Annotated in this window: 26 protein-coding genes and 1 tRNA gene (1 of these 27 running past the window's edge); 3 read left to right on the top strand and 24 right to left on the bottom strand. The window is 32.5% G+C overall.

The window, feature by feature from the left end; translation table 11 throughout:
- From N456_RS00125 to N456_RS00055, 16 genes are all read right to left on the bottom strand, one after another.
- Positions 1 to 543, bottom strand: the start of a protein-coding gene (locus N456_RS00125; RefSeq protein ID WP_062052640.1) for an IucA/IucC family protein. It extends 1299 nt beyond the left edge of the window; only the first 543 of its 1842 coding nucleotides appear in the window; the start codon lies at positions 541 to 543; its stop codon lies off the left edge, out of view.
- 5 nt (positions 544 to 548) lie between these two features.
- Positions 549 to 1160, bottom strand: a complete 612-nt coding sequence (locus N456_RS24785; RefSeq protein ID WP_062052639.1) for a GNAT family N-acetyltransferase — start codon at positions 1158 to 1160, stop codon at positions 549 to 551.
- Between the two features lie 18 nt (positions 1161 to 1178).
- A complete protein-coding gene (locus N456_RS00115) occupies positions 1179 to 3638 on the bottom strand; it encodes a GNAT family N-acetyltransferase (protein WP_240315455.1) in 2460 nt (819 codons plus the stop codon).
- Positions 3639 to 3649: 11 nt separating this feature from the next.
- Positions 3650 to 4861, bottom strand: coding sequence for an MFS transporter (locus N456_RS00110; RefSeq protein ID WP_240315454.1), 1212 nt, complete (start codon positions 4859 to 4861; stop codon positions 3650 to 3652).
- A gap of 29 nt (positions 4862 to 4890) precedes the next feature.
- Positions 4891 to 6225, bottom strand: a complete 1335-nt coding sequence (locus N456_RS00105; RefSeq protein ID WP_062052638.1) for a lysine N(6)-hydroxylase/L-ornithine N(5)-oxygenase family protein — start codon at positions 6223 to 6225, stop codon at positions 4891 to 4893.
- Positions 6226 to 6236: 11 nt separating this feature from the next.
- On the bottom strand, positions 6237 to 7742 hold the full coding sequence (locus N456_RS00100; RefSeq protein WP_062052637.1) for a pyridoxal phosphate-dependent decarboxylase family protein: 1506 nt from the start codon (positions 7740 to 7742) through the stop codon (positions 6237 to 6239).
- Between the two features lie 347 nt (positions 7743 to 8089).
- A complete protein-coding gene (locus N456_RS00095; RefSeq protein ID WP_062052636.1) occupies positions 8090 to 9499 on the bottom strand; it encodes an MBL fold metallo-hydrolase in 1410 nt (469 codons plus the stop codon).
- 82 nt (positions 9500 to 9581) lie between these two features.
- On the bottom strand, positions 9582 to 11321 hold the full coding sequence (locus tag N456_RS00090) for a SulP family inorganic anion transporter (protein WP_062052635.1): 1740 nt from the start codon (positions 11319 to 11321) through the stop codon (positions 9582 to 9584).
- A 73-nt stretch (positions 11322 to 11394) separates the two neighbouring features.
- A complete protein-coding gene (locus tag N456_RS00085; protein ID WP_062052634.1) occupies positions 11395 to 12027 on the bottom strand; it encodes a Crp/Fnr family transcriptional regulator in 633 nt (210 codons plus the stop codon).
- Positions 12020 to 12424 (bottom strand): DUF983 domain-containing protein, encoded by a 405-nt coding sequence (locus N456_RS00080; RefSeq protein WP_062052633.1) that lies wholly within the window; start codon positions 12422 to 12424, stop codon positions 12020 to 12022. Before N456_RS00080 ends, N456_RS00085 begins: the two co-directional genes overlap by 8 nt.
- A gap of 165 nt (positions 12425 to 12589) precedes the next feature.
- Entirely contained in the window at positions 12590 to 13690 is a 1101-nt protein-coding gene (locus tag N456_RS00075) for a slipin family protein (RefSeq protein ID WP_062053016.1), read from the bottom strand.
- Between the two features lie 524 nt (positions 13691 to 14214).
- Positions 14215 to 14355, bottom strand: coding sequence for a hypothetical protein (locus N456_RS24150; RefSeq protein ID WP_158447795.1), 141 nt, complete (start codon positions 14353 to 14355; stop codon positions 14215 to 14217).
- 212 nt (positions 14356 to 14567) lie between these two features.
- Entirely contained in the window at positions 14568 to 14762 is a 195-nt protein-coding gene (locus N456_RS00070) for a hypothetical protein (RefSeq protein ID WP_205410236.1), read from the bottom strand.
- A gap of 153 nt (positions 14763 to 14915) precedes the next feature.
- A complete protein-coding gene (locus tag N456_RS23555) occupies positions 14916 to 15185 on the bottom strand; it encodes a hypothetical protein (protein WP_148639120.1) in 270 nt (89 codons plus the stop codon).
- Positions 15161 to 15234 (bottom strand) — tRNA-Cys (locus N456_RS00065). The genes N456_RS23555 and N456_RS00065 overlap by 25 nt, the downstream gene beginning before the upstream one ends.
- Before the next feature lie 1089 nt (positions 15235 to 16323).
- The gene (locus tag N456_RS00055) at positions 16324 to 17709 is read right to left on the bottom strand and encodes an RtcB family protein (protein ID WP_205410235.1); all 1386 of its coding nucleotides are present in this window, start codon (positions 17707 to 17709) and stop codon (positions 16324 to 16326) included.
- 96 nt (positions 17710 to 17805) lie between these two features.
- Between N456_RS00055 and N456_RS00050 the strand changes: the two genes are divergently transcribed.
- Positions 17806 to 18816: a helix-turn-helix transcriptional regulator gene (locus N456_RS00050; protein WP_062052630.1), complete on the top strand. Its 1011-nt coding sequence runs from the start codon at positions 17806 to 17808 to the stop codon at positions 18814 to 18816.
- Positions 18817 to 18993: 177 nt separating this feature from the next.
- Here the strand turns inward: N456_RS00050 and N456_RS00045 are convergent, their stop codons facing one another.
- Positions 18994 to 19560 carry an RNA polymerase sigma factor gene (locus N456_RS00045; protein ID WP_062052629.1) on the bottom strand — a complete coding sequence of 189 codons (567 nt, stop codon included), beginning with the start codon at positions 19558 to 19560 and terminating at the stop codon, positions 18994 to 18996.
- Positions 19561 to 20126: 566 nt separating this feature from the next.
- Here N456_RS00045 and N456_RS00040 point away from each other — a divergent pair.
- Positions 20127 to 20876: a S24 family peptidase gene (locus tag N456_RS00040; RefSeq protein WP_062052628.1), complete on the top strand. Its 750-nt coding sequence runs from the start codon at positions 20127 to 20129 to the stop codon at positions 20874 to 20876.
- A gap of 26 nt (positions 20877 to 20902) precedes the next feature.
- Here the strand turns inward: N456_RS00040 and N456_RS00035 are convergent, their stop codons facing one another.
- From N456_RS00035 to N456_RS00025, 4 genes are all read right to left on the bottom strand, one after another.
- Positions 20903 to 21571 carry a response regulator transcription factor gene (locus tag N456_RS00035; RefSeq protein ID WP_158447794.1) on the bottom strand — a complete coding sequence of 223 codons (669 nt, stop codon included), beginning with the start codon at positions 21569 to 21571 and terminating at the stop codon, positions 20903 to 20905.
- 13 nt (positions 21572 to 21584) lie between these two features.
- Entirely contained in the window at positions 21585 to 23561 is a 1977-nt protein-coding gene (locus N456_RS00030; RefSeq protein ID WP_148639119.1) for a tetratricopeptide repeat-containing sensor histidine kinase, read from the bottom strand.
- A 33-nt stretch (positions 23562 to 23594) separates the two neighbouring features.
- The gene (locus N456_RS24145; RefSeq protein ID WP_158447793.1) at positions 23595 to 23753 is read right to left on the bottom strand and encodes a hypothetical protein; all 159 of its coding nucleotides are present in this window, start codon (positions 23751 to 23753) and stop codon (positions 23595 to 23597) included.
- A gap of 577 nt (positions 23754 to 24330) precedes the next feature.
- On the bottom strand, positions 24331 to 24567 hold the full coding sequence (locus N456_RS00025; protein ID WP_062052625.1) for a hypothetical protein: 237 nt from the start codon (positions 24565 to 24567) through the stop codon (positions 24331 to 24333).
- 1150 nt (positions 24568 to 25717) lie between these two features.
- Here N456_RS00025 and N456_RS00020 point away from each other — a divergent pair.
- Complete coding sequence (locus N456_RS00020; protein WP_062052624.1) at positions 25718 to 26269, top strand: DUF3575 domain-containing protein; 552 nt, start codon at positions 25718 to 25720, stop codon at positions 26267 to 26269.
- Between the two features lie 337 nt (positions 26270 to 26606).
- On the opposite strand, the gene N456_RS00015 is transcribed toward N456_RS00020, so the two are convergent.
- The 3 genes from N456_RS00015 to N456_RS00005 form a co-directional block, all read right to left on the bottom strand.
- Positions 26607 to 27647 carry a MupA/Atu3671 family FMN-dependent luciferase-like monooxygenase gene (locus tag N456_RS00015; protein WP_062052623.1) on the bottom strand — a complete coding sequence of 347 codons (1041 nt, stop codon included), beginning with the start codon at positions 27645 to 27647 and terminating at the stop codon, positions 26607 to 26609.
- A 312-nt stretch (positions 27648 to 27959) separates the two neighbouring features.
- A complete protein-coding gene (locus N456_RS00010; RefSeq protein WP_062052622.1) occupies positions 27960 to 44636 on the bottom strand; it encodes a non-ribosomal peptide synthetase in 16677 nt (5558 codons plus the stop codon).
- An 8-nt stretch (positions 44637 to 44644) separates the two neighbouring features.
- On the bottom strand, positions 44645 to 57658 hold the full coding sequence (locus N456_RS00005) for a non-ribosomal peptide synthetase (protein ID WP_205410234.1): 13014 nt from the start codon (positions 57656 to 57658) through the stop codon (positions 44645 to 44647).
- Between the last annotated feature and the right edge of the window lie 13 nt (positions 57659 to 57671).

Genomic DNA, 57671 nt, shown 5'->3' with positions numbered 1-57671 from the left:
TTTAGTATAATCTTCTGCATCAAAACCTATTCTTCCGTTATTCGCTACAAAACATGGATGCCCTTCTGTCATAGCATGTTCTATATCCTGAAAACTGCTTTGTACCAAATCCTCGGCAAACTGTTTTTTATAATAATCTTTGTATGCTGCTCCAGATAATGTGCTCGTAATTTCTTCGAGATAAGTAGGTAACAAATCTTCTGGAATACCTAATGTCTGTCTAAATTCTAAAATAAAATGTACTGCATCTATCGTTGTAAGCTCTCCATTTTGTTTTTTTAGGATAGAATCCGCATCAATATTCCAGTGATCTAAGCTTCGTTTTTTAGCCTTAAATTCGTAAATAACTTCTGGTACATCAGAGACTAAAATATATTTCCCCCAATCTTTTCTTTGATGTTGGAGCTCTGGTTTTAAAAGTAATTCATGAGTGAATTCGCTAATTGCTTTTTTTACTAAAGCTTTATTTACTTTTTCCCAAATTTCAGGTTTTAAATGAGTATGGTTAATCTCTGTGTTTGTTATATGATCTATGATATTCATCAATTTTAATTTTTGGGAATATTATTTTTATGTTCTTCCGCTTTTACAGCATTATGATATGATACTCTCTCACAGAATGCTAATGCTGCTTTTTTATGTGGTAATTCTACTTCTTTATGATATACAAACCCTGCTTTCTTATTAAGTATGTGAATTTTATCATTTCTCACATCTGGTTCTACTACAATACGGTCTACAGTAGGATTACTAAATAAGTAATCTAATATCGTTGTAAATACATGCCATGTAAAATTTGGAATTCTTTTTTCTACAGGACTTACCAAAATATGCATTCCATAATCTCCTAATTTAGCATCATAGTATTCTGATATGGGATCTTTTAATACCTGATAACGCTCCATTAAAAAGATAGGTTCATTATTTAACAGCCCTATAAAAGTATCGTGATGCTCTGTTTCTATAATTTGTTGATAAGCCTGTTTTACTTCTTCTAAAGTATGATCTTGCATTCCCCAATACGTAGCATACGGCTTCGTTACCCAATTATGGATTATTTCTATGTCATTTTCTATATCCAATAATCGTAAGCTTATATCTCCAAGACCTTTAATTGTTTTATAAAAAATAATAGACGGTCGTATCACAGCGTTATTCATAAACAGGTTTTATTATTGTTATACTAAAGAAGTTGATTTTTGTCTTTTATATGTTGCAATAGGATTTTGTAATTTTCCTGCAAACTGTAATAATGCTACTGGATCATCTAAATCTATCATTTGCTTATTATTATGTAATTGCAACCTATTGAGGCATGATAGATGAAAATCAGAGGCAAAAAGATCATATTGCTTATATTTTGCTTCTTTTTCTGGATACTGCTCTTGATAGTCATGGATATTTTCTGCTACTAATTGCCAGAAATTTTCTTCTGCATATCCTGCGTGTTCAACCAAAATATGCGACATAAACCTAAAGAACCCATCAAAGATATCTGTAAAAACTGATAGTAATTTTACATCTTCTGGTACAGCTGCATACATACGTTTTAAGTGCTCCGGAAGAGCTACTTCTGGGCTTAGAATACAAGCTTCTTCTGTAATATCTTTTAACAATACGTTTACTGGAATATGTTCTTCCAACACCATAATTATATTTTCTCCATGAGGCATAAATACCAAATCAAAATGATAGAAACAATGTATTAACGGGCTCAGGTATGCCTTAAAATAATTACGTAACCAATCAGATATGGATACTCCCGAGGCTTCAATTAGTTTAGGCAATAATGCTTCTCCCTGATGATCAATATGTAAAAAAGCTGCCATTGTCATCGGTGTTTGCCCTTTCTCTATTGCCGAGACTGGACTTTCTCTCCATAAAGAAGCTAGCATTTTATTATAATCGTTATGTGGCCCAAACTCTTCGAAATATGGATTTACGTAACTAATAGAAGCTATCTCTCCTAGCATTTTAAATCCTGTTTCTTTTATATAAGAATCATTATATAATAACTCTTCTAACCAAACAGCCATTTTAGGTGCTGTTCCTAAATAATATAGAGGTAATCCCCTCATAAACCCCATATTTAGAATAGAAAGTGCTGTTTTAGTATAGAACTTATGAGGATTAGAGTTATTAAACAACGTACGTATAGATTGCTGGGCTAGATACTGATCTGGTCCATACCCTAAACAAATCAGGTTTCCATTAGCAATTTCTGAAGAAAATATATTAGCTAGTTTATTAAACCATTGCCAAGGATGCATTGGTATAAAGAAATAATCATCTGGATTTAAACCTTTGTCTCTTATAATAGTATTAAAGCCTACTATAGTCTCTTCTTCTAATTCTTGTTGAAGTAATGTTTTATATGGTAACTCTTCAGTAGCAGCATATACTGTATTATTTTTATGACCTGCCAACCATATTAAAGAAAAAGAATTTCCTGCTTCTGGCGCATATGCTCTATAATCACTACTATCAAATCCTATTCTTCCGTTATTCGCTACAAAACCAGGGTGCCCTTCCATCATTGATTGTTCTATCGTCTGAAAACCTGCCGTTACTAAGTCTGAGGCTACTGGATTTCCTTTTGCATGTTTAAAAGCACTACCATATAGTGTACTAATAATTTCTTCTAGATACACTGGCATGTCTTTATCACTAATCCCTAGCTGTTTTCTAAATTCTTTAATAAAAAGAACTGCATCGAGTGGCACTGGCTGTTCTTCTTTGTATTTTTCTATAGAAGCAGTCTCAATCCATAAGTGATTTAATGCTAACGGTTTCGCATCAAATTTATATTGAATTAAAGGAGTATCTGTAGTTACTACATATGTATTCCAACCATCGTTTTGTGATACTAATATCTCAGGTTTTATGAGTAATTCATGGCTAAATTCACAAATGGATTTTTTGATCAATAGTGTATTTGCTTTAGCCCATAATTCTGGTTGGATATGAGATATGGATTGCTGTGGCGAAACGGCATTATCTAGGGTATTCATTGCACTTCGTTTGTTAATTTGTGGAATTATTTTAAGTTGTTGGTGTATTTCTTTGGTTAAAAAGGCTAACTGTGCCGTTTTATGAGGGAGTTCTACTATCGTACTGAGCTTAAATCCTACTCGTTGGCATATCGCAAACATTTTTTTATTTCTTATATCAGGCTCTACGAGGATGCGTTCTATTTTTTGATCTGTGAATACAAAATTCATAATTGCATCAAAAATGTACCAGGTAAAGTTTTGAATTTTCTCCACAGGTGGTGGAGCTACTATAATATGAATCCCGCAATCAGTATCTTTGGCATCATAATGAGTTCCTATAAGATCTTTTTGGGGATGATATCGCTCTAGTATAAAAGCGGGTTGGTGATTATACTCTCCTACAAAAACATCATAATGATCTGGCTCTACTAGTTTAGCATATTCCTTTTTCACTTCTTCTAAAGAATGTTGTTGCATCCCCCAAAAAATAGCATAATCACGATGTACCCAGTCATACAATACATTACTATCCTTTTCTACATCAAAGTGTCGTATATGTATATCGCCAAAACTATCATATGATGACGAAAACTCATACTCCTTGCCTGAATGCATTACATAAGCTGTCTGTTTTTTATCTACCATTGATACCTTATTTATGTTTTTGCTAGTTGTTTTATGTGTCTTCTAAATTGTTTTCTACGGATTATAAGGTAGTACATCGCTAATGATATAATAAAACCTAAAAGTGCTACTGTAAAAGGAATTGTTAATCCATACTGATCTACAATGATACCTACTAAAAAAGAAGATATTAATATCCCTAGATTCTGAAAAAAATGTACTTTGCTATAATCAATAGCATAACGATCTGGCGTACTGTATTCAAACAGTAATACATCAAAACGTACTACTCCTTGGAAAATAGCCCAACCATAGATAATTCTTCCTATGATTACAATTCCACTAATAGGTACTCCCTGAAGTAGAATTCCTATCATTCCTAAAAATAATGCTGATGTAATACTTTGATATTTTGATTCTGACCCATACTTTCTATTAACCCATAATGCTAATAATGCTACAAATCCTGGTATAGCATAGATACTCCCAGAAATTAGTTTACCATCATATTCTGATAAACTCTCCCAGTACAACGAAAAAAATGGACGAATCAAGAAATCACTAAAATATAAGACCATTGTAATAAGCCCTATCTTAAGAATAAACCCGTTAGGTATTAAGCTATCTTTCTTATCAGAAGTTACTGTAGTTGTTATAACGGTATTAGTATCATATTTTTTACTTCTTATTAAATATGCACTCATACCCATTTGTACAAAATCTCCAATAGCCATAATTAGAAAAATATAACTAGCATCTATAAAATCTACTGTAAACCCTCCTATCACAGCTCCTAAGATTCCTCCCATATGTACTACTACAGATAATATTCCTATAGTGGTGGTATGTTCTTCTTTACTAATAATTTTTAATATGTAAGGATACACCAGTAGATAACTTCCTTTAAATAATATCATCAATAAGGAAAATACCCAAAAATTGACATAAGAGGTAGTCCAATAACAGTATAGTGCTAATACTCCTGCAATACACTGGGTATATACTAAAATATTAAGTTCTGCTATTTTTTTGGAAATATATGCCCAAAATGGAAATGCTATCATAACCATAAAACATATTGCAGCAAAATAGTACCCTACATATTTAGGATCTGTAACTCCGAATCGAGTTTCAAAAAACTGAGGATAAAAAGGATGTAACATATAGTCACTTACTACTGCTACCAAAGTCATCAGTATAAGATTTTTTTTTAAGCCCATTAGTTTAGTATAAGTAGATCTCATAGGTTTTGTAAACCTATGAGATCTATAAATTATTCTAGAACAGAAGTTTCAATACTAATCTCCTCTTCTTCGGTTACCTCGAATTGTTGAAAAGCAATACGTTTCTCTATTGGATAATATTCTTTTCCTGTAAGTTCTTTTATAATAAAAGAATTACGGTAGCATGCCATTCCTAAATCGGGTGTAACAAATCCATGAGTATGCAATTCTGCATTTTGCACAAAAATATCTTTACCTTCTTTATCTATACTATAGTTACGGTGTACTGCATATCTATTTTGATCATCCCATTGTATTTGGTCTGTAATTCCCTCTATAAATTCTGGTATATGATATGCATAACCTGTTGCTAATACTAAGGCTTCTGCTTGGTGTCGATATCGTTTATTTTGTTCTACTTGATGTAACTCCATTGTAAATACTTCCTCTGTATCATGGTACTTAGCATCTGTCAATTCAGAATTAGTACGTAAAGTGATCTTTACACCTTCATTTGTTAGTTGCTTAGTATAAATCATGTCGTATATATCTGCAATAAGGTCTTGATTAATTCCTTTAAAGAGATGTTTTTGGTTTTTTACTAAATGGTCTCTTTTAGCTTGAGGTAATTCATAGAAATAATCAACATACTCTGGAGAGGTCATTTCTAAAGTTAACTTAGCATATTCTAATGGAAAAAATCTTGGTGATCTGGTAATCCAGTTTAACTGATATCCTTCTGTATCAATATCCTGTAGAAGATCATAAAAAATCTCTGCTGCACTCTGCCCACTTCCTAGTATTGTTATTGATTTCTTAGACTGCAACACTGATTTATGCTGCAAATATGATGAGGAGTGAATTGCTTTTCCTTTTAACGTCTGGCAACATTCTGGGACTATTGGTTGAGTCCCTGTACCTAGTATCAGTTTTTTAGCTTTATATATTTTTAGTTCATCTGTCTCAATACACTTAGAAGTTACAACATAGCATTCATCTTTTTCATCATATTGTATATGAGTTACTTCTGTATTAAAAAACAAGTTAGGTAATTGTCGTATTACCCATTGACAGTATTGGTTATATTCATTACGAAGTAACAAGAAATTTTCTTTAATATAAAAAGAATATATACGCCCTTGTTTCTTAATATAATTTAAAAAGCTAAATGGACTAGTAGGATCTGCAAGTGTCACTAAATCTGCCATAAAGGGGATCTGAAGCGTTGTATCCTGAAGCAACATTCCTGGGTGCCAATCAAATTTTGGTTTTTTGTCTAAAAAAACTCCTTCTAAAGTATCAATCGGTTGCGTAAGACATGCCAAACCTAAATTAAAGGGGCCAATACCTACTGCTACAAAATCTATTATTTTAGTGTCATTCATTGCTTTGATTTTTAATTATTAGTAGTATAAAGTACCCCTTGTTTTTTAATCATTGTGATAACCTGCAAAAGATCGTCCATTGTTGTTCTAGGATTTAGCAATGTAAATTTTAGATACGTTTTATCATTAATTTTAGTGCTTGCTACCGATGCTTTTCCCGAATTAAAAAGTGTGTTTTTAATGTGTAAATTTACTTGATCTAGCAGATTATCATTAATGACTCCAGGGGTTTTAAACCGAAATACCAGTGTACTGAGTTCTGGTTTATGAGCTACTTCAAAGTAAATATCATCCTTTATCGTATAGTATGCCTCTAAGGCTAGGTAGTGTACTTTTTCTAAAAAACTCCCTAAGGTTTTAACTCCTACAACTTTTAGAGTAAACCATAATTTTAGAGCATCAAATCTACGAGTAGTTTGTATAGATTTCTCTATTAAATTTGGTTGCTGTTCGTTTCGGTTTTCTAGAGGATTCAGGTAGTCTGCATAATAGGATACATATTTAAAATATGCTGCATCTCTAATCAAAAAGGCACTAGAACATACTGGCTGAAATAATGTTTTATGAAAATCAATAGTAATAGAATCAGCATATGCTGTACCCTTAAGCAAATGTTTATGAGTATCTGTTAATGCATAACAACCTCCATATGCACCATCGATATGAAACCAGATATTATATTCTTTTGCTATTTTAGAAATTATTTCTAAAGGATCAAAGCTTCCAAAATCCGTTGTTCCAGCAGTAGCTACAATAGCGATCGGGATATTACCTTGTTGTTTTTCTTTTTCTATTGCTTGTACTAGAGTATCCACTTTCATTTTCATCTTATCATCAGTCTCTACAGGAATTACGGCACCATAGCCCATACCTAACAGTGCAGCATTTTTCTTAACACTAAAATGTGCTTTATCAGAACAAAAGATACGGAACTTACTAACCTCATCAGACCAACCATTCTCTTTGAGGTTTATTCCATAATGTGTAAATGCATAATGATCTCTGGCAATCAGAAGAGCCTCAAAATTAGACTGTGTCCCCCCACTAGTAAAAACTCCATCAGACTCTGGCGGGAGATTCATTACATCACATATCCAGCGAATTATTTCTTGTTCTATCAAAGTTCCCGAAGTGCTTTGATCCCATGTTTCTATAGCTGTATTGACAGAAGAAGCTATTAAATCTCCTACCAAAGCTGGTAATAAAACAGGGCAATTAAGATGTGCTACATAATGAGGATGATGAAAAGAAATAGCATGATCTAGAAATACGTCTTTGATTTCTCGTAGTGCCTGATCAAGACTTATATTTGTTTCTGACTGTATGGCAATACGGTCGTTATAAGCTCTTAAAGATTCTGTGGATGCTCCACTATAAAAACTATCATTGTCTAAAAAAGATTTGATATATTCTACTGCCTTTTGTATATATTCTTCATACTCATATTTAGAATGGGCATCAAGAAGATGATCTACCGCCAGACTAGGTTTTAAGGTAAGTTGGGAATCAGATAACATATATTATTTTTATTTGGTCTAAATAAGATTAAATGCAAATCTAACGACCTTTAGAAATAATAAAATGACGTGAATCGGATAAAAAATGACGTGAGTTTTTTAATATTTAAAATCTATACATAGTTTTATTACTTTAACTAACTGTATCATAGAAGTATAAAAACATCATTCATTATTAAATTTTATCCTCATAAAATATCATGAATTTCTTTTTCTCCACTACAACATAAGTACTAATATAAAAAAAAGCCTAGGGAGTTAAATAAACAGAAGTTTAAGAATTGTTTATCATTTTATGTATAAAAAAAGAACTAAATAAAGAACTTATTTAGTTCTTTTATATACTATTATAGTGTAGTAGGGCAAATATAGTCTGAAACAGGAATACCCACTTCTTGTACTGCTTTAAATCCACCTTGGACATCAATTAGATTATGAATCCCTCGGCTTTTTAATATTGAAGAAGCTATCATACTTCTGTAACCTCCGGCACAATGTACATAGAATGTCTGATTGTCTGGAAACGTTGTTAAATAATCGTTTAGAAAATCTAATGGTGTATTGGTTGCTTCTAAAACGTGTTCTGACAGATACTCACTTTCCTTACGTACATCAAACACTGGTTGTTTTTGTTTTTCTAATTCTTTTTTAAAATCTGCTGCAGTAATAGTACTAACTACATCGTATTCTAAAGAAGCTTTCTTCCAAGCGTCAAAACCTCCTTCTAAGTACCCCAAAGTGTTATCAAATCCTACTCTAGATAATCGTATTACTGCTTCTTCTTCAAACCCTGCATCTGTAACTAATAAGATCGGTTGTTTTACATCTGCAATAAGTGCTCCTACCCAAGGAGCAAAACTACCATCTAATCCTATAAAAATAGATCTGGGAATATGTCCTTTAGCAAATTTATCCTGGTGACGTATATCTAAAACCACAGCTCCTGTTTCATTGGCAATTGTTTCAAATTCTTTTGGTGATAAAGCTCGGGTACCTCTCTCTAATACCTCATCAATATCAGCATATCCTTCTTTATTCATTTTCACATTGAGAGGAAAATATTTAGGCGGTGGTAATAGTCCATCAATCACTTCTGTAATAAATTCATCTTTGGACATATCTTCTCTCAAAGCATAGTTCACTTGTTTTTGATTCCCTAAAGTATCAACAGTCTCTTTCATCATATTCTTACCACAAGCTGAACCAGCACCATGAGCTGGATATACTATCACATCATCAGCTAGGGGCATTATTTTTATCCGCAAACTATCATATAAATAACCTGCCAAATCTTTTTCTGTTAATTCTCCTGCTTTCTGAGCTAAATCTGGTCTTCCTACGTCTCCTAGAAAGAGTGTGTCACCACTAAAAATAGCGTGGTCTTTACCGTTCTTATCTCTTAATAAGTATGTGGTACTTTCCATTGTATGTCCAGGGGTATGCAGGGCAATAATAGTGCTATCTCCTAATTTAAATTCCTGACCATCTTCAGCAATGATAGCATCGAATGCTGGGCTAGCATTAGGACCAAATACAATGGGAGCTTTTGTTGATTTCGATAAAGTAACATGACCACTTACAAAGTCTGCATGAAAATGTGTTTCAAAAATATACTTGATTTTAGCATTGTCGAGTTTAGCTCTATCTAAATAAGGCTTTACCTCTCTCAATGGGTCAATAATAGCTGCTTCTCCATTACTCTCGATATAATATGCTCCTTGTGCAAGACAACCTGTATAAATTTGTTCAACGTTCATTAGTGTATGTTTTAAGTTTAGAGTGTAAAACTACCAAGATTTTAGAGCATATACAGTAACTTTAGTTACATATCAGCAAAATTTACAATAAATGCTTTTTAGCCTGTAATGTTATAATTTCTTGTTCTACTGTTTTCTTTTCGGGAGTATCACAATATTTATACGCTTCGCTTGTATGTACAAAAAGGTGATCCTCTCCAATAACATCAATAAGCTTACTAGTAAATAAGATATCCCGTGTAGGTCCAATAGCACCTGCTATTAGGAATTGTATCCCTTTATTTTTTAAATCAATAATTAGCTGGGTAAGCATGTAGACTGCACTACTATCAATATAATTAATTGATTCTGCATTAAGAATAATTACTTTTAAGACTTCTATCCCTCCTTTAATTTGTATATTTTTATAAAGTTCTTTTTTAAAATAGTCTTTATTGCCAAAAAACAATTGTGCATCAAAACGAATTATTAGTATCGTATCATCAACTTTTGTATTTGAGTCAAATCTTTCAATATTTCTAAAGTAATTAGTATTTTCAATCCTTCCTAATACTGCAATATGTGGTAGCGAGGTTCTATAAATCAACAACAATAATGAAATAAAAACTCCTAATAAAATCCCTTCTTTAATCCCTATAGTTAGTGTTATTAAAAAGGTTATTATAAGTAATGCAAATTCATCTTTTCTGTTTTTAAAAAGCTGGATAGGATATTTTATATCTATCAAACCAAAAACTGCAACCATAATAATCGCTGCTAACACTGCATTGGGTAAGTAATAGAATAAGGGCGTTAAAAATAATAGTGTCAATCCTACGATACAAGCACTCACTATAGCTGCTATACCAGTTTTTGCCCCTGCTTGATCATTCACTGCCGTTCTGGAAAAACCTCCGGTAGTTGGATACGATCGAAATAAAGATCCAATTATGTTCGATATCCCAAGAGCAATTAATTCTTGGTTGGCATCAACTTCATATTCTGAATGTTTTTCTTCAATTGCTTTAGCTACAGATATTGCTTCCATAAAAGCAATAAGAGCTAATGTTAGTGCTATTGGCATAAGTTCGGAGATCCTTGAGTAACCTATTAACGGAATTTCAAAACTGGGTAATCCTTTTGGTACAGCTCCAATTATTTTAACTCCTAAATCATGTAGTCCTAAGAAATAAACACTAATAATCCCTAGAGTCACAACTACAAGTGCTACGGGAAGTTTATTATTTACTTTTTGTCCCCCTTTAATCAATACAATAGTAGCAATACCTATGAGAAGAGTATATAGGTGAGTATATTCGATTGTTTTGATCGTATTTTGTAATAGGATATGCACTTGATTACTTCGCTTAATTTCTGTCCCTAACAAATGTTTTAACTGGCTTAAACCTATAATGATTGCTGCTGCAGATGTAAACCCATTGATTACAGGCTTAGAAAGAAAATTTACTAAAAAACCCATCCTGAATATTCCTAAAATCAATTGAATAGTTCCCATAAAAAAGGCTAAGAAAATTGCCATAATAATATAATCTTCTATCTCAGATATGGCAAGTGCTCCTAATCCTGAAGCTACTAATAGTGAATCCATAGCGACAGGTCCTACAGCTAATTGACGCGAAGTACCCATGATAGCATATATAACCTGAGGAACTAGTGATGCATATAATCCAAAAACAGGAGGTAACCCTGCAATCATTGCATACGCCATTCCTTGAGGAATAAGCATAATCCCCACAGTCAATCCTGCCAAAACATCACCAGAAAAATATGATTTTTTATAGTCTTTTAACCAATCGAATATAGGGAAATATTGTTTTAACATACCTTAAGAATCTGGTATCAAAAGTAGTATCTTATAGGTTTTTTCTAAGTAACATTAGTTACAAAGGGCTTATTTATATATTGATAATTCTGATATAATTTCTATGTAACTCAATTATTCCTAAATTCTCTAATTTTTTAAGTAATCTAGAAATTACTACTCTAGAGCTATGAAGTTCATATGCAATTTCTTTATGTGTATTATGTATAACATCATTATTATTGACACGAGCTTTTTCCTTAAGGTATTGTAACAGTCTTTCATCCATTTTATCAAAGGCAATACTATCTATAGTAAGTAGCATTTCATTTAGACGATTATGATAACTTTCGAATACAAAATTCCTCCATGATTTATACTTAGCAGTCCACTCCTCCATTTTTCTTATAGGAATCATGATAAGTTTAGCATCCGTTTCTGCTATAGCTCTTACTTCGCTTTTTGTTTGCCCCATACAACAGGTCATTGACATAGAACAGGTTTCTCCTTTTTCTAAATAATATAATAGGAGTTCATCTCCTTCTTTATCTTCTCTTAATACCTTTATAACCCCTAAAACTAATAAAGGCATTCCTCTTATATAGTCTCCTATATCCATTAGTTTAAATCCTGCAGGTACTTCTTTAAATGTTCCAACTTGCACTATTTCTTTAATCAATTCAGCTTCAAAAAGATCTCCATAGCTTGCTTTAAGTTCTTTAATCATTTTTATGATGCTTTATTTTTGTGGCTATGTCTTTATCATATTTAAAAAACATACTTGCCCATATTGACTTTGAGACTGCTCCAATATATGGCATTGATACTATAAGGGCAGTAACAATTGCAATAAAAATCCTTATTGGTGTTAATGTAAGTCCTAAAATTAATGATATTACATAAACTGCAACGGCTACAGCAATTCCTACTCCATAAGATACATACATCGATCCATAATAAAAACTTGGCTCTAAACTATATTTTAAATCACACTCAGGACACCTCTCTTTAACCTTATTGAATTGGGATAGGTTATAAGGGCTAGATTCTAAAAATGCCCCCTCTTGACACCTTGGACATTTCAGAAATAAAATAGCGTATAATTTTGTTCCTTTTAAAAACATATCATTTTTTTAGAATCATAAAAATACTTCTTCTTTATATCTAATTCAGTAACAAAAGTTACAGAAGAATTCTAATCTTTTCTATAAAACAAAAAGTAAATAGTATTTATAAGTCTATCATAAAAAGTGCGTTAGCTGTAACAGCTAACGCACTTCATTACACACCTACTTATTCACCGAGAATATATCTTTCAATTGTTTTACCATACCTCCATCGCCCGAAACGCTAATTTCTCCAATTTTATCAGCTATTTTTTCTACATATTCCATTTCTTTAAGCTTGTAAAGCATCTCGTTCTCTTCCATAAGCTTAGCCGTATTCAGTAAACTACGAGTTGAGGCTGTTTCTTCTCTACGAGTAATGATATTAGCCTGTGCTCGTTTTTGAGCCACAAGTACTTGGTTCATAATCTCCTTCATTTCTCCTGTAAGAATCACATCTCGGATACCACAATTATAGATCTCTACTCCCAGTTTGGTCACTTCTGCTTTCGTATCTTCTAATACTGCTAATGCTATATTCTCCTTACGCTCTAAAAGTTCATCCAGAGTATAATTTCCTATATAGGTTCGCAATGCTAATTGCATGGTGATATACAATTGTTTTTCATAATCTTTACTCTCCAATAAAGCTTTTTCGATATCTATAACCTTGTACTGTGTATAAAAATTAATCCGAACAGCGGCTTTATCTTTAGTCAATAATTCTTGACCAGAGATTTCTAATTGTAATTGACGTAAATCCACTTTAGCGATCTTAATAGAGATATCATTTCTCCAAAAACGATATGTACCGCTTTCTAAAATTTTGTTATATACGTCATCTACGATTAATACTGCTTTTTCATAAGCAGCAACTTCAAAAGTTCTGATATACTTATTCAATGCAAAATGGTTAAACAATGACTTATCTATCTTTTCTGTAATATAGATTTTACTAAGATCTACAGTTATAAATTTATATGTTATCAAGTCTCGCCAGTATATATAACGACCAGCAACCAATACATTTTTAAAATTATCATTCTCATACATTAATACAATTTCATTATCTTTTACTTCTATTATATGCCACATCGCCTCTAACTCCTTATCTTGTAGTAAGAGTTCCAGTGCTACTGGTGCTACAAAAGGTTTGGTAAGGTCATACTGTATCACTCGTTCATTAAATCCTAACCAATGAGTTCCTTGGGCAATTACATGATTATAATCTCCTTTTTGGAAAACTAAACCTATTTTGCCCGCATTAATTCTTACTCGTTTCATTCTTTTTATTTTTTTATTAAACATTAATTAAATGACAATTCTCATAACTGAGGTTTTGTCTACTTCAATTAGAAATATCGGGTAGTATTTCTTACTCCTGAAGTATATTTATTAGTAGAGCATGTCCTCTTTTTACTATTACTAAAAGAGATTGGGCTATTCGCTGTATCTTTTTATCTTTCCTTAGACAAGTGCAGGACAGTAAAAAAGGGTATTGTTTCTATCCCTTATGCTATTTTTATTAAAAAAAAACAGTGAAAGCAAATCATCTTTCTAATACGGAAACAGTGGTGTGTTTATACATTCCACACATAGTTTTAAGCAAAGAGATCAAAGAACATAGTATCTAAAAAAAATCTTAAGTTTCCTAAATCTGAATCCAAAAAAGTATGCATCTCTTATAATAACATCACTACTATTTCAAAGTACTTTCTAGACTGCTACTATAGCAAGAATACTATAGTAACCGACTTGCAATCACAGTTTCTATCATATTTTACAGCGTGACAGGCTGGAGATCAGTTTTATAAGTTGATCAGCTTTAAAAAAGATGGATTATGAGTCCATATCTGCCAGAACCGTAATCTGGTGCGTCTACCAATTTCGCCATATCCAATAGGATAGCGGGATTCGAACCCACATAGATGATCTGTTGTTCTATCCATTAAACTATCTGTTTTCACAGAGTGGGAATCGAACCCACAGCTACAGAAATGTTTATTTTTGGTAATAAACAAACCTTCAAGTCAAGTTGTATATAAGGTAATTATACATCTTATGCAATCCCTTATACAATGGTGCTATACAGAAGCACGCAACAAGACTTACTTGATATTTTTACTTCGGCATAGGCCGAATTCTTATTCTATTTTTCTTTTCATATTAATATTTCCATCGGAAAAGTTTCTACTATTTCTTCTTCTCCTTCTATTTCGAAAATACTAACGCAGCAACCACATCCTTTCTCATTAGAAACATAAACCAACTGATTTCTGTTTTTACTAATCCAATCATAAAGAATGTCTTGATTATCTTTTTCTGCTTCAACAATAAATTCTCTTCTTTTTATCATTTCATTTTCTTTTATCATAACCCTGCTACCTTTTCTATAATGTAGCAGGGCACTACTCCAAACCTCTATTATACCCCATCAATAGAAGGTTTGCTTTAATTACAATACAAAGATGAAAACATACTACGCATTCTATTTGCGTAACACTAAAAATCATTTGTAAAAAATGCGATGTATGTCATTTTTACTTTTCCCTTCTTTAGTTTCGGTAGGATATAAAGCTTTGCTCATCGCATTGATATAATTAGAGCCCCACTTAGATAGTACTTTAGTGATCCATAAGCTCTTTTTCTGGATTTTTCCTTTTGTTGTAGTTACATCTGTTTTCATAATACTAAAATGAATTGGTTGAATGTTATTTTTAAATAATCGAGTGGAACAGATAGCATTAAGCATAGAGACAAGGATGAGATTCGAACTCATAAAAAAACAGATTTGCAATCTGTAGCCTTAACCACTCAGCCACCTTGTCCTCTTTATACTATCTTTTTTTAAAAAAAGGCATAAAAAAAGACGCCTTGTTCGGGCGTCTTTTTTTATTTTGATGTATGTATAAGTTATGTGCTTATCATCATCCTTTCTATAAAGTAGACACCTATTTTGTTTCGATCAGAACAATATTCTCTTTGCTCGTTAAAGAGTCGTTTGGTAATATGTTGTGAATTATTCGGTATCATTTTTATATATTTTATCATTAACTATTATGAAGGCAATCTTAATTTTTATTGTTTTGATTGCGATACAAAGATCAAAACATATTTTTAATTTCCAAGCTTTTTTTGAATTTATTTATCTGATAATCAATTAGTTATTTTCAAAAAAAGCATGGAAATTCCTGTCCGTTTAATAACGGATTTTTGGATAATCTGGCAATCGTCTGTTTCTCTGATGCTTAGCCTCCAAATACTATTTTTTATGTACTACTTAACTTTTATCCATATTTTTTAAAAAAAATCATAAAAAAAGCGTCCAATTTCTTGGACGCTTACGGTTATATCTAGTTTTGTTTTAAATCACTTTATAAAAAAGATATAAAATAGTTACACAGCGCCCTATTTCGATTAGATTTTTCAGTAATCCATCGGTAATCACACTGATTTAACAGTGATTTTGATGCGGTATGTATCCTACTTTGTGTCATTTTATTATACAAATATGAGATTATTTCTTGAATTCTAAAAGATTTTATAAAATTTCAATTCTATTAGATTTTTATGAAAACTAGATAAACTTCTAAATCCCTTTTTCAATTATCATTAATTTATGCTTCCCACCATAACGTTTTTTTGTATAATGGAAATTCTATTTCTTCGTATACTAATTTCTTTCGCAATATAGTTTTACACTTGTTACGATACTTTTTACTTAAATATCTCCGATATTCCCAAGAATTACTTTTCCACCAAATTTTCGCACTTCGTGTTCTCTTTTTTCTTTTGTGACTTAATGTGTAATTGTAAAATTTCTTGTTTTCATATGTTTTCATTTTGTATTAAGCTTATAAATTAAAAACTTAATACAGAGTTCCTTTTTTAACTTGTATTTTTATTATTTTAAGTTCTTATCTTCTTTTCTTTCTTCTCTTCCACGGTGCATTTTTTTGCCAATCCCCTGCCATAATACATCCATACGGTACTACCTCATCAATAACAGTTCCTAATCTAAATTCATCCATCTGATTTCTTACAGTTTCGGCATTTTTATAAGCACTTGGCAGTTCTGTAATATCAATCTCATTAGAAAAAAACCGAACATCTAATCCTTTTGTTTCTTCTTCAAAAATTTCTTGAAAAGTCCCTGTTTTACTTTTTCTATGTTGGGTTCTACTCATATTACGTCCTGCTCCATGTGGTGCAAATCCTAAATTGGTTTCTGTAGTTGCTCCATCTACAATCAAAACTGGCTCAGACATGTTTAACGGAATCAGCCTTGGTCCTGTTATATCTGGCATAAACTTGGGATCTAAAGGAGTAGCTCCTTTAGCATGATAGAATAAATCCTTATCCTTAAATACAAAGTTATGCTCATTCCAGTATCGATCTATCGCTTCAATTTTTAATGCTTCTAATGTCGCATTATGGATTACCTCATGATTTGTTTTTGTCCACTTTCTTATAATTTGTAATGCTTCCCAATAGGTTTTCCCTTCTTCTGTATCAAAAGGTATCCAAGCATTCTGTTTTAATGTTTCCGGTGATAATTCTTTTCTAAAACGTTCTGCAATCTTCATTCCCTGAGTATACAAATTAGCTCCAGGACCTCTTGATCCATGATGTGTAATCATCATTGTGTTTCCTGTTTTTTTGGATCTACCAATAAATAAAAAATGATTTCCATCTCCTTGTGTTCCTAAATGTGATCTTGCCGCTTGGATCATTTTTTCAGTATTCAACATACCATTACTTTCAAAATCTTTTAATAGTTCATCCGGAAATCTATATTGCTTGTTTCGATCTCTCCCTCCTGGTCCAAAGTGTGTATTCTTATGTGCTGTATCTAAAACTGTTTTAGGATCTGATTTTCCAAAATCAGTAAGCATTACCGAGCAACAGATATCCGCACTATGCATTCCTGGGTGAATTGCATTTTTTGCTACTGCAACTCCTCCTACAGGAATTGTTCCATTAGCTCCTGTAGGACATGCATCTGGCATCACTGCTCCATTAACTATAGTTGGTGTTCTCATCAATGTATGCATTGATGTTACTACAGAGTTTACATTAGTTTTTTCTAATTCGTTTTCTGCTCTAATATTAATCTGCAATGGAATAGCTACTTGATGTAATTCTAATACTGGTGGAGACTTAAATTGCTCTAAATAACGATCTCTTGCTTCTCCTTCTAATTGATTTACATTAATATGATCGATTGCTTCTGGGAACCATTTCCCTGACCTGAATCCTAACTCTATTAATGTTTTTCCTGTAATATTTATTTTGTTTTCCATAGTATTTATAATTGATGGTACAAAGATGCATTTATACTACGCAATATTTATGCGTAGTTATATTCTTTTTATATCTTTGAGATAAATACTAAAAAAATGGCATTAAACAAAAACGCTTTAATTCGATATAAAACTATTGATAAGTGTTTACAAAACACTAACCAACAATGGACATTAGAACGGTTAATTGAAGCTTGTTCTGATGCATTATATGAGTATGAAGGTAAGGATACTACCGTAAGTAAAAGAACAGTACAATTAGATATCCAAATGATGCGTAGTGATAAATTGGGGTATAATGCTCCAATAGTAGTGTATGATCGTAAGTATTATAGGTATGATGATTCTGATTTTTCGATTACAGATATTCCTATTACAGAAAATGACATGAATGTCTTAAGTGAAACTGTAGAAATGTTAAAGCAATTTAAGGATTTTTCTCTTTTTACAGAACTTGGAGGGATTATACAACGCTTAGAGGATAAAGTATATACCGAAAAGACCAAAAATAAATCGATTATACATATGGATAAAAATGAAAACCTAAAAGGTCTTCATTTTTTGGATGAATTATATCAAGCTATTTTGAAAAAAGTGGTATTAAATCTTAGTTACAAATCTTTTAAAGCTAAATCGGCTAGCCTTATTACATTTCACCCATATATCCTAAAAGAGTTTAATAACCGATGGTTTTTAATTGGTAAAAGGAATGAAGCAAAAGGAATTTCAAATTTAGCATTAGATAGGATTATTAGCATCGATTACGATTTTAAGACCTCGTATGTTGATACTAATTTTGATCCTGATCAGTTTTATAAAGATGTCATAGGGGTAACTGTAAACCAGGGAGAGCGTCCCACTCCTATTAGACTTTATCTCAATGCATATAATGCTCCTTATGTAATTACAAAACCTTTACATCATTCTCAGATTCTCGAACAAGAAAACTTGGATGGGAGTATTGTTATTACAATCATTGTAAAAATTAATTTTGAACTAGAACGTTTATTGTTAGGTTTTGGAGATAGTCTAGAAGTTATACAACCTAAACGACTTCGTAAAAGGATTAAAGAACGACTAGAGAAAGGGGTTGGGTTATATTGTTAATATTTTTCTCAACTTAATAAATTTAGAATCATGGAAATCAACAAAATCATTACACAAAATTATTGACAAGATATTAGCATATTAAAATACTATGTCAATTAAAAAAACCAAGGAGACATAATAGAATTTAGAGATTCTATTATTTGATCTTATTGTAAACAAGTTTAATTAATACCATCATATATCTCTTAGTTCTTTGTACACTGGATCTTCTTCAATCATTCTTAGAAGTTCTTTTTTAGCTTCAAATTTCTTCTTTCTGGCATATCCCTCTGAGTAGCCTGTGATTTTGGAAATTTCTCTCATTGATTTTCTTTCAAAAACAAGACATAAAAGCTTCTTAGATTTGGTATCGAGTTTTTGAAAGTATTTTCTATAAAGGTGTTCTCTCTCTTGATTTTCGATATCTATTATTATAGAATCATTAGCTTCTTCTTCTAAAAAATGATGCTCATCTCCAATAATTAGTTTTTTCTTTTTTCTTAATCGATTCCTCCAGAGATTTTTACAAATTCCATAAAAATAAGTTCTTACAGGTACTCTTAATTCTAAAAGTCCTGAGCGTAATTTCTGATATAACAATACTAAAGCATCCTGAAAGATATCTTCTACATCTTCGGTGTTTCCACAATTACGAAGAATATATCCCTCTATATACTTTATATTCTCCTTATAAAAGCAAGTTAGTATTCTTTCATTTCCTTCAATAATTCCTGCTATGATTACTTGATCTTTACTCTTCATTATAATTCGTTTGTATCTTTTTCAGGTTTAGGATAAATCCATCATCACTCACTTACGTTTACACTACAAACATAAATTAGCTACAGCTCATATCCATACAGATATCTGTACGGCAGTCTGTTTTTTTTAAAAAAACAAACACAACAATCTGAAAACAAACACTTTAAATTTTTAAAAAATTCTTTATTTATTGTTAATTGATATGGTTTTCACATAAATATCGTCTGTTTATACTCCTTTTTTGGAGTAAAAAAACCTAGAATCCGCAAAAAAAACTTTGATTTTATATACTCTTTATTATTTTTTTGGTGTTGATTATTCTGTTCACATAATTTTTATCTATAATTATTTCTAAATCACACCTCCTCAATATCTTGTTTTTCTATATTTATCTCTATAATTTTATAGATTACAGTTCCTAGAATTAATTCAGTTATTGTTTTATAATGTTCGTTTTTTTATGTTATTTTGTATCCAAATTGAAAACAAATGTACATAAAAATAATCAATGAACACTGTAATGTTCATTTTATTTTTATATAATTTTTGAAACTTAAAATATCAAAATGGGCGCAAAACAAAGACTTCGAAAATGGCTTGAACAAGAAAAAATAGGATTGCGAGAATTTAGCCGGAAAGCAGGTTTATCTGTTGGTTTCATTGGATCTGGAGAAAATATAGGAAGCGATAATCTAGATAAAATAAGAAAAATATATCCTGAGATAGATTTATATTGGATCATCACTGGTGAGCTAAAAATAAGTGATTTAGAGACTACAAGTGTTCAATATAATGAACAAAAATTAATCCCTAGTATAAACACTAAAGCACACGATTCTTTAAATCGTGAAACAGAGCTTAAAAAGTTTAAGCTTAGAACTGATAGAGTTATAAGAGATCAGAGTGTTCCACTTTATGATATAGAAGCTACAGCTGGTTTGGTACCACTTTTTGAGGCTGCTACAGATATTAATCCAATAGATCATATCATTATACCTAATCTACCCAAATGTGATGGAGCTATACATATAAAAGGTGATAGTATGTACCCACTCTTAAAAAGTGGAGATATTGTACTTTATAAAGAAATACAAGATATTGAAAATGATCTATTTTATGGAGAAATGTACCTAGTCAGTATAGATGTAGGTAGTGAGGAGTATGTAACAGTTAAATTTGTACAAAAAGATGACAAGGATGGTTATGTGAAATTAGTTAGTCAAAACCAACATCATGAGCCTAAAAGCATAAAAATATCTAAAATAAGAGCTTTAGCACTTGTTAAAGCTAGTATTCGGATTAATTCAATGAATTAAAAAACATAACTATTTAAAGTATACTGCTATACTATTCCTAAATCTTTTACAATAGCTACTAAATGTGTAGTATTTTTAGCCTTAAATTTATCAAAAAGTTTACTTACTCTTTTATCAATGAAACTCTCTCCACTTGAAAAAACCTTTTGTTTTTTAAGTTTAATTCTAATTTCTTTTTTAGTAAATCCTTTTGATAATTCTTCTAACAATATTATATCTAATTCATCTAAATGAATCATTGTATTTTCAGTAGTAGCATTAGTTAGTTCTGGTGGCAATATTGTATCACCCTGATATACCCCATTTACACATGCTATTAATCCTTTTATTGCATCCTGACCTTTGCACACATATCCATTAATATTAAGTTTTTCGAATAAGTTATTGATTTTATCTGGTCTGTTTTCTTGAGAGTATACAATCACTTTAATATCTGGTTGTATATTTCTAATATTTTTTATCAATTCTATTCCTGAAGTTATTTCTTGGGTCTTATGATTTTCTCTAAAAGAAAGATCTGTGATCAATAATTCAAATATTTCTTGATTATCATACGCGTTTCGGAATTTTAGATAAGCATCATCACAATATTTAGCTTCTTCGATATTATAAATTCCGATTTTCTCATTCAGTATATTTATAATGCCTTGATTAGCGATTTCGTAGTCTTCTGCCACCAATACTTTAGTAAACATCTTGCTAACTTTATTAATTAGGAATTTCGATTTTAGCTTTAAAACCTTTGTCTTTTTCTGAGTCAAAGATAAGTTTTCCATGTAAAGCTTTAATACGCTTTTCTGTATTACGAAGTCCATTTTTGGATATAGTGCCTTCTTCTGCGATTCCTACTCCATTATCTGAATAAGTAATCGTTAGTATGTCATTGGTTTTAGAGAACATTAACTTCACTAAACTAGCTTTACTATGTTTTTGCATATTCGTCATTAATTCTTGTAGTACTCTATAGATAGTTATTTTTATAGTTTCATCCATCTGACTCCAATCTATTTTATTAAAACCTACAACAATTAACTGAACCCCATTTAGAGCATAGTTTTGTAACATATTATTCAACTCTTCTGCGTAAGCACTTCCTGTATCAAATTCATTATTTTCTCGGGATATATCACGTGCTTTAACATAAGTACTATTCAATTTATCCTTAATTTGAGGATCATAAGGATCTTTCTGATATTGTAACATTACCTGAAAAATATCATTTCCTAATTCATCGTGCAATCGCTTAGCAATACGGGTTTCTGTTTCGTAACTTGCCTGAAACTGTACTATTCTATTTTGCTGACTAAGGTAATGTGTACGTTGCCTAAAAAAGTAGGCTACAAATATAATACTGATAAATAATAATAGTATCCCTAGCAGATACACCGCATTTTGATTACGTACTTCTGTGATTTTCCTGTTTTTTGCTTCATTCTGCTTTAGCAAACTTGCATTTTCAAATCGAGTGGGTGCATAGATTTCTCGTGTTTTTTTACGCAACTCCATGAGTTTAAGACTAGCGTCTTTAAAACGTTGATGGTCTTCTAACGAATTTGGATTTAATTCAGTTATTAGAGTTAATATTTGTAACAATGCTTCGTAGTCCCTAAAATCTTTTACATTCTCATATGCTTCATTAGCATAATGCCTTGTTTTTTTAAAATTTTTATTTTTGTAGTATCTAGCGAGATATAGGTTACTAGAATATAACCCAAATATATCTTTTTCTTGCTGTCTAATACTAAGTGCTTCTAATAGCATGGTTTCACTTTCTATATTCTCAGAGTTTTGAAGAAATTTAATATATCCTAGATTACATAATATTTGTGCGTATCGTGTTCGCTTTTGAATTACATTCTTATTTTTCAACAATGCTTGTAAAATATGGATACTTTCTTGATAGTTTTTTTGCCTTGCCAAAATAATAGCTCTAGAATTTTTAAAAATCGGTAAATTGTGAGTCCCAATTTTCTTTTTAGCAACTGAATCGTTATATAGGTTTAGAATTTTAGAATTCCAAAATAAAGCTTCTTCTTGACTTCCTAATTCATTAAAAGATATGGCTATACTCTGACATAGCCCTGCTATAATTCTATACTCAGTAGAGTTTTCCACATACCTTAAACCATCTGTAGCTATGGTTTTAGCAGCATTATAATCTCCTAAAGTTTTTTGAACATTAGACATTTCCATTAAACATCTTCCTGAACCTACACTATCTTTAAAATCCCTTCGAATCTTAAAAGCTTGGTTGTAATACTTAAAAGCTTCTAAATGATTGTCCTGTTCTCTGTTATAGTAACCTAACCTATACAAAGCTCTACTTATATAAAAACTATCCTTGGTTTGTTTAGCTAACTTCAACAACAAATAAGATTGATCAATTGCTTTTTCTGGGCCTCTGTATTTATTAAGTAGTTTTGCATATAAAGAAAGCCCTTTACACCTCATTGAATCTAATTCTAGCTTCTTAGTTCCTAATAAAAACCTATCTATAGCCTCTAATCTTTTTTCTTCAGCATTAGAATTATTAAAAGCAATATCATACTGACTATTTAATGAATCAATCTTTTTAACCATCTGTGAAGAAATCTCATCATAGTTAACATTAATAGTACAGGAATTAAAGAAAACACCTACTACTATACATAAGAATAAGAGGGATGGAACTATAATCTGTTTCATCCCTCAAATGTACTAAATTATATCAATTAAGAATTATTCTTCATTCCCCTTTAACTCTTCTTGATTCCCTGTACCTCCCAACACTTCAGTATGTAGGGTTTCAGTTTCTGTGACGCTATCATCAGGTGTACAAGAAGTAAAGTTAGCACATAGGAGTACGACGACTACGAGTATGTATCTTAAAGTTTTCATGCCGAAATAGTTTTTTTGTTTTCCAAAGTTTGGGGTACGCCCATAGGTATGAACCCCAGGTTAGTATGTTGCAGCATACCGATTACCTATGGGAAATTATCCGCTTGTTTTTGGGAAAGAACAATCCTATACAGTCCGCGACATCCACACTTCCCCTTTTTCTGGATAGCAGCGAACTGTAGCTTGGATTATTTGATGAGTTAATTGTGCTGTATTGTCTATCAGACTAGCCTATAACAAATTATATATTTGGCATACACTGATCTAGAGTATTGGTATGTAGGGGTCACCACCGTTTATAAGAAAATATCCTTAAAAACAGGGTAACGATCTACAACATGTACATCGATAATAGAAAATATAGACTGTTGATAATTGTAATTGTTTAATTACGTAATCAGATGATGAGAGATGAATAGACCCCAATAGATACATAAATCATCTATTGGTACTTTCTTATTAGCATTGGCTGATAAGAATTGTTTCCTAATTCCTTTTCTAGAATTAGTGTTTTTCTATTATTTTATTGTTTAACAAGAATGTTAAACGTGATCTCTTACGATCATTTTTCTAAAGCTTACCATATATAAGCTTCATAAGAAGTGTAACTAAACTTAATTACCATATCACTCGGCTTTTTGTATATACGAAATACTACTTGTAGTTTTTCATAGCCCATGATATTCGTTATCATTTCTTGAAGAGGATTAACAACCGAAGTACATAAATCCATTCCAAGGGTGCCTCCGAATGCATTGGCTAACAGATGACTTCTGTCCTCCTGTCCCCTTTTAGAAAATTGATGATACTTCATTATTTTATTTTTAATGGTTGATTGTTAATTATTGTACAAATATGAAAACATTTTTTTAAATCTGCAACTGTTTTTTAAATTTAATTCATTGATTTACAGTACTTTACAAATAAAATTAAACATAAAAATCCCTGTCCGTTTTCACAACAGGTTCTGGATATTTTAGCAACCATCTATTTCTCTGACACTTACTATCCAAATACTATTCTTTATGTTTTTCAATTTTTATTCATATATTTTAAAAATTTTATAATTTTATTTTCGGATTATTTTAATTGTAAATTCATATTTCAATATCTTTTTATAGCACTTGCTTTTTTTAGCTTGATAATTTTGGTCAATTTTTATGTTTCTTAATTATTTTACATCAAAAAAGGTTCCATAAAAAAAGCGCCCAATTTCTTGGACGCTTGCTGTTTCTATATTATTTTTTCTAATTTATATCACTTCGAAAAAATAATTAAAATAGTCCCATAGCACCCTATTTTTAGAGAATACTCCATTAATCCATCGATTATCACATTGACTAAATAGTGATTTTGGTGCGATATGTATATAGTTCTGTTCCATTTTATGACACAAATATTATTGATTTTAGTTTTGCTTTCCTAATTTTTATTTAAAATAAGTCTATTTATATATCTACTCAGCTCTAAAAAAGCGTTTAGAGAATCAATAGTTTTTTTGAATAGACGTAACAATGGATCGTAATTTTAGAATACCTCTAGATAATGAATTAAATTAGCAAATACTAAAGAACTATTTTTATAGAATAATTATCAATTTCTTATTAGATGTTTTAAATTTTCTATTACACTTTTTTATTGAAGAATCATCAGAATACTGTTTTCTTATAAAACAACATCTAATCATTTCATAAAAATTGTACGATCTCAGCATTACTTATGATAGCTAAACAATTATATACAATTGACAAAAAAACATTAAGTATTTAAATCTTATTTTTATCGTATATAAAACTATAGTATTTTCACATTAAAATTATATTCATTAAACATATAATTTATATCAAATCTGGTGAAGATAAGTGTACTACAATACACAAATAAATACCTTTATAAACATTTTTATTTTTTTTCATATACTTAGCAAAATATCATATATTCGTTTTAATGAAATAGTCTTTTTTATGAAAAAAAACTTTTTAGTAATTGTAATACTGTTTTCGTTTTTTACTGTTAAGGGGCAAGATGAGAATGTTACTGTTTTAAATTTATATGAGAAGAAAAATGAAGTTAAACTAAATGTGGTAGCTCCTTTATTTGGAGCTTTCGAAATATCGTATGAAAGAATCTTAAATAAAAAATCATCTTTGGGGGTTTCTGCCTTAAGTGTGTTTAATAGCAAAAGTTCCGATGATGATCTTAATCATTCCATCTCATCATATTACAGAAGGTACTTTGGAAAAAAATATGCTTCAGGTTTTTTTGTAGAAGGGTTTGGAATGTTAAGTTCTATAGATGGGAAAAAGATGGCTGATACCGATGGAAATTTAACCCTTAATGAAGGTTCTGATGTAATTGATTTTTCTATTGGTTTAGGTATAGGTAACAAATGGGTTACCAAAAGTGGATTTGTTTTTGAAGTTAATGCTGGTTATGGAAAACTCCTATTTAATGCTAATGAAACAGATCACACCATTGTTACTAGATTTGGTTTTAGTTTAGGTTATCGATTTTAATATGATAATTGAATAAAAACATGGTGCAACACTTAATGATCAAAATTATGTGTGTACATGGAACTCTTTGTTAATTCTATTACTTTATTACAATGAATACTGGTTGCTATTGTAAATCTCCCTAAAGTGGCGTATAAAAATATCTCCTACTAAATTTTACTGTTTTTTTCATATACCATACCGAAGAGAACGTCTTATAAAAACTGAAATTTCATCTCAATACATGTTTTTAAGATCAAAATCTATAATATAAACAGAACGGAGTCAACATTTATAAGACATTCCCTTAATATTAATTCTCGTAATTGGGATTGGAGTAGAATTCAGGAATCAAAATCTAATACGAGTTTTTTAATTCATTTATATACTTTAAATTTTCCAATATTCTATTAGATGGCGGACCAAAATCAAGCAGACAGGCTATTTCATCTACTCCTGCTTCTTCTGTATTTCTTACCATAGCCATGCACGATTCTTTGCTACCTATTAATCCTTTAGAATTAGCAAACCTTTCATATAGAAAATCTAAAAACTCGTCTAGATCCTCTTCTGATAAAGAATCTAATGAAAAATTACTTTCTCTATTATATGCCATTCCTTCGAATAATTTTTTATTTCGTTTTAAAAAATTACAATAGGGTTCTCTTGCTTCTTCTTTTATAATCTTATCATCTGATCCAATAAATGTGTGTAGCATTAAGGTAACCTTACCTGTTTTAGGATCAAAACCATTTTCTCTACGCGCTTGCCGATATAGATTTATTTTTTCTGACAATTCTTCTAATGTTTGATCTAATACTGAAGTAAGTATATTCAATCCTAATTTTCCTGCGTTTTTAAATCCTTCAGGATTTCCGCTTACTGTTATATAAAATGGTACTTCTTTTTGGATTGTAGATGGGTATATCTTGATCGCTGTTTTTTTTCCATTACCACTTAATCGTTCTATAGGTTCTCCTCTCCACAATTTTTTAACTTTAGATATCCCTTCATACATTACCGCGTGCTTATTTTTATATTTTTGCGGAAAAAAAACAAAATCATCAGGATTCCATCCCGAAGCGACTGATAATCCAACACGTCCATTAGATAAATTATCAACCATTGCCCATTCTTCTGCTACTCGAATAGGGTCGTGTAGTGCCATTACTATACTTCCGCTATTGAGTCTTATCCTTTTGGTTATACTTGCTACAGCTGCTTGAAGTATCGCTGGATTATTAAATATGCCTCCAAATTCTGTAAAATGACGTTCTGGAACCCAAATGGACGAAAAATTGTTTTCATCACCATAAATGGCGCACTTTTTTACCAGATCATAGATGTTTCCTGATAAAGAATCTTCACTACTGGCAAAAAACATAATTCCAAATTCCATAATCTTATTTTTTTTAATACTTTAATTAATACTGTTAACTCAATTCTATACTATATAAGAGATCTAATTACTTAATGGATCACTACTATTAAAAATTTAAATTATTAATACTTCGGATCTCACAGGTAACATTATTTACACTACTGTTAAACTTGTTCCTAAAAACTATTCTAGTATTTATAATTTATGGTCTAAAAAGAACTGCAAAGTATCTACTTTTTTTTCGAAAAAGTTGGCCTATATATCAACAACCTCGGAGCAAGCTCATGAGGTATGCTTTCGAAATGATTATTCCCCCCTAGGGGGGAATAATCATTCATATGTAAAGTTTTCTTGTTGTTGTAGGCACTCAAAAATTTGTTCTACATGTTCTTTATCCAAAATTGTCATATGAGTCGCAGCTATTGAATGAACTATTACTTCTTTGTTAGTAAATCGATTCCACCCATAGTCATATTCGTTAATATCATTTTTAACAACAACTATTTCTCCATCCTTCTCAATTTGAGTATATACTGTTTTAAACAAAATGACTTTGGCATCCAATTTTTCTTCAAACTTGTCTAAATAAGAATAATTTTCATTACTAAAATTAACTTCTAAGCGTCCTTTTAATTCTTCTTCACTTATTTTAAATTCTGAATCTCTTAATAATTTACTCACTGCTTCAAGTTGTTCTTCCTTCGATTTATTTTCAAGAGTTAAATCAGACCAATCAAATTCTTCACCAAATATTTCTGTTTGTTCTTGTAAAAATTCTCGAAACACTTTGTCTCTATCTATTGTACTATTATCTCCAAAGGAAACCTCTCCATCGAAAATTAATAGTTCTTCTACAAGAAATCCTTTATTTCGTAATTGCAATGCCATTTCATAAGCTATGATCGCTCCAAATGAATATCCTCCAAGTCGATAAGGTCCATACGGGTCTACTTTTTGCATTTCTGTAATAAATTCAGAAGCCATTTCTTCAATAGATGCTGAAACTGGAGATTTTCCGTATAATCCTGGGCATTGGAATGCATAGATAGATTCATCCTTTCCTAATAATTTAGCTAATTCAATATAGCAGTTAATTGTTCCACTTCCGGGTGGAGCTAAGTATATAGTTTTTAGGTTTCCTGTTTCTTGCAAAGGAATCATAAGACTATCCTTAAATCGATCTGTAGAATGCATATTCTTAACAAACTCAGAGATCGTTGCATATTCAAATGCAATATTAATACTTATATCAGTAATAAATACTTCGTTGATGCGAGCGACTAACTTTACTACCAATAAACTATGCCCTCCTAACTCAAAGAAATCATCTTCTATCCCTATACGCTCTACTCCTAATAAACCTTGCCAGATTTCTACTAATTTTTCTTCTGTCTCATTACGTGGAGCTACATATTCTTGTGTAGACAATTGTGAGCTCTCTGGATCTGGTAATGCCTCTTTATCTAACTTACCATTACTAGTTAATGGCAATGCTTCTAAAGATACCCAAATCATAGGAATCATATATTCTGGTAAGCTTAGCTTTAATTGTTCTTGTATATCTTCTTTATCTAACGTACTCTCCAAGACTACATAACCTACCAAACGTTTAGTACCAATACCATCTTCTTTTACCAATACACAACATTGGACAACACCTAATAATGAAGACAAAACACTCTCTATCTCTCCTAACTCAATGCGATATCCACGAATCTTAACTTGGTCATCTTTCCTTCCTACAAATTCTAAATTACCATCTGGTAACCACCTAGCTAAATCACCTGTCTTATAAATTCGTTCGCCTTCTATAAATGGATTAGATATAAACTTTTCCTTTGTTAACGTTTCTTGGTTTAAGTAACCTACGGCAACTCCCGATCCACCAACACTTAACTCACCAACTACTCCAATAGGTAGTAAATTCAGTTTAGAGTCTGTGATATATACTTTCCTATTTTTAATAGGTTTCCCTATAGGAAGGTTCGTATATGTTACTTCATCAATATTATAAGTTGTCGAAAATGTAGTATTTTCTGTAGGGCCATAACCATTGATGATATGAAGATCCGGATAAAGTGTTTTCAATTTATTTGTATACGTAGACAGTACTACATCACCACCTACAAGCAAATAAGTAAGAGGTTCAAAAATCGACACATCATCTTCCACTATCTGGTGAAACCAAGAAGCTGTCATCCACATAGTAGTAACTTCTTGTTTTATTATAATTTTCTTTAAGCTTTTGATATCTAATAAAGTACTTGTATCTGCTAATATCAGTTGACCTCCATTCAATAAAGTACCCCAAAACTCTAAGGTTGTAGCATCAAAAGAAATAGATCCCGTTGATAACCAGATCGTATCTAAGCCTAAAGGTATATAATCACAGCTTTTACATAAACTAACAATGTTTCTATGGGTAATCATCACTCCTTTAGGATTACCTGTTGTTCCTGAAGTATACATAATATACGCAAGTGAAGTAGGTTCTATTTCATGTGAAATAAAAGAAGATTCATAAGTACTAGATTCTGTGATATCTAAGAAAAAGATAAATTCTGAAACGGATAAACTCGATAACAAAGATTCTTCGCTATGAAGAAGAAAATTTACACTTGAGTCTTCTAGTATATACGATAATCGATTAGATGGTAATGAAGGATCTAAGGGAATATAAGTACATCCTGATTTCAGAACACCTAACATCCCGATAATCATATCAAAACTTCTATTAAATAAAATAGCTATTCGAGAATCTCTAACCACACCTACAGATTTCAAATAATGAACCAATTGATTTGATTTATCATCTAGTTCTTTATAAGTCATGATTTTCCCATCAAAAACTATAGCTGTCGCTTCTGGAGTATGTTTGACTTGTTCCTCAAACAAATCTACTATCGTTTTATCTTTTGGATAGCTAACAGTTGTATCGTTAAAAACATCTAATAATTGATGCTCTTCTTGAGCACTAAGTATTGATAAATTACCTATAGATTGAGTGATATCACTTGTAATACTAACCAACAATTCTTTATAATGTAACAACATTCGATCCATAGTTGCTTTTTCAAATAAAGCGGTACTATAATTTATTCCTAATGAAATACCTTTATAATTTTTAGATACGCTCAATATCAAATCAAATTGAGCTGTAATCGTATCGAACTCATAATCAGAAATTGTAATCCCTTCTAAAGCCTCTTCTTCTCCTGAATTTTTAACCTCATTTTGAAAATCAAAAAGCACCTGAAACAATGGACTCATACTCATATCTCGGGTAGTAACTACTCGGTCCACAACCTTCTCAAATGGGACCAATTGATGGTCATAGCCCTCTAAGGTCGTCTGCTTTACTCTTCTTAAAACATCTTGGAAACTTGGGTTTCCACTTAAATCACTGCGAAGTGCCAACGTGTTTGCAAAAAACCCTATCATCCCCTCTAACTCCGATTGCGTACGATTGGCAATAGGAGTCCCTACACAAATATCATCCTGTCCACTATATCGAGACAATAAAACCTTAAAGGCAGATAATAATAACATAAACAAGGTAACCCCTTCTTCTTGGCATAAAATTCCTAATGAGCTACTTAGCTCTTGATCCAGTTCAAAAGAAATATTGGCTCCCGCATTGCTCTGTACAGAAGGTCGTACATAATCTGTCGGTAATGATAAGGTACTTACTCCCTTTAACTTGTCTTCCCAATACGATAACTGATCTTCTAAAACAGCACCTTCTAAATATTTCCGTTGCCAGATCGCATAATCTGCATACTGTAAACGCAACTCTGTTAGCGCTGCTGAACGACCTGATTGTAAAGCGTTGTACAACTCCATAAATTCATCAACTAATATCCCTCCAGACCAACCGTCACTGGCAATATGATGAAAAACACAGGCTAATACATAGTGTTCATCTCCTAAAACATATAAACATGCTCGTAACTTATACTCCTTTGACAAATCAAAAGGATGCATCAGATAGCTTTCTAAATTGCTTTCTAATACTATTTCATCTGGTATTTCTTCTCTGTCCAATGACCAATCCTCAGCTCCTATAATTTCTTGATACCCTGTACCTTCTTCTGAAAGAAGTAAACTACGTAAAATCTCATGACGGGAAACAATTTCTTGTAACGTCTGTTCTAATATTGAGATATCCAAAGTTCCTTCTAATCGAAGAACAATAGGAATATGATACTCGGTACTGCCTTGCAACTGATCCAAAAACCATAAACGTTCTTGACTAAAGGATAAGGGAATACGAGCGGAGCGATCCGCTACTACAATACTTGGCAATAATACTCCTTCGGATTGAATGGATAAATGCTTCCCTAATGCAGAGATCGTTGTATATTCAAATATTTCTCGAATAGAGACCTCTATATGTAATTCCTTACGAATCATAGAAACTAAACGCGTAGCCAATAAACTATGTCCTCCTAATTCAAAAAAATCATCCTGTATGCCAACCTTATCAACTCCTAATAAACCTTGCCAAATACCTGCTAACTGTTCTTCTGTCTCATTACGAGGTGCTACATATTCTCTTGTGGATAACTCTGAACTATCCGGAGTCGGCAATGCCTTCTTATCCAATTTACCATTACTGGTTAGTGGCATTGTATCTAATGAAACCCAGATCATAGGGATCATATACTCCGGTAAACTTAACTTTAATTGTTCTTGTAACTCTTCTTTATCTAATATTCCATCCAATACCACATAACCTATCAAACGATTCGTACCAATACCATCTTCTTTAGCCAATACACAACAGTGCACAACTCCTGACAACAAAGACAATACATGTTCTATCTCTCCCAACTCAATTCGATAGCCACGGATCTTAACTTGATCATCTTTCCTACCCATAAACTCTAAATTACCATCTGGTAGCCAACGTGCTAAATCTCCTGTCTTATATATCCTTTCTCCTTCTTTAAAAGGATTGGGTACAAATTTCTCTTTAGTTAATGCTTCTTGGTTCAAATAACCTCTGGAGACCCCCGATCCTCCAATGCATAGCTCTCCAAAAACATTTATCGGTAAAAGTTGGTGGTGCTCATTTACTATGTAAATCTGAGTGTTATCAATAGGTTTACCGATAGGAACCTTAATCATTGGAGTATTTGATATTTTATAATTAGTAGCAACTACGGTAGTTTCTGTCGGTCCATAATTATTATAAATAGTAATATCACTTGACTTATTTACATGTAATGTATCCCCTCCTGTTAGAACAATACTATTAGGTAAAGATATTTCTTGATCTATAAAACTCTCACACAATAATGTAGGGATATAAGTATGTGTAATAGTATGCTCAATCAAAAACGCTGAGAGTTGATCCAAATCATAACCAAATTTTTCAGAAATAGGATATAAAGTAGCTCCAAAAAGTAAATATGGATAAATCTCCCAAACACTAGCATCAAAACCGATTCCAGAAAACAAAGTACCTCTACTTCTTGAAGTGACAGAATATTCTTTTTGATGCCAAAAACACAAATGAATTAGATTCTTATGTTCAACCATAACTCCTTTAGGTTTCCCTGTACTTCCTGAGGTATAAATAACATATGCCAAGTCATCAGGTTTTATCGTCAGCATAGATAAATCATCAATATCCTCAGAACTATGCTCCTTGAACGAATCCATTAATAAAGCATCTATGACGATACTACAATTGCTATCTTTTTTTATATACTCTTTTCTTTCTTCTGGAAAATTAGGATCAATAGGAATATAAGCTGCACCTATTTTCAATATGGCCAAAAATGAAATAATTAATCTGTCACTACGGTCTAAAACTACTCCGATCAAATCTCCTCTATTGATATTGCAACTATACAATAAATAATGCCCTAACTGATTCGAACGCTTATCTAACTCCTGATAACTTAATTCTTTGCCCTCATAAACTATTGCGATAGCATCTGGTGTACGTCTCACCTGTTCCTCAAATAAATCTACTACTGTCTTATCTATAGGATAAGAAACATTGGTGTTATTGAAAACATCTAATAATTGAGATTCTTCTTCAACACTAAGCATCGACAAACTACCTATAGATTGAGTAATGTCTCTAGAAATACTTTTCAATAATATCTGATAATGTGCTTGTATTCGATCAATCGTATCTTTATTAAATAAAGCTGTACTATAGTTTATGCTTAATGAAATATCATGATCTCCTTCAGATACACTTAATATCAAATCAAACTGAGTTGTAACAACATCAAACTCATAATCTGAAATAGCAATCCCTTCTAAACCTAATCTATCTTCTCCTGAGCTTTCTTCTGTTTTTTGAAAATCAAAAAGTACCTGAAACAATGGACTCATACTCATATCTCGGGTAGTAACCACTCGATCCACAACCTTCTCAAATGGAACTAACTGATGATCATAGCCCTCTAAGGTCGTCTGTTTTACACTCCTCAAAACATCCTGAAAACTTGGATCTCCACTTAAATCACTGCGAAGTGCCAACGTGTTGACAAAGAATCCGATCATACCCTCTAACTCCGATTGCGTACGATTGGCAATAGGAGTACCTACACAAATATCTTCCTGTCCACTATATCGAGATAATAAAACCTTAAAAGCCGATAATAATAACATAAACATCGTTACTCCTTCTTCTTTACATAAATTCCTTAATGAGCTACTTAGTTCCTGACCCAATTCAAAAGAAATATTTGCTCCTGCATTACTCTGTATAGAAGGTCGAACATAATCTGTTGGTAATGATAAGGTACTTACTCCCTTTAACTTGTCTTCCCAATACGATAACTGATCCTCTAAAACAGCGCCTTCTAAATACTTACGCTGCCAGATCGCATAATCTGAATATTGTAAATGTAATTCTGGTAAATCAGCTGAACGACCTGATTGTAAAACACTGTACAATTCCATAAACTCATCAACTAATATGCCCTCTGACCAACCATCACTAGCAATATGATGAAAAACACAAGCTAATACATACTGATCACCTCCTAAAGCATATAAACATGATCGTAACTTATACTCCTTTGACAAATCAAAAGGACGAATCAAATAGTCCTCCAAATTATTCTTTAATACCATTTCGGACGATACTTCTTCTCTATCCAATGACCAATCCTCAGCTCCTATAATTTCTTGATACCCTATACCTTCTTCTGAAAAAAGTAAACTCCGTAAAACTTCATGACGGGAAACAATTTCTTGTAACGTCTGCTCTAATATTAAGATATCCAAACTCCCTTCTAAACGAAGAACAATAGGAATGTGATATTCTGTACTACCCTGCAACTGATCCAAAAACCATAACCGCTCCTGACTAAAGGATAAGGGAATACGAACTGGACGATCCATGACTTCAATACTTGGTAGTAAAACTCCCTTAGATTGAGTCAATACATGCTCTGCTAATCTAGAGATTGTAGTATGCACAAATACTTCTCGAATAGAGATCTCTATATGTAATTCCTTACGAATCATAGAAACCAAACGCGTAGCCAACAAACTATGACCCCCTAACTCAAAGAAATTGTCCTCTATTCCTACACGCTCTACTCCTAATAATTCTTGCCAAATAACAACTAGTTGCTCTTCTGTATCATTACGAGGGGCTACATACTCCTGTGTAGATAATTCTGAACTATCTGGGTCTGGTAATGCCTTCTTATCTAACTTACCATTACCCGTTAATGGCATTCTATCTAATGAAACCCAAATCATAGGAACCATATACTCCGGTAAGCTTACCTTTAGTTGTTCTTGTAACTCTTCTTTATCTAATGCTCCTTCTAATACCACATAACCTACCAAACGTTTTGTACCAATACCATCTTCTTTGGCCAATACACAACAGTGAATAACCCCAGATAAAGATGACAATACATTCTCGATCTCTCCTAACTCAATTCGGTATCCTCTAATTTTAACTTGATCATCTTTTCTGCCTATAAACTCTAAATTACCATCTGGTAGCCAGCGTGCTAAATCTCCTGTCTTATATATCCTTTCTCCTTCTTTAAAAGGATTAGATATAAACTTCTCCGTGGTTAATGCTTCTTGATTTAAATAACCACGACCTACACCTACTCCACTAACCCACAACTCGCCTACTATACCTATTGGACATAATCTATCAAATCCATCTACTACATACAAAGACATATTAGCGATTGGTTTACCGATAGGAACAACAATACTTTCTGGACTTTCTTCCATGATATGAAGACTAACATCATCTGATGCCTCTGCTGGACCATAAGCATTTACTACAGGGATAGAAGGATATAACGAAAACCAAGAACGTAATAACGATGGCGTAGCTGCCTCACCTGTAACTAAAAAGTAGTGTAGATCTTCTAAACCTTTACTTGATCCTGTCTCCAATAGTCCTAAAACATAAGAGGGTACTAATTGAAGATGGGTAACTCCATAGGTAGATAATCCATCCTGAAAATCATAGGTGTCTAAGATCATTCGCTCACTATAAATAGCTATACGACCTCCACATAATAAACCACTTAATAGCTGCCATACCGAAATATCAAAAGTAAACGGTGCTGTAAAAGCTACAACACTATCACTATTCATATCTAACTCATCAATCATAACCAAAAGATGGTTCAACAATCCACAATGCTCAATCATAGCTCCCTTAGGCTTCCCAGTACTGCCGGAAGTGTAAATAACATAACTCAAAGAATCAGGGGAATAAGAAATCCCTAATGAGTCTGCTGAATAATCAGCATATACCGCAGAAGAATCTTTCAACACGACTATAGTTATATTATCTAATAAAGACTCTAAAATACCTGCACTAGAACTATCAGTAAGAAGTAAAGTACATCCAATATCCTTAACTAGATAAGAGATACGATCCAATGGAAAATCTGGCTTGATTGGTACATATCCTCCTCCTGACTTTAAAATACCTAAGATTCCTATTAGCATCTCTAAACTACGATTTAAACAAATACCTATCAAATCATCTCCTTGCACTCCTTGTTCTAGCAAATAATGACCTAATTGATTCGAACGCTTATCTAACTCCTGGTAACTTAATTCTTTGCCCTCATAAACTACTGCGATAGCATCTGGTGTACGTCTCACCTGTTCCTCAAATAAATCTACTACTGTCTTATTTAAAGGATAAGAAACATTGGTGTTATTGAAAACATCTAATAACTGAGATTCTTCTTCAACACTAAGCATCGACAAACTACCTATAGGTTGAGTAATGTCTTTAGAAATACTTCTCAATAGTACCTGATAATGCAACAGCATTCGATCAATCGTACCTTGATCAAATAATGCCGTACTGTAATTGATACCTAATGAAATACCATGATCTCCTTCAGATACACTAAGTGTCAAATCAAATTGGGCTGTAGCAATATCAAACTCATAATCTGAAATAGCAATCCCTTCTAAACCTAATCCATCTTCTCCTGAGCTTCCTTCTGTTTTTTGAAAATCAAAAAGTACCTGAAACAATGGACTCATACTCATATCTCGGGTAGTAACCACTCGATCCACAACCTTCTCAAATGGAACTAACTGATGATCATAGCCCTCTAAGGTCGTCTGTTTTACACTCCTCAAAACATCCTGAAAACTTGGATCTCCACTTAAATCACTGCGAAGTGCCAACGTGTTGACAAAGAATCCGATCATACCCTCTAACTCCGATTGCGTACGATTGGCAATAGGAGTACCTACACAAATATCTTCCTGTCCACTATATCGAGATAATAAAATCTTAAAAGCCGATAATAATAACATAAACATCGTTACTCCTTCTTCTTGGCATAAATTGCTTAATGAGCTACTTAGTTCCTGATCCAATTCAAAAGAAATATTTGCTCCTGCATTACTCTGTATAGAAGGTCGAACATAATCTGTTGGTAATGATAACGTACTCACTCCTTTTAATTGATCTTCCCAATACGATAACTGATCCTCTAAAACAGCACCTTCTAAATATTTCCGTTGCCAGATCGCATAATCTGTATATTGTAAATGTAATTCTGTTAACACTGCTGATCGACCTGATTGTATAGCACTGTACAATTCCATAAACTCATCAACTAATATGCCTTCTGACCAACCATCACTAGCAATATGATGAAAAACACAAGCTAATACATACTGATCACCTCCTAAAGTATATAAACATGATCGTAACTTATACTCCTTTGACAAATCAAAAGGACGAATCAAATAGTCCTCCAAATTATTCTTTAATAGCATTTCGGACGATACTTCTTCTCTATCCAATGACCAATCCTCAGCTCCTATAATTTCTTGATACCCTATACCTTCTTCTGAAAAAAGTAAACTCCGTAAAACCTCATGACGGGAAACAATTTCTTGTATCGTCTGCTCTAATATTGAGATATCCAAACTCCCTTCTAAACGAAGAACAATAGGAATGTGATATTCTGTACTACCCTGCAACTGATCCAAAAACCATAACCGCTCCTGACTAAAGGATAAGGGAATACGAACTGGACGATCCATTACTTCAATACTTGGTAGTAAAACTCCCTTAGATTGAGCCAATACATGCTCTGCTAATCTAGAGATTGTAGTATGCACAAATACTTCTCGAATAGAGATCTCTATATGTAATTCCTTACGAATCATAGAAACCAAACGCGTAGCCAACAAACTATGACCCCCTAACTCAAAGAAATTGTCCTCTATTCCTACACGCTCTACTCCTAATAATTCTTGCCAAATAACAACTAGTTGCTCTTCTGTATCATTACGAGGGGCTACATACTCCTGTGTAGATAATTCTGAACTATCTGGGTCTGGTAATGCCTTCTTATCTAACTTACCATTACCCGTTAATGGCATTCTATCTAATGAAACCCAAATCATAGGAACCATATACTCCGGTAAGCTTACCTTTAGTTGTTCTTGTAACTCTTCTTTATCTAATGCTCCTTCTAATACCACATAACCTACCAAACGTTTTGTACCAATACCATCTTCTTTAGCCAATACACAACAGTGAATAACCCCAGATAAAGATGACAATACATTCTCGATCTCTCCTAACTCAATTCGGTATCCTCTAATTTTAACTTGATCATCTTTTCTGCCCACAAACTCTAAATTACCATCTGGTAGCCAGCGCGCTAAATCTCCTGTCTTATATATCCTTTCTCCTTCTTTAAAAGGATTGGATATAAACTTCTCCGTGGTTAATGCTTCTTGATTTAAATAACCTCTGGCTACTCCTGTACCTCCAATACATAACTCTCCTATTACACCTATTGGGACTAAACTATTGGAAGAATCAAGTACATAAACTTCTGTATTATCTAGGGGTTTACCTATATTTGTATTTAAATCTCCTTCTTTAAAATCATGCATTGTAGCACAAACAGTAGTCTCTGTAGGACCATAACCATTCACTAATATCTCTACATCACGCCACTCGTTTAATGTATTGTATGATGAAACTCCGCCCCCTACGTGAACGCTTTTCAAAACCGGTAATCTTTCCCATATCATCTGTCCAAATAAGTCTGAAGATATAGTTAGATGATTTATTTTATTGATTTTAATATAATCGATAAGTGTACTACTCTTTTTAATCTCATCATTAACTATGTGTAACTTACTCCCCGAAATCAAAGATGGATAGATTTCAGAAACAGATGCATCAAATGATACAGAAATCAATTGAGAACATGTAGTGAATTGATTGATCTGAAAAGTATTAATTATATTAAAACATAAATTAATAATAGAGCTATGCTCTACCATCACCCCTTTAGGCTTACCTGTTGTTCCTGATGTATAAATAACATAAGCTAAATCAGTAGTTTTTATGATAACCTCTGGTAAATTATCTGAATACTTAAAGCTATTCTCTTTGAATGAATCTAATAATAATCCATCTATGATTATACTACAATTACTATCTTTCTGTATATATTCTTTTCTTTCTTCTGGATAACTAGGATCTATTGGTACGTATGCTCTACCTATTTTTAATATGGCTAAAAACGAAATAATTAACCAATCACTACGATCTAGAGTCACTCCAATCAAACTACTTGTACCAATATTACTATTAGATAATAAGTAATGTGCCAACTGATTCGAACGTTTATCCAACTCCTGATAATTTAACTCCTCTCCTTCATAAATTACTGCTACAGCTTTTGGTGTACGTTTTACCTGCTCTTGGAATAAATCTACTACTGTTTTATCTTTTGGATAATCAACCGAAGTATCATTGAAAATATTTAGTAATTGATGTGCTTCCTCCTTGTGTAATATACTTAAGCTATTTACACTTACTTCTTCTTCACTCCTCAATCCTTCTATGAGTTGAATCAATGACTGTTCCATATAAGCAAGTATACGATCTGCACCGATACTTCCATCTACTAGTACTGTTAACCCAAAATCAACACCAAAATCATCTACACTTAAGTTAAATGGATAATTCGTTCGTTCATGACCTCCAATAAGGGTTATCCCTAAATCTACGTCTATAGCGTTATCTTCTTCTGATAAAGAGGAGGAATGACGGTAATTTAATAACGCACTGAAAAAAGCCATCTCATTGGGAATACTACTCCAATCATGAATATGAGATAAAGGTGTTTGTTCGTAAGATAATAAATTCTGCAACCCTTCCTTGACTTGTTCTAAATATTCTCTTACACTACCCTTTACTTCTAAAACAACGGGGAGAGTGTTGATAAACAAACCTAAAGAATCTGCTGCTCCTAAAGACCCTTGCAATCGACCTGAAAACAAAGATCCAAACAAAGCATGTTCTTTATTACTACATCTAGCTATAACTAATCCAAAAGCAGCATGAAAAAATACCGCTGGGCTTATACTAAGGCTCGCACATATATTACGTAATGTGCCACTTAAATCTTTAGATAGAATAACAATAGATTCTTCAATACCTGTTCCATCTCCTAAGACGTTTGATAAATTAAAAGGGTACGTAGGTTCTTCAATTGTTCCCAGTAGTGTTCTAAAATAAGACTCCCCATCATTTATTGATTGTGCATGTAGGGTATGACCAATAAATTCTCGATATAAAAAAGGTGCTGGAAGATTTACTTCTTCTTTTGATAAATATAGCATAACCTCTTCTGTAATCTTTTCTAAACCTACATGGTCCATTATCAAATGGTGCTGGTATATTATCAGATAGTAACATTCATTCTTAGGGTCATCAGCCGATTTCAACTCCAATAATGGGGCTTTTGAGATATCCATCCAATGACCTCCTGAAGCTATCAGTAATTCCAACTGCGGTAAAATATCCTTAGAGATGTCTAAATCTAAACCATCTACTGACAAAAGTGCTTCTCGTAATACTACTTGAACAGCACTAGGTAAACCATCACTCAAAACACAAGTACGCAACACATCATGCCGATTCACGACAAATTGTAATGCTTCAATAAAAGCAGTTCGCTTTTCTAGATCTGAAAAAGAAAGTAAACTTGGAACAATATAAAGGTCTCCCTGATCAGGATTACTCATCAAATGATGAAAATGAATTCCTTCTTGCAAAGGGGATAAAGGATAAATATCTTGAATATTCGAAACTCCACCTAAAACCATGGTCTCTATCTTATCCAAATCACTCTGGCTAAAATTAACCAAGGGAACCATTGATGGAGTGATATACTCACTTGTAATTGTAATTCCATTAGCTGGAACGTTATATACTAGCGAGATGGAAGATAACTTATCACTAATGGAAGCTATCGTAGGACCTGCAAAAATATCTTTTACTCTTATATTGAAATCCAGCGCTTGTAAACGAGATATCAATTGAACTACTAATAAACTATGTCCTCCTAACTCAAAGAAATTATCATGAATCCCTATACGTTCTACTCCTAACAGAGTCTGCCAAATAGTAACTAATTGCTCTTCTGTTTCATTACGAGGGGCTACATACTCATGTGTGGACAACGCTGAATTATTAGGATCTGGTAATGCCTTCTTATCTAACTTACCATTACTGTTTAAAGGCATTGTATCTAATTCAACCCATAACTGAGGAATCATATACTCTGGTAAGCTTAACTTTAATTGCCCTAGTATTTCTTTTTTATTTAACTCTCCTTCTATAACTACATAACCTACCAAACGTTTGGTTCCAATCACATCTTCTTTGGCTAATACGCAACATTGTATGATACTTGATAAAGAAGACAATGCATTCTCAATCTCTCCTAACTCAATACGATATCCCCGAATCTTAACCTGATCGTCTGCTCTACCTACAAATTCAATATTACCACTTGGCAACCATCGTGCTAAATCACCTGTCTTATAAATCCTTTCTCCCTCTACAAAAGGGTTGGCAATAAACTTTTCTCTAGTTAGTTTTTCTCGATTCAAATAACCTCTAGCTACTCCTGCTCCTCCAATACACAACTCTCCAATTACTCCAATTGGTAATAGATTATGTTTCTCATTAATAATGTAAACCTGAGTATTGTCAATAGGCTTTCCTATGGATACAAGATTCTCTATGCTTTCTTGAAAAGTTGTGGAACAAATACTCGTTTCTGTAGGACCATAAGCATTAATATAATTATAATGCTGAGAAAACGTCTTTGCTAATTCTAAAGGTATTGATTCTCCCGCTGTAACTAAAGTTTTAACACTTTCTAAATCTTCAACCGATAATAAATGTAAAAATGCTGGTGGTAAAGTTGCAAAAGTAATCGCATTATTTTCTATAAAATTTCTAAAAGAGGTAATATCTGATTTTGCTTCTTCTTTTATAATACATAAACGACAACCACTAAAAAGTGATATACAAATCTCCCAAATAGAAGCATCAAATGAAATACTTGCAAACTGTAGACAACTATCTTTGTTTGTAAGTGAAAAAGCAGCAATTTGGGATACAATTGTATTGACAATATTTCTATGCTCAATCATTACACCTTTGGGTTGCCCTGTGCTACCTGATGTATAAATAATATATGCTAAATCATCTGGTTTAATTACAACCTTATCTAAATCACTCCTATATTTAGAATTATCTTGTTTGAATGCTTCCAATAATAAAGCATCTATAATGATATCACAGTTGCTATCTTTTTTGATATATTCTTTTCTTCCTTCGGGATAACTAAGATCTATTGGTACATAAACAGCACCTGCTTTTAATATGGCTAAAAACGAAATAATTAACCAATCGCTACGATCTAAAACTACTCCAATTAGACAATTAGTACTGATATTAGTGTCCGATAACAAATAATTTGCTAATTGATTAGAACGTTCATCTAGTTCTTGATAATTTAATTCTTTGCCTTCATAAACTACTGCTACAGCTTTTGGAGTACGTTTTACCTGCTCTTGGAATAAATCTACTACTGTTTTATCTTTTGGATGATCAACCAAAGTGGCATTGAAAGTATTTAGTAATTGATGTTCTTCTTGTGTTGTAAGTATCGACAGATTACTTATCGGTTGGGTAATATCATTTACAATACTGGTCAATAACTCCTGATAATGCAACAACATCCGATTGATAGTAGCCTTATCAAACAAAGCCGTACAATACCCTATATTCAATGAAATACCATTATCTCCTTCAGATACATTCAACAGCAAGTCAAACTTAGAAGTAATTGTATCAAACTCGTAACCTGATAAAGTTACTCCTTCTAAACTGATCTCATTTCCTTCAGATACATAGGATGCATTTTGTAAAACAAACATCACTTGAAACAAAGGTGTTATACTCATATCTCGAGTAGTAATTACTCGATCCACTACTTTTTCAAAAGGAGCCAACTGATGATCATATCCTTCTAAGGTTGTCTGCTTGACTCTTGCTAATACATCTTTAAAACTCGGTTCACCACTTAGATCACTACGAAGCGCCAATGTATTTACAAAAAATCCTATCATACCTTCTAATTCTGATTGGGTACGATTAGCAATAGGGGTGCCTACACAAATATCATCCTGTCCACTATACCGAGACAACAGAACCTTAAAAGCAGACAATAATAACATAAACAATGTGACGCCTTCTTCTTGGCATAATGCCTCTAAGGAGTTACTTAATTCCTTATCCAATTCAAAAAAAGTATTTGCCCCTGCGTTACTCTGCACTGAAGGTCGTGTATAATCTGTCGGTAACGATAACGTACTTACTCCTTTTAACTTCTCTTCCCAATATGATAACTGATTCTCTAAAACAGCACCTTCTAAATACTTACGCTGCCAAATCGCGTAATCTGAATATTGTAAACTAAGCTCTGGTAAATTTGCATCTTTGCCTGATTGTAAGGAACTGTATAATTCCATAAATTCATGAACCAATATACCTTCTGACCAACCATCACTGGCGATATGATGAAATACACAAGCTAATACATACTGATCATTTCCTAAAACATATAAACATGCTCGTAACTTATAATCCTTCGATAAATCAAAAGGATGCATCAAATAGTTTTGTAGGCTATTTCTTAATAATAATTCATCTGATACTACTTCTCTATCCAAGGACCAGGCTTCTGCACTGATAACTTGTTGATAACCGATTCCTCCTTCTGAAAGAAGTAAGCTACGTAAAACCTCATGCCGAGAAACTATTTTTTGCAAAGTTTGTCCTAATATCGATATATCCAAAGATCCTTCTAGACGAAGAACAGTAGGAATATGATATTCTGTACTGCCCTGTAACTGATCCAAAAACCATAATCGTTCCTGATTAAAAGATAGAGGGATTTTGTGAATAGCGTCTCTATTATAAGAAGAAACCTTTGTTAAAACATTTTTTCTATTTTTAACTTGGCGTTTTTCTATGTATTTAATTATCTGAACTTTATTTTCTTTTATTTTTTGTAATAAATCAGAGTCTATAGGATCTATTGATTTTATTGTTAATTTGCCCTCATTTGCACCTATTTTTACTTTTTTATTATGGGCTTCTTTTAGAATATTTAAAATTTCTACATTCATGGTTGAAATTATATTTCAATAGTTACGTTATAGTTTTCTTTATCTTCTTCTTCATTAATATCTTGTTCAAAAAATTCAATAAGTGACGCTAACTCGACAACTGTTGTATGTTCAAATATTTCTTGAATAGATATCTCTATAGATAGCTCCTTACGGATCATAGAGACTAATTGGGTTGCTAATAAACTGTGTCCTCCTAACTCAAAGAAATCGTCTTGTATCCCTACTTGTTCTAGACCTAATAAAGCCTGCCAAATTTTTACTAACGTTATTTCTATATCTGTAGTTGGAGCAACATATTCTTTACTTGATAAATCAGACAACTCTGGATCTGGTAGTGCCTTCTTATCTATTTTACCATTATTCGTTAATGGAAAATCATCTAATACAACCCATAATTGTGGAATCATATAATCTGGTAATTTTGCCTTTAATAAGTCTTGGATCAATTCTTTATCAAAATCATTTTCAAATACCACATAACCAACTAATCGATTGTTACCCTTAATATCTGAATTGACTAATACTGTAGCTTGTTTAACATCTGGTAATTGAGTCAAAACATTCTCAACCTCACCCAACTCAATACGATAACCTCGGATCTTAACTTGATCATCTTTCCTACCTACAAATTCAATATCACCACTTGGTAACCATCGTGCTAAATCCCCTGTCTTGTATAATCTCTCGCCTTCCACAAAAGGATTGGAAATGAATTTTTCCTTGGTTAATTCTTTTCGGTTCAAATAACCTCGAGCTAAACCATCTCCTCCTATACACAACTCCCCAACTGCTCCAATGGGTAATAACTCTAAGGTTTCATTTACGATATAGATACTTGTATTACCCATAGGACGACCTATATGTATACGATCTAAGGATTGATAGTTTGTAACATCTAATACCGTACAACCAATAGTAGCTTCTGTAGGACCATATTCATTAAACAACTTTACTAATGGATCTAATTGTCCTAAATTAGATAAATCTGAATGTGTTAATTGTTCACCTCCTATGATGAATCTTTTTAATTTAAAATTATCTAAATCACTAAAAAAAGAGAGATGTGTTGGTGTTAATTTAATTGAATTAATAGCATCATTTAAAACGATGTCTTGTAATACTGAGCTAACATTATTATCCCTGTAAATATGCAACTGCCCTCCTGTTAAAAGTGTCAAATAGATACTGGTTTGTGTTAAATCAAATGATAATGAACTGAATAATGGAAAACTGTAATAACTATCTTTTCCTCCATAATGTTCTATACTATACAATAAATAGTTTACCAAATTATAGTGCTCTATCATTACTCCTTTTGGATGACCTGTACTTCCTGAGGTATAAATTATGTAAGCTAAATCTGAAGATTTAATACCATCATTATTTATAGTTAATAATGTTGAACCTTCTTTTGAGATGGTTTCAAACTCTATGTCTATTGAAAAAATAGGTATCGTATAATCTATTACATCAAATAAACTTTCTGACTCTATAATGAGTAATTTTATATTGGCATCATTTATAACAAATGATTTGCGAATGTCTGGATATTCTTTATCAATAGGGAGATAACAAGCGCCTGTTTTCAAAATACCTAATATTGAAATAATGGCCCAAATGCTTCTATCTAACATTATCCCTACTATATCATTTGATGTCAAATCATAGTTCTGCTGTAAATAAAGTGCTAATTGGTTTGATTTTTCGCTTAGTTCCTTATAAGTCAATTCTTCTCCTTCAAAAACTATAGCTATATTATTTGGAGTCTTCTTAACCTGTTCCTCTAATAAATCTACTATTGTTTTGTCTCTGGGATAAATTACTGTTGTTTCATTAAATTCATGTAATAATTGATGCGTCTCTTCTGAAGTAAGCATGGACAGACCTCCTATAGGTTGATTCATATCACTCACAATACTCAATAATAACTCCTGATAATGCAATAGCATACCATCAATAGTTCTCTTAGTAAATAAAGCTGTGCAGTAATTCATTTCTAGTGAAATACCATTTTGACCTTCTGATGTACTGAATATTAAATCAAATTGGGCTGTGTCAGTATCAAACTCGTAATCTGATAATGTAACTCCTGCTAATACGCTCTCTTCTTTTCTATCGCTTGCCTCTTCTTTTTGAAAATCAAATAACACCTGAAACAATGGAGTCATACTCATATCCCGAGTAGTAACCAATCGGTCCACAACCTTCTCAAAAGGCGCCAACTGATGATCATATCCTTCTAAAGTTGTCTGTTTTACAGTAGCTAATACATCTCTAAAACTGGGATTTCCACTCAAATCACTACGAAGTGCCAATGTATTTACAAAAAATCCTATCATACCCTCCAACTCCGATTGTGTACGATTGGCAATAGATGTACCTACACAAATATCATCTTGTCCACTATATCGAGACAATAAAACCTTAAAAGCTGATAATAAAAACATAAACAATGTAACACCTTCTTCCTTACATAAAGAAGTTAATGAGTTACTTACTTCCTTATTTAACTTAACAGAAATACTAGCTCCTGCATTACTCTGTACCGCAGGACGAACATAATCCGTTGGTAATGATAAGGTACTTACTCCTCTCAGTTTTTCTTCCCAATATGATAATTGCTCTTCTAAAACAGCTCCTTCTAAATACTTTCGCTGCCAGATCGCATAATCTGCATATTGTAAGTGTAACTCTGGTAAAACAGCAGGACGGCCAGATTGTAGGGCTCTATAAAGCTCCATAAACTCGTGCATTAATATACCTCCAGACCACCCATCACTGGCAATATGATGGAAAACACTAGTCAATACATACTGATCATTACCTAAATCATATAAACAGCTTCTTAGCATATAATCTTTTGATAAATCAAAAGGTTTCATAAGATAATTATTTATTATATCCTCTAATTTAGATTCTGAATTTATTATAACTCGATCTAGTCTCCATGACATTGATGGAATGATTTCCTGATAGCCAATACCATTATCAGATCTTATTACAGTACGCAATATCTCATGACGACAAACAATTTCCTTCAAGGATTGCTCTAATATTAATATATCTAAAGCCCCCTTAAGACAAAAAACAGTAGGAATATGATACTCAATACTACCTCCTAACTGATCCAAAAACCATAACCGCTCTTGGCTAAAAGATAAAGGAATACGAACAGGACGATCTTCTACAACAATCGTCGGAAGTAAAACTCCTTCGGATTGAACTGATAAATACTCTCCTAAAGCAAAAATCGTAGTATATGTGAAAATATCTGCAATTTCAATCTCTATCAACAGCTTCTTACGAATCATAGAAACCAATTGAGTAGCCAATAGACTATGACCTCCCATCTCAAAGAAATTGTCATAAATCCCAACCTTATCAACACCCAATAAATTCTTCCAAATCTCTACCAATTGAGACTCCTTTTCATTCCTAGGTTCTACATATTCTTTACTTGATAAATCAGATAACTCTAAGCTAGGTAATGCCTTCTTATTGACTTTACCATTACTGGTTAATGGAATATGATCTAATACTACCCATAATTGAGGTACCATATAATCTGGTAATTGTGTTTTTAATGAGTTTTGGATCGATTCTTTATCAAAATTATCTTCAGTTACGATATAGCCTATTAAACGTTTGCTATCACTGATATCTTCGTTAGCTAATACTACGGCTTGTTTAACTTCGGGTAATTGTGTCAAAACACTCTCGATCTCGCCTAGTTCAATACGATAACCTCTAATTTTAACTTGATCATCCTTCCTTCCTACATATTGTATATTACCATTAGGTAACCATCGTGCTAAATCACCTGTTTTGTATAATCGTTCTCCTTCAATAAAAGGATTCGGTATAAACTTCTCCCTTGTTAAATTTTCTCTGTTCAAATAGCCTCTAGCCAAACCTGCTCCTGATATACATAACTCTCCAATCACTCCTATAGGAACTACCTTTTGACTATCATTAAGTATATAAGTTTGAGTATTGGCTATTGGTCTACCTATAGGAACAATTGTATCAATATCACAACTAAAAGTAGTAGAGCAAATACTGGCTTCTGTTGGTCCATAAGCGTTAATATATTTTCCTATTTTTGAAAATAATTTTGCTTGCTCTATTGGGGATTTTTCTCCTGCTGTTATTAATGTTTTTATACTTTGTATTTGGTTACAATCTAGTAATGTAAAGAAAGCTGGGGGTAAAGTGGCAATGGTTATTTGATGTTTTTCGACATAATCTACAAAACAATTCACATCAAGTTTATTTTCCTCTTCTATTATATATAATTTTGACCCCGATAATAGTGATATAAAAATCTCTGATATAGAAGCATCAAAAGAATGACTCGCATATTGTAAGCAACTATCAGCCTTAGTAACTGAAAAAACATCAATTTGTGATAATATCGTATTGACTATACTACCATGCTCTATCATAACTCCTTTTGGATTACCCGTGCTCCCTGAAGTATAAATTATATAAGCTAAGTCCGAAGGTTTAACATTACTATCTAGATCTAATAGTGTAGGTACTTCTTTTGATATTGTTTCAAATTCTATGTCTATTGAAAATATCTTTGTATCATAGTCCATTACTTCAAACAAGCTTTCTGAATCTATAATTAACAATTTTACATCAGCATCATTGATAATAAATGATTTTCGAGCATCCGGATAATCTTTATCTATTGGTAAATAGCATGTTCCTGATTTAAAAATCCCTAACATGGAAACAATTGACCATATGCTACGATTCATCATTACACCTACTATATCTTCAGACTCTAATTGCCCCGTATTCTTCAGATAATATGCTAGACAGTTTGATTGTTCATTAAGTTCTTTATATGTTAATGCTTCATCTTCAAATACTATAGCTATAGTATCTGGGGTTCTATTAACCTGCTCTTCAAACAAATCAATTAAAGTCTTGTTTTTTGGATAAGCAAACTGTGTTTCATTAAACTCTAATAGTATTTGTTGTTTTTCTTTAATAGGCAACACCTCTAGAGTACTTATTGGCTCATTTACATTTTTAATCACATTGTCAATGATCTCTTTAAAATGAATACTCATAGATTCAATTGTACTTCTTTTGAATAAATCTGTACAATATTCTATATTAAAAAAGATCTCTTGTTCTGTTTCTATTGCATTAAATGAGATATCCAATATAGAACTTATATGTGCTCTTTCATAAGTATCTATAGTCAATTTTTCTAAGGATACTTCTGTTGATTTTGGTGCATTATCTAATAAAAATTTTGCTTGAAACAAAGGGCTCATACTCGCATCTCGAGTGGTCATAACTCTGTCTACTACTTTCTCAAATGGAGCATTTTGATTGCTATAAGCAGTTAATGTTGTTTCTTTTACTTGAACTAACAGATCCCTAAATGTACTTTCATAATTTATCTTAGTACGTATTGTTAAATTATTAATAAAAAACCCTATTACCCCCTCTAATTCTGATTGTGTACGATTCGCAATAGGTGTACCAACACAGATGTCTTCTTGTCCACTATATTTATATAACAATACTTTGAAAACAGACAATAACAACATAAACATTGTAACGCCTTCAGATTTACAAATTAAATCTAATGAATCTTTCTGTTTTTGATTTAAATGAAATGACATGATAGCTCCCAATGTACTCTGAGTCGATGGGCGTATATAATCTGTAGGCAATAGCAATGGTGTCACCCCTCGCAATTGATTTTCCCAATAGCTCAACTGAGTCTCCAAAATTTCTCCTGAGATATACTTACGCTGCCAAATAGCATAATCCGTATACTGAATTGATAATAAAGGTAAGTTTGGAGTCCTTCCTTGAGTCATGGCACTGTACAATTCTACAAACTCATTTACTAAAATACCTTCTGACCAACCATCACTAGCGATATGATGAAAAACACAAGCTAATATATATTGATCATGCTCTAAAGTATACAAACATGCTCGTAACTTATAATCCTTTGACAAATCAAAAGGATGCATCAGATAGTCTTCTAAATTTTTCTTTAATACTATTTCGTCTGATACTTCTTCTCTATCCAATGACCATCCCTCTGCTTCTATAATTTTTTGATACCCTATACCTTCTTCTGAAAGAAGTAAACTACGTAAAACCTCATGGCGTGAAACAATTTCTTGTAACGTCTGCTCTAGTATTGATATATCCAAAGATCCTTTTAATCGAAGAACAATAGGAATATGATACTCGGTACTACCATGCAACTGATCTAAAAACCATAACCGCTCCTGACTAAAGGATAAAGGAATACGATCCGAGCGATCCGCTACTTCAATACTTGGTAGTAAAACCCCTTCGGATTGAATTGATAAATGCTCTCCTAATGCAGAAATCGTTGTATACTCAAATATTTCTCGAATAGAGATCTCTATGCATAATTCTTTACGAATCATAGAAACCAAACGCGTAGCTAACAAACTATGACCTCCTAACTCAAAGAAATTATCATGAACCCCAACTTTATCGATCCCCAATAAATCCTGCCAAATATCTACTAATTGCTCTTCTGTCTCATTACGAGGTGCTACATACTCCCTTGTGGATAACTCTGAACTATCTGGGGTCGGTAATGCTTTTTTATCCAACTTACCATTACTCGTTAATGGCATTCTATCTAGTGTAACCCAAACCGTAGGAATCATATACTCGGGTAATCTTAATTTTAACTGTTGTTGGATATTTTCCTTATCTAATGCCTCTTTTAATACTACATAGCCTACCAAACGATTCGTACCAATCACATCTTCTTTAGCTAATACACAACAGTGTATAACTTCTGATAAAGATGACAATGCATGCTCGATCTCTCCCAATTCAATTCGATATCCGCGGATCTTAACTTGGTCATCTTTCCTACCCATAAACTCCAAATTACCATCCGGTAGCCAGCGCGCTAAATCACCAGTCTTATAAATCTTATCTCCTTCTTTAAAAGGATTGGATATAAATTTTTCTCTTGTTAATGCTTCTTGATTTAAATAGCCTCTGGCAACTCCAGATCCTCCAATACATAACTCTCCAATTACTCCAATAGGTAATAAATCTTCATTATCGTCTAATATATATAGTGATGTGTTGGCTATTGGTTTTCCTATAGGAATTGTACTTGAAAATTCATTAATCCTAAAATATGTTACACAAACTGTAGCCTCAGTAGGGCCGTATGTATTATAAATTGAAATTTTATCATATATATTATTAATATATAATGATTTTAAAACATCTCCACCACTAATTATTTTTTCTAACGAAAATAAATTAACTCCTGAATTTGAATTCAAAAACTCAATTACGAACGGATTTGTACTTAATACTGTAATTTTATGTTTTTCACATAATGATAGAATCGTATTGAAATCCTTATTACTCTTAGAGATAACTAACTTACCTCCAACACTTAAAATAGGGAAGATTTCTTCTATGGATGTATCAAATGATATTGTAGATTGACTTAGGATAGAATCAGACTCTGTTATTTGAAAATAATTTATAAAAGTAATTATATAATCTGTCAAAGAATTATGTTCTATCATCACTCCTTTTGGATTTCCTGTACTACCCGAAGTATAAATTACATAAGCTAAATTATTAGGTGATACCAAAACTGATAATCTTTTAGATTTTTCCTTTGTAATTATTTCCCAATCTTTATCTAACAATACAGTCTTAACATCATTCTTATCTTCTATGAACTCAACTACATTGAGATCTGTCAATAAGACTTTTATACCTGAATCTACTATCATGTAATCGATCCTTTCTTTTGGATAACTAGGATCTATAGGAATATAGGCTCCGCCTGCTTTCATTATACCTAAAATACCAACTATCATCCACTCTGATCGATCTATACAAATACCTACTAAACTCTCACTGGTAACCCCTTGCTTTTGTAAATAACTTGCTAATTGATTTGACTTTTCATCTAATTCTTTATAAGTTAACTGCTTTTCTTCAAATACTATTGCTATACTATTAGGTGTCTTATTAACCTGATTCTCAAATAAATTTACTACTGTCTCATCCTGTGGATAAGCTACTGTTGTATCATTAAAATCGTGTAATAATTGTTTTGATTCTTTTTCTGACAGAATTGATTCTCTACTAACAGGAGTATTTAACTCGTCATTAAAACAATGTAAAATATTATCAATATAACTATGAAAATGTTCTAAAGATATTTCTGATTTAAAGTTCTTATGTAATTCATATACAAACTTAAAACCAGCATCCCCTGTTAGATCTACGGTTAAATTTAAACTCGAACTTGTTCGCTCAAAAGAAGATGTATTTAAGTCTTTTTCAAAATCATCATCATTATTAGATAGTGAATCATCTGTTGAAGAATTTTCTGGGATAATATCATTGTATACATGAAAATCAATGTAATTAAACAATGCATCAAAAAAAGAATCGTCTTTATTTATTCCAATAAGGCGCTTGATTTCAAAAAATGTTAAATGCCCATTAAGATGTATATCTCTCATCTTTTTTTCAACACTTTTAAAATATAACACCCAACTTTCTTCCGATTGAAAAGTATAACGCACAGGTAAGGTATTTAAAAAACATCCTAAAACATTATCTCCATCTTTAATTTGTGGACGGTTATTAGATACTAAACCAACTGTCAATTCCTCTTCATGAGTAAACATTTGCAATGCGTAGATATATGCTCCAAAGAATATAGTCTTCAATGTGATATTGTACTCTTTACATTGTTTCTGTAAATCAGTCAAAAAAGCAAGATCATATTGTTTTGTGTAATATTCTGATATTTCTGTTGCTTCTGAAAAAATATCTAAATACTTATATCCTGATAATTCTTCTTTCCAGAAAGTAATCGCAGCAACATCTTGTTTAGTTACTAATTCCCTGATAATAAAATCCTTTTGACTACAAGCAATTATTGATGGGTAATAATCATCTCTTTTTTTGAGTTCATAATAGGTTTTATAGAGTTCGGTAACAAATGAAGCAACACTCCACCCATCCATGATAGAATGATGAAACTGGTATATAAATAACTTATTATACGTATCAATAGTAAAAATATCAAAACGATATAATGGTACTTGTTTAGTAACAAAAGAAGCTTCTCTTTCTGACACAAGAAATTCTTCGATTTTCTTTTCTTGTGTTTGTTGATCAAACAAACTTAGATCCTTATACCCTATATCAAAAGAAATTGTCTTAGATACTATTTGAACAGGTTGATAATAATCTGAAAAATTAAAACTAGTACGAAATATAGAATGTTTTTCAATTAATAACGCAATTGATTTTCTAAAAGTAATAATGTCAAAAGATTTATCTTTAATAGGAAATATCATCTGATCATGAAAAACCGCTAAGCTAGGATCTAATAATGATTCCATAGTCATACCCTGCTGAACATCAGTCATAGGATAAACATCTTCAATCAAATCAGGATCTTCTATAGACTCCAATACAGATAATCGTAGTGATGATATTTCTGACTCTACAGTTTCATAAAGCTGTTTAATTTTATGATTATCAGTATCATTATTTAATACTGAAGCAGAAAAACTCTGTATATTACTATATTTAAAGAGGTCTTGTAATTGAATGTGTTGATTAAAAGTTTCATTTATTTTAGAAATTAGTCTAATCGATATAATAGAGTCACCTCCTAATTCAAAGAAATCATCCTGTATACCAATCTTTTCTACTCCTAATAATTCTTGCCAAATAGTAACTAGCTTTTCTTCTGTCTCATTACCAGGGGCTACATACTCTCTTGTCGATAACTCTGAACTATCTGGAGCTGGTAATGCTTTCTTATCCAACTTACCATTACCCGTTAATGGCATCTCTTCTAATTGAATCCATAATTGAGGAACCATATACTCCGGTAAGCTTACCTTTAATTGGTCTTGTAATCCCTCTTTATCTAATGCTCCTTCTAATACCACATAACCTACCAAACGATTTGTACCAATACCATCTTCTTTGGCCAATACACAACAGTGGATAACCCCAGATAAAGATGATAAAACATGCTCGATCTCTCCCAACTCAATCCGGTATCCTCGAATCTTAACCTGATCATCTTTCCTTCCAATATATTCTATACTTCCATCTGGTAACCAACGTGCTAAATCGCCAGATCTATATAGTCTAGAAGTAGCAACATCGCTAAAAGGGTTTTTTATAAACTTTTCTCTCGTTAAGTCTTCTCGGTTCAAATATCCAACAGATAAACCAGGTCCTCCTACACACAACTCCCCTTCAACTCCTATGGGAACTAAGTTTAAATGAGCATCAACTATATAACAACATAAGGTAGGAATCGCTGAACCTATATTGCTAACCAAACTATTTACATCACTCTCCAATAGCTCTTTATAAGTAACATGGACTGTAGTCTCTGTAATACCATACATATTAACCAACTTACAATCTGGATAACTATTCTTCCAACTACCTAAATTATATGGATTCAAGGACTCTCCTCCAAAAATGACATAACGCAAAGAATGTTTTAAATTTCCAGAAAGAAACTCCTCCTGAAGTCCATAAAAAGAGCTAGGGGTTTGATTTAAAACCGTTACTCCCTCTTTTACTAATAATTCCCTAAAAGAAATAGCATCCTTTGTTACTGCTGTAGGTACAACTACTAAACGAGATCCATGTAATAAGGATCCATATATTTCCCAAACCGAAAAATCAAAACAAAATGAGTGAAATAAACTCCAAACATCATTAGAGTTAAAATCATATAAACATGAATCATGTTTGAATAAACGAACTACATTTTCATGCGATATCAAAACTCCCTTAGGAGCACCGGTACTTCCCGAAGTATAAATAACATATGCTAAATTAGACGGAGAAACCACATCACTAAGTGATTCTTCAGAGAAATCTTTAATAACAGTCCAATCTGTATCCAATAAAATAACAGATAATCCCTCTACAGTATTTAGAACTTTAGCTCTTGATGAACTACTCAAGACCATATTAACTCCTGAATCGCTAACCATATAATCTATACGACCCTCAGGATAATCAGGATCTATTGGAACATAAGCTCCTCCCGACTTTAAAATACCCAAAATCCCTACTAACATCTCTAAACTACGATCCAAACAAATACCTATCAAATCATCTGGTTGAACTCCTTCTGCTTGTAAATAATGACCTAACTGATTCGAACGCTTATCTAACTCTTGGTAACTTAATTCTTCGCCATCATAAACTACTGCAATAGCATCTGGTGTGCGCCTCACCTGTTCCTCAAACAAATCTACTATCGTTTTATCTTTAGGATAAGAAACATTGGTATCATTAAAAACAGTTAATAACTCATCTTTCTCAGCTCTACTAAGCATGGACAAACTACTTATGGATTGAGTAATGTCTCTACAAATGCTTTTCAATAATGACTCATAATGCAATAGCATTCGATCAATCGTACCCTCATCAAATAATGCCGTACTGTAATTGATCCCTAGTGAAATACCTTGATCACCTTCTAAAACATTGAATGTTAAATCAAATTTTGAAGCAACAACTTCAAAATCATAATTAGAAATCCTAATATCTTCTATTCCTAATTCTCCTAAAGAATCTGGAGTATTCTGTACGACAAACAATACCTGAAACAATGGACTCATACTCATATCTCGGGTAGTAACCACTCGATCCACAACCTTCTCAAATGGAACTAACTGATGATCATAGCCCTCTAAGGTCGTCTGTTTTACACTCCTCAAAACATCCTGAAAACTTGGATCTCCACTTAAATCACTGCGAAGTGCCAACGTGTTGACAAAGAATCCAATCATACCCTCTAACTCCGATTGCGTACGATTGGCAATAGGAGTACCTACACAAATATCTTCCTCTCCACTATATCGAGATAATAAAACCTTAAACACTGCTAACAGTAACATAAACAGCGTTACCCCTTCTTTTTGACACAACGATTCTAAGGAACTACTTAACTCTTCATCTAACTCAAAAGAAATATTGCCCCCTGCATTACTCTGTACAGAAGGTCGAACATAATCTGTCGGTAATGATAAGGTACTTACTCCCTTTAACTTGTCTTCCCAATACGATAACTGATCCTCTAAAACAGCACCTTCTAAATATTTCCGTTGCCAGATCGCATAATCTGAATATTGTAAATGTAATTCTGGTAAATCAGCTGAACGACCTGATTGTAAAGCGCTGTACAATTCCATAAACTCATCAACTAATATACCCTCTGACCAGCCATCACTGGCGATATGATGAAAAACACAGGCTAATACATACTGATCACCTCCTAAAGCATATAAACATGATCGTAACTTATACTCCTTTGATAAATCAAAAGGGTGCGTCAGATAGTCCTCTAGATTACTCTCTAATGCTGTTTCATCTGTTATTTCAATACGATCCAATGACCAATCCTCAGCTCCTATAATTTCTTGATACCCGATACCTTCTTCTGAAACCAGTAAACTCCGTAAAACCTCATGACGGGAAACAATTTCTTGTAACGTTTGCTCTAATATTGAGATATCCAAACTCCCTTCTAAACGAAGAACAATAGGAATATGATACTCTGTACTACCTTGCAACTGATCTAAAAACCATAACCGCTCCTGACTAAAGGATAAAGGAATACGATCCGAGCGATCCATTACTTCAATATTTGGTAGTAAAACTCCCTTAGATTGAGTCAATAAATGTTCTCCTAATCTAGAAATCGTTGTATGTGAAAATACTTCTCGGATAGAGATCTCTGTGCATAATTCTTTACGAATCATAGAAACCAAACGCGTAGCCAACAAACTATGACCTCCTAACTCAAAGAAATTGTCCTCTATTCCTACACGCTCTACTCCTAATAATTCTTGCCAAATAGCAACTAACTTTTCTTCTGTCTCATTACGAGGGGCTACATACTCTCTTGTCGATAACTCTGAACTATCTGGAGCTGGTAATGCTTTCTTATCCAACTTACCATTACCC

Source organism: Aquimarina longa SW024 (assembly GCF_001401755.1).
Lineage (GTDB): Bacteria > Bacteroidota > Bacteroidia > Flavobacteriales > Flavobacteriaceae > Aquimarina > Aquimarina longa.
The sequence above is the reverse complement of the archived record's forward strand: the minus strand, read 5'-3'. Positions and strand labels throughout refer to the sequence as shown.

Bases quoted from the DNA above. Each gene is read 5' to 3' on its own strand.
- N456_RS24785 (WP_062052639.1), bottom strand. From the start codon at position 1,160: ATGAATAACGCTGTGATACGACCGTCTATTATTTTTTATAAAACAATT.
- N456_RS00115 (WP_240315455.1), bottom strand. From the start codon at position 3,638: ATGGTAGATAAAAAACAGACAGCTTATGTAATGCATTCAGGCAAGGAG.
- N456_RS00110 (WP_240315454.1), bottom strand. From the start codon at position 4,861: ATGAGATCTACTTATACTAAACTAATGGGCTTAAAAAAAAATCTTATA.
- N456_RS00105 (WP_062052638.1), bottom strand. From the start codon at position 6,225: ATGAATGACACTAAAATAATAGATTTTGTAGCAGTAGGTATTGGCCCC.
- N456_RS00100 (WP_062052637.1), bottom strand. From the start codon at position 7,742: ATGTTATCTGATTCCCAACTTACCTTAAAACCTAGTCTGGCGGTAGAT.
- N456_RS00095 (WP_062052636.1), bottom strand. From the start codon at position 9,499: ATGAACGTTGAACAAATTTATACAGGTTGTCTTGCACAAGGAGCATAT.
- N456_RS00090 (WP_062052635.1), bottom strand. From the start codon at position 11,321: ATGTTAAAACAATATTTCCCTATATTCGATTGGTTAAAAGACTATAAA.
- N456_RS00085 (WP_062052634.1), bottom strand. From the start codon at position 12,027: ATGATTAAAGAACTTAAAGCAAGCTATGGAGATCTTTTTGAAGCTGAA.
- N456_RS00080 (WP_062052633.1), bottom strand. From the start codon at position 12,424: ATGTTTTTAAAAGGAACAAAATTATACGCTATTTTATTTCTGAAATGT.
- N456_RS00075 (WP_062053016.1), bottom strand. From the start codon at position 13,690: ATGAAACGAGTAAGAATTAATGCGGGCAAAATAGGTTTAGTTTTCCAA.
- N456_RS24150 (WP_158447795.1), bottom strand. From the start codon at position 14,355: ATGGATAGAACAACAGATCATCTATGTGGGTTCGAATCCCGCTATCCT.
- N456_RS00070 (WP_205410236.1), bottom strand. From the start codon at position 14,762: ATGATAAAAAGAAGAGAATTTATTGTTGAAGCAGAAAAAGATAATCAA.
- N456_RS23555 (WP_148639120.1), bottom strand. From the start codon at position 15,185: ATGAGTTCGAATCTCATCCTTGTCTCTATGCTTAATGCTATCTGTTCC.
- N456_RS00055 (WP_205410235.1), bottom strand. From the start codon at position 17,709: ATGGAAAACAAAATAAATATTACAGGAAAAACATTAATAGAGTTAGGA.
- N456_RS00050 (WP_062052630.1), top strand. From the start codon at position 17,806: ATGGCATTAAACAAAAACGCTTTAATTCGATATAAAACTATTGATAAG.
- N456_RS00045 (WP_062052629.1), bottom strand. From the start codon at position 19,560: ATGAAGAGTAAAGATCAAGTAATCATAGCAGGAATTATTGAAGGAAAT.
- N456_RS00040 (WP_062052628.1), top strand. From the start codon at position 20,127: ATGGGCGCAAAACAAAGACTTCGAAAATGGCTTGAACAAGAAAAAATA.
- N456_RS00035 (WP_158447794.1), bottom strand. From the start codon at position 21,571: ATGTTTACTAAAGTATTGGTGGCAGAAGACTACGAAATCGCTAATCAA.
- N456_RS00030 (WP_148639119.1), bottom strand. From the start codon at position 23,561: ATGAAACAGATTATAGTTCCATCCCTCTTATTCTTATGTATAGTAGTA.
- N456_RS24145 (WP_158447793.1), bottom strand. From the start codon at position 23,753: ATGAAAACTTTAAGATACATACTCGTAGTCGTCGTACTCCTATGTGCT.
- N456_RS00025 (WP_062052625.1), bottom strand. From the start codon at position 24,567: ATGAAGTATCATCAATTTTCTAAAAGGGGACAGGAGGACAGAAGTCAT.
- N456_RS00020 (WP_062052624.1), top strand. From the start codon at position 25,718: ATGAAAAAAAACTTTTTAGTAATTGTAATACTGTTTTCGTTTTTTACT.
- N456_RS00015 (WP_062052623.1), bottom strand. From the start codon at position 27,647: ATGGAATTTGGAATTATGTTTTTTGCCAGTAGTGAAGATTCTTTATCA.
- N456_RS00010 (WP_062052622.1), bottom strand. From the start codon at position 44,636: ATGAATGTAGAAATTTTAAATATTCTAAAAGAAGCCCATAATAAAAAA.